A 56,587-nucleotide genomic window follows, 5' to 3' on the forward strand; every position below is an offset into this window, starting at 1 on the left:
ACGAAAAATGTTAAAGCTTTAAATTGCATCTATATAGCGCAGCGCCGTCGCCAGCCGCCGCAGCCCTTCCTCCAGCGTCGGGCGCGGGCAGGCGATATTCAAACGGATGAAGCCGACGCCTTCCTGGCCGAATTTGCTGCCGAACTCGACGGCGAGTTTTCCTGTTTCAAGGAGCCGACGCTTCAGCTCCGCCTCGGAAAGGCCAAGGCCGCGGCAGTCGATCCAGACAAGATACGTCGCCTGCGGCCGGACGGGGCGAAGCGGCGGCAAGTGTTCCGCTAAATAGGCAACCGTCATGTCGATGTTTTGCCGCAAGTAATCAAGCAAGGCGTCAAGCCACGGTCCGCCATGGCGGTAGGCCGCTTCCGCTCCGACGATGGCGAACGCATTCAGCGTAAAAAAGCCGTGCCGCTGCTGGACGAGGCGGAACGCCCGGCGCCGCGATTCGTCGGGAAGGATGACTTCCGCTGCCTGCAAACCGGCGAGGTTGAACGTTTTCGTCGGCGCGCGGAACGTGGCGCTTTGCGCGGCCAGCTCTGGGTGGAGGGAGGCAAACGGCGTGTGTTTGGCTGGCGGGAGCGTCAAATCGGCGTGGATTTCGTCGGAAAGGACGAAGACGCCGTGCTTAAGGCAAAGTTCTCCCAGCCGTTCGAGTTCTTCTTTTGTCCATGATTTGCCTCCCGGGTTGTGCGGATGGCAAAGGATGAGAAGTTTGGCATCGGGCAGCTTTCGCTCCAAGTCGTCCCAGTCGATCGCATAGTTGTCTTCCTCAAGGCGCAGCGGACTGAACAGAAGCGTGCGGTCATGGCGGCGGACGAGATCAAACAGCGGCCGGTAGACCGGGGAAAAAACGATGATGCGATCCCCTGGTTCGGAAAACGCTTCGATGGCGGCGGCGACCGCCGGCACGACGCTGTGGGCAAACACGAGCCAAGACGGATCGATCGTCCAGTCATGACGGCGTTCAAGCCATTGGCACACCGCTTCTTTGAGTGAATCGGGAATGACAGTGTAGCCGAACACGCCGTGCTCCACCCGTTGCCGCAGCGCTTCTTGCACTTCTTTCGGTGCGGGAAAATCCATGTCGGCGACCCACATCGGCCATACGTCTTCGCGGCCGAACACGCGATGAACGTCATCCCATTTCACCGACAGCGTGCCCCGGCGGTCGATGACGCGGTCGAACGGAAACATGATCGCGCCTTCTCCTTTCTCAGCACGCGAACGATGCGGTCCTTTCCCTTCATCGAATGGAAACATTGTTGCATCTTCTCCCTTCTTTTTTTCGAATCGATGGCTTATAATGGGTTATATCATAGCATCAAGAAAGGTGGATGGCGGCGGCATGGACGGACGACAGTTGAATCGGCTTCTTCTTGAATGGATCGGCGCCTGGGACCCGTTTGGCCTTGGAAAAGACGCCTACGACGTCGAGGCGGCCAGCGTGCTCCAGGCGGTGTATGAGACGGAAGACGCCCGCACGTTGGCCGCCCGCATTCAGTCCATATATGAATTCGCCTTTGACGAGCCGATTCCTTTTCCCGACTGCCTAAAACTCGCCCGCCGGCTGCTTGAATTAAAGCAAGCGGCGTCCTGTCCGCTCCCGTGATGACGACAGGGAGCCGGCTTGGCGAAACCGACTGATGAAATGGAGGGATGCTGCGTGAAATTGAGCGAAAAAGAGTTGGAAATTATCGAAATATTGGAAAAAGACGCGCGAACGCCGATCGATGTGCTGGCGAAGATGATCGATTTGCCGGTCGAAGAAACGGAAGCGCTCGTCAAAAAGTTAGAAGAGGCGAAAGTGATCGTGCAATATACGGCGCTCATTGACTGGCGGAAGGCGGACGGACGCGAAGGGGTGACGGCGATGATCGACGTCAAGGTGACCCCGAAGCGCGGCGTCGGCTTTGACGAGGTGGCGGAACGCATTTACCGATTCCCGGAAGTGAAATCGGTGTACTTAATGTCCGGCGCCTACGACTTATCGGTCGTGATCGAAGGGCGTTCGATGGCGGAAATCGCCCAATTTGTATCGGAAAAACTGTCGACGCTCGATTCTGTCATTTCAACGACGACCCATTTCATTTTGAAAAAATACAAACACGATGGCATCGTCTTTGACCAAGGAGATCAAGATCGCCGCATCGTGGTGTCGCCATGAAGCCGCAAACGAGAAAAACGTACGTGTCCAAGACGGTTGCGGGCTTGAAGCCATCCGGCATCCGCCGCTTTTTCGACCTTGCTTCCAGCATGGACGGCGTCATTTCGCTCGGCGTCGGCGAGCCGGATTTTGTCACGTCCTGGAGCATTCGCGAAGCGAGCATTTTGTCGCTCGAGCAAGGCTATACGTCGTATACGGCCAACGCCGGGCTCTTGGAGCTCCGCCAAGAAATCGCCGCTTATTTGCGCCGCAAGTTTCATGTCGACTACTGTCCGGAGACAGAAATTTTAGTGACGGTCGGGGCGAGCCAGGCCATCGACTTGGCGCTTAGGGCGATCATCAACCCGGGCGATGAAGTGATCATCGTCGAACCGAGTTTTGTCGCCTACGAGCCGCTTGTCGTGCTCGCGGGCGGGAAACCGGTGGCCGTTCACACGTCTGGCGAAGACAAGTTTCAGCTCAATCCGGTGCACCTTGAACGGGCGATCACCGAGCGGACGAAGGCGGTCATCATCTGCTCGCCGAACAACCCGACCGGAACGGTGCAGAGCCGCACGGAGCTTGAAGCGATCGCCCGTCTGGCTGAGGCGCATGACTTGCTCGTCATTGCCGATGAAATTTACGCCGAGCTGACGTATGAAGGAGAGTACACGAGCATGGCCGCTGTTAGCGGCATGCGCGAGCGGACGATTTTGATTTCCGGTTTTTCCAAAGGGTTTGCGATGACCGGTTGGCGGCTCGGGTTTGCGGCAGCGCCTGACGAGATTTTGCAGGCGATGTTGAAAATCCATCAGTATGCCATGATGTGCGCGCCGACGATGGCGCAATATGGGGCGCTTGAGGCGCTTCGCAGCGGAGAGCGCGATGTCGCCGAGATGCGCAACAGCTACCGGCGGCGGCGCAACTATTTCGTCGCCTCGCTCAATGAAATCGGGCTGCCGTGCCATTTGCCGGGCGGCGCGTTTTACGCCTTCCCGTCCATCAAGCCGACCGGTTTGACGTCGGAGCAGTTTGCTGAGCGGCTGCTCATCGAAGAAAAAGTAGCGGTCGTCCCCGGCAACGTCTTCGGCCAAAGCGGGGAAGGCTATATCCGCTGTTCATACGCTTCATCGCTCGAACAGCTGCAAGAAGCCATTAAGCGAATGAAACGGTTTTTGGCGCGCCTGTAACTGGGGATGTTCCGCCGTCGGCGGGACATCTTTTTTTGGGGTTTGCTGTCGGTCTATGTTATAATACAGAAACATAGACGAAATTCATCAATAGGAGTGTTTCGCTTGTCAACGATCAAACGAGGAGCGATCGTGAAAGGGAAGGTGACGGGCATTCAGCCGTATGGCGCGTTCGTCCAGCTTGAGGACGGCATGCAAGGGCTGATCCATATTTCTGAAATTTCCCATCAATTTGTGAAAGATGTGCGCGATTACGTCCATGTCGGGGATGAAGTGACGGTCAAGGTGTTGGACGTCGATCGAAAGGCGAGGAGGGCGAGCCTGTCCCTAAAGGCGCTTGAACCCGCCGGGGAAAAGGAAAAACGCCATATGCGCATGAAAATGCCGCTCAAGTCGGGGTTTCGCCCGTTGAAGGAAAAACTGCGCGAATGGATTGAGCAGTCCAAGAAAGAAAATTGGCCGAAACCATAACCCTGCGCCCCAAACGGTGAGAGTCCATGACGCTTTGAGGCCGGGAGAGGCGCAAAAAAATAAGACACCCACCGTCAGGCGGTGAGTGTCCCAATGGTTTTCCGTCATGTGCGCGATGTTTTCGGTTCAGTGCGCCCAAGCTCTTCGGCCGGTTTGAACAGCAGCGCCAAGTTGATCAAGCCGGCGATGCCGACCAAGCTGTAGATGATGCGCGACCAAACGGAGTCTTGGCCGCCGAAAATGGCGGCGACTAAGTCAAATTGGAAAAAGCCGATCAGTCCCCAGTTAATGGCGCCGATAATGGTCAACAATAGCGCAATGCGCTGCAATGCTCCCATCTTGTTTGCCTCCTTTGGAAAATTTCTTTTCAACTTATAGGATGAATCGCAGTCGTGAAAAATATGCATCGTTTGCCGCCAAAGCAGTTGGCTTTACAACCGGTGGCAGGCGCTGCCATAATAGATTCAGGAAAAGGAGGGCATCCATATGCAAGAGTTTATTTTCCGCAACCCGACGAAACTGATTTTCGGAAAAGGGCAGCTCGAACGTCTCAAAGAAGAAGTGCCGCGCTACGGCAAGAAAGTGCTGCTCGTGTATGGCGGCGGCAGCATCAAACGAAACGGACTGTATGATGAAGTGATGAAGATATTGGGGAACATTGGCGCCGAGGTCATCGAACTGCCAGGCGTCGAACCGAACCCGCGCGTCTCGACCGTAAGAAAAGGGGTGGACATTTGCAAGCGGGAAGGCGTCGAGTTTTTGCTGGCGGTTGGCGGCGGCAGCGTCATCGACTGCACGAAAGCGATCGCCGCCGGGGCGAAATTCGATGGCGATCCGTGGGAGTTTATCACGAAAAAAGCGCCCGTCACCGGCGCCCTGCCGTTTGGCGTCGTCTTGACGCTGGCGGCGACCGGGTCGGAGATGAATTCTGGTTCGGTGATCACAAACTGGGAGACGAAAGAAAAATACGGCTGGGGCAGCCCGTTTACGTTCCCGCAATTTTCGATTTTGGATCCGACGTATACGATGACCGTTCCGAAAGACCATACGGTTTACGGCATTGTCGATATGATGTCGCATGTGTTTGAGCAATATTTCCACCATACGCCGAACACACCATTGCAAGACCGGATGTGTGAAGCGGTGTTGAAAACCGTGATCGAAACGGCGCCCAAACTGATCAACGATTTGGAAAACTACGAGCTGCGCGAGACGATCATGTACTCGGGCACGATCGCCTTAAACGGCTTCTTGCAAATGGGCGTCCGCGGCGACTGGGCGACGCACAATATTGAGCATGCCGTTTCCGCCGTGTATGACATCCCGCACGCCGGGGGATTGGCGATTTTGTTCCCGAACTGGATGAAGCATGTGCTCGATGAAAATGTCAGCCGTTTCGCCCAGCTCGCGGTGCGCGTCTTTGATGTCGATCCGGCGGGCAAATCGGAGCGGGATGTGGCGCTTGAAGGCATCGAGCGGCTGCGCGAGTTCTGGTCGAGCCTCGGGGCGCCGTCGCGGCTTGGGGACTATGGCATCGGCGAGGAAAACTTGGAGCTGATGGCCGATAAAGCGATGGCGTTTGGCGAGTTCGGCCGTTTCAAAACATTGAACCGCGATGATGTGCTCGCCATTTTGCGCGCTTCCCTGTAATGAGGCGATGCGGCGGTTTCGCGAATCAATCGATGATGGCGCCGGCTCGGCGACGGAATCTGCCTGAGCTGGCGCTTTTCCTATTTTCTTGGTTTGCCTGGGTGCGCTCCCAATCCCGCAGGACGGCGGAAAGGGAGGAGGGCGCGAAAAACAGCCGCCTCGCCCGAATCCATGGTTCTCGAATGAGGAAAAAGCACAACGTTGATTACGTTTCTTGAGGCAAGCAGCCTGAGCCCCTAGAAGGCTGGTGAAAAACGAGTTTTGTTCCCAAATCGGCGGCGTTTCATCAGGAAAGAAGACGAACTTCACAAGGTTTCTCTAATTGAAAAATGGTTGGGATAAGCTGTCTTTTTCGTTGCATCACCATCCCTCCAGGTGTCACGCAAGGAAATCGGCGCGGCGAACATGGCAAAAAATGAATCCGTTTCCAAAAAGGTGGGCTGCTTGATTTCCCTTGTTTATTCCGCTAAAGTGAAAGAAGGCAATGATTCTTGAAGGGGAGGCGGAAATCGATGACCCACATTCGCTTTGACTATTCCAAAGCGCTCGTCTTTTTTGGCGAACATGAGCTTACATACTTGCGCGATGCCGTGAAAGTCGCGCATCATTCGCTTCATGAAAAAACCGGTGTTGGAAGCGACTTTTTAGGCTGGCTTGACTGGCCGGTCGACTATGACAAAGAAGAATTCGCACGCATCAAGGAGGCGGCGAAAAAAATCCAATCGGACTCTGATGTTCTTGTCGTCATCGGCATCGGTGGCTCGTACCTTGGCGCGCGGGCGGCGATCGAGATGCTGCACCATTCGTTTTACAACGCCTTGCCAAAAGAAAAGCGGAAAACGCCGCAAATCATTTTTGTCGGCAACAACATCAGCTCGACGTATATGAAAGACGTCATCGATTTCTTGGAAGGGAAAGACTTCTCGATCAACGTCATTTCCAAATCGGGGACGACGACCGAGCCGGCGATCGCCTTCCGCATTTTCCGCAAGCTGCTTGAGGAGAAATACGGCAAAGAGGAAGCGCGCCGCCGCATTTACGCGACGACGGACAGCAAGCGCGGCGCGCTTCGGACGCTCGCCAATGAGGAAGGGTACGAGACGTTTGTCATTCCGGATGACATCGGCGGCCGCTACTCGGTGCTGACGGCGGTCGGGTTGCTGCCGATTGCCGCAAGCGGCGCGGACATTAACGCCATGATGGAAGGAGCGGCCAAAGCGCGTGACGATTTCAGCTCCTCGGAGCTTGAGGAAAACGCCGCTTACCAATACGCCGCCATCCGCAACATTTTGTACAACAAAGGGAAAACGATCGAGCTGCTCGTCAACTACGAACCAGCGCTGCACTATTTCGCCGAATGGTGGAAGCAGCTGTTCGGCGAAAGCGAAGGGAAGGATCAAAAAGGCATTTACCCGGCTTCCGCTGATTTCTCGACCGATTTGCATTCGCTCGGCCAATACATTCAAGAAGGGCGCCGCGATTTGTTTGAAACAGTGTTGAAGCTGGAAGAACCGCGTCATGAGCTGATCATTGAAGCCGAAGAAAACGACCTCGACGGGCTGAACTATTTGGCGGGAAAAACGGTTGATTTCGTCAACACAAAAGCGTTCGAAGGGACGCTGCTCGCCCATACGGACGGCGGCGTGCCGAACTTGGTCATCACGTTGCCGAAGCTCGATGAATATACGTTCGGCTACCTTGTCTACTTCTTTGAAAAAGCATGCGCCATGAGCGGCTACTTGCTCGGGGTGAATCCATTTGACCAACCGGGAGTGGAAGCATACAAAAAGAATATGTTCGCCCTCCTCGGCAAACCAGGCTATGAGCAGTTGAAGGAAGAACTGGAGAAACGGTTGAAATAACAACGTGTTCCATCGCCAAGCCGCTGTTTTCTCGGGGGAGATGACTCGCGGCTCGACCCGAGTCGCGCCCAAAATGGCGGACGGAACGACGGAAAAAGCGCCTCTTCCCTTTTGCGGGGGAAGAGGTGTTTTGTTATACATGAACCGGGTCGTTCGGCCGCACAACGCCCGGGCGAGGGTTTATTGCTCCCTGCCGTTTTTCGCCAAGCGTCTGAAGCTGCCGCGGACAAATAATCCCCGCCGAACGGGAAACGATAAAAGAAAGGAGGGATTGTGCATGATTGAAATGCCATCGCGTTTGGAAGGAAAACAATTTCAACTGTACCATTTGGAAGAGCAATTAAAACCAATGGGATATACAATCGGCGGCGGGTGGGACTACGATCACGGCTATTTCGACTACAAAATCGCCGATGACGCGGGCTATCAGTTTTTGCGCGTGCCGTTTCGGGCGGTCGACGGGCAGCTTGATTCGCACGGAACGACGGTGGAGCTTGGGCGGCCGTTTTTGCTTGCGCATAAATACCAACGGGGCATCGATGATTTCGCCGATGTCGGCAACATCAGCGCCTCATTCAATCAGTTTGCCGAGCCGCAAGACCCGGATGCGACCGTACCCGAGCGATACATTTCCGTCGGAAAGGCGCTTGTCCAAGAACTGGAGCGCCGCCTGCTCGATTAAGGGGCAAGCGCGAACAGGCGGTCGCTTTGTTGAATCGGGCGGTCCGGTGCAACGGAAATCGCTCCGTGATCTCCATGGATGACGCCAAGCAGCGTCACGTTTTGCTTGAGCAGCTGCTGTTGAACGGCGGCGAATGGCTGGCCGATTTGCTGTTCGTCTGGCTCGAGAAGGCAGAGCGTCTGTCCGTCCAGGCGGTAAAGCGCCGTCTCCCACACGCTGGCGGCGCCCGGCGAGCGAAGGCTGGCGGCCATGGCGAAACTCGCCAGCAAGTTTGTCTGAATCACCTCATCCGCCCCGGCGCGGAAGGCGTTCTGGACGTTTCGGCCCGTTAGGATTTCCACGATGGCGTACACCGACGGGTTGAGGCTTTTGGCGGCAAGCAGCGTGACAATCGTATCTTTATCGGCTTCCGCTTCCGCTTTATGCGGATCGGCGGTGATGAGCAAAAAACGCGCTTCTTGAATATTGGCCTTCTCCAGCACCGCATCGTCGCTTGCCGTTCCTTTAATGAAATGAACCGGCGCGTTCAGAAGCGGGTGGGACGGAACAGTGGCGTCGATGAGAACGAAGCGCATGGAGGCGTCGTGCCGCGCGAGGCGGAGCAGCACCTCGCGCGCCCGCTCGTTCCAGCCGACGATCACCGCATGGCCGCGCTCTGTATACCGGAGCTGTCCGCTTGTAAAGGCGGTTTCCCGGGCGGCGGCCGCGGCGGAGACGGAAGCGAAATAAGCGGTGAGGATGCCGGTGCCAAGGATGATAAGCCCAATGGCCGCGAGTTTTCCGGCGGCCGTTTTCGGGACGATGTCGCCGTAGCCGATTGTCGCCGACGTCACGATCGCCCACCACACGCCGTCGAACACCGTGCGGAACGTCTCTGGTTCAATGAAGCGCATCAGCGCGCCAAACAGCACGATCAACGCGCTTGCCGAGACAAACAGACGAAGCACGGGCGGCCAGCGCCAATACGATAACAGCACGTTCCTTGTTCTCATCGTCCACCCCTCTTTTGCTTTTGTCTTTTTTAGTGTGAGCCGTTTTTGCATAAACATTCCTGTTTTTTCCCATACTAGGAAACGGAACATCACAGAAAGGGGACAGTGGTCATGGATATGAACCGTGTCAAACAAATCGTTTCTTCCCCTGCCGATATCCCGGTATATTACAACGGCGTGTCGGTATGGATTGACGGGTATGATGAAGAAAAACAGACGGCGACCGTCCATTTGCGCGATGGCCGGCTTCATGAGCGCCGGGATGTGCCGGTTTCGGAATTGACGGAAGAGCGGGAGTGAAAAGGGGAGGCCGGCTGACAGTGCGGGAGCCTTCTTGCGTTGCTTGGTTCGAGTAAAGGCGTTTTCCGGCATGAAGCGTCCGGGCGGCCCGCAAGAAAACGGTTGTTGTTCGCCGTCTGTTTCGTGAACAAGACGGCTTTTCAGACGACAATCAGAGGGAGTCGGTGCAAGGACGTAGACATCGGATGAAACGTTGATGGAGCGAAAGACGGGGAAATCCGCCGCTTGCCGAACGACATGTCGGGCAAGCGGCTTCGTTTTGTCAGACAGCGGATTGGCGGCGCGTCCGGGCAACGCGCACCGTCAACAGCAAGGCGCAGGCGAAAAAGAGAATATCATCGATTCCGTAGACGAGATGATACCCTCCAGCGGCAAACAGCGCGCTGCCGATCATTGGTCCGAACGCCATGCCCATATAGCGGAAAAAGTTGTACACGCCGATCGCTGTCGAGCGGTTCGCTTGAAAAACGTTCGTCAGTACGGTCGTCTGCACTGGGAGCGAAAGGCCTAAAAACAAGCCGAACAAGGCGATGGCCAAAACAAGCAGCGAAAGCGATCGTTGGGCCGCGATCAAGAAAAAGAAAATGGACAGCACGGTCAAGTACGATGCCGCCAAGCAGCACCGTCCTCCGTCCTTTCCGGTCGGTGAGCGGGCCATAGACGATTTGCATCATCGCCAGGAAGAAAGTGAAAATGGAAATCGTCAAGTTGATCAAAAACGAAGAAGTCGCAAACGCCTCCCGCACTTCTGGTAAAATAGGAGTGTAAATCGTTTGCGTAAACGGGCCGAGAAACGCGGCGAGCGACACAAGATAGACGACAAGCTGGCGTTTCATCTCTTTCCCCTTTCTTTGTTTGTACATATGTATCATTATACTCTCGCTTTTTTCACTGATGGAAATAAAATGACTGTTTGCAAAAGGGGAGATGGAAAGATGGAATCATGTTTGATCCGCGATGCGGCCGCGGTGGATTTGCCGCACATCGTCCGCATTTATAATGAAACGATCCCAAGCCGGATGGTGACGGCGGACTTGGAGCCGGTGTCGGTCGAAAGCCGGCGGGCGTGGTTTGAGGCCCATGACCCGCACAATCGTCCGCTTTGGGTCGTCGAGGACGACGGCGCGGTTTGCGCCTGGCTCAGCTTTCAGTCGTTTTACGGCCGCCCGGCGTACCGCCATACGGCGGAGGTAAGCATTTATATCGCCGAAACGCACCGCGGCCGGGGGCTTGGGACGAAGCTGCTCGAGCGGGCGGTCGAACGGGCGCCCGAACTTGGGATCAAGACGCTGCTCGGCTTTATTTTTGCGCATAATGAACCAAGTTTGCGGCTTTTCTCCCGCTTCGGATTTGAACGATGGGGATATTTTCCGCGCGTGGCGGAATTGGACGGCGTGGAACGCGATTTGGTCATTGTCGGCAAACGGCTTGTATAGAATGGGGGGAGGCGGGGAAGTCATAAGTAATGAGGATGAACGGAAAGAGGGAAGGATATGAACGTCATGCCGATTCGGCTGTTTACGATCCAAGATGGGGAAGGATTTGTCGCTGACGCGTTTCAATGCCCGGTGACCGGCAATTTGATTTACAAATCGTCCGGCACGCCGTCTGTCATCGCGTACACCGATTTGACCGACGAACAAATCATGCGCCTTGAGAAATACGGATTTCGGCGGCTCGGCGAGTCGCCGGCGCGGATGGAAAGCGGCCCGGACGGCATTGAAGAGCTGCTGCCGAGGCAATGAGGGAGAAAGAAAACGAGGTGAAAACGTTGAAGAAAAGGCCTGCCCGCTGGGGACAGGCTTTTTCTTTTCCCCAGAAGGCCGGCGAAACCCAACGGATTCGCTCGATCCGTTCGTGAGAAAGCTCAAGGGATGAAACTGCGGCGCTGCAAGGTTTTTTCAATTTGAAAAACATTGTTGCAAAGCCTGATATTCGTTCCATCACCGGCCGTTGATCATGTCAACCGGCGGATGAGCCAATAGAGCGCGGCGGCCGCCGCTAGGCCAAGCAGCGTATAAAGAACCGGACGGCCGGATCGTTCGAGCGGCGTTTTGTTCTCCAAAGCCGGCGGGTGAACGGTCTTGGCCGTCTTTTCCCCGGTCTGCGGCCGCGTTTCCGTCCCTGCCCCCTCCCTCTCTCCAGAGGCGTGCTTGCCGTACATGCCTGCTCCGGTTCGTTTCGCCTCCTCGTACGCCTTGCGGACGCGCGCTTCGTATTTGTAATCGCCATAGTCATAAAAGTCTTCGACAAGTCCGGCTTTGGCGAGGTCTTCTTGCAGCAGGCGCTTGCCGACCCACACCCAGGCGAGCAGCCGCTGGTATTTGTCAAACAGCGCGTCTCCGTCGGTCTCAAGCAAAATGTTCCCTTGATGCAAGCGGGAACATGTAAATCGGCTTGCTTCTTTCCCATACGGTTCGACTTGGATCGTGCTCTCCGGCGTATCAATGAACAAAAACCTCGTCGTGTATACATGGCCGTTGACGCGGAATTTCGCCGTATCGCCGTCGATGCACTCGACCAATTCAGCCGGGTAGGTGCGGCCAAGGCGCAACGTAGAACGATCTTCTTTCTTCCCCAGTGTATGGCCGTCCAGGTCGATTCGCTCTGGGGTGAGATGCCGCTTGCATCGTTCATTGCCGTTGTATGTTTGAATAAGCTGGACAAGCTCTTGTTTCGTTTTCGCCTGCTTCGCCAGCGCAGTCGGCTCATGGAGCAAATACACGCAGTCGCTGCCGCGGAAGTGCCCGCCCAACTCATCAAGCTCGCCAGGGTGGGCAAAAGCGGAAATCGGGAACATCAACAGGAAACAAAACAAGAATATGACCATTCGTTTCAAAAACGATCCCTCCACTCGAAAAACATTTCTTCCTCTTGAACAAAAACCGGATGTCCGCAATGGATGGGTTTCAGCACACGATCGCACATGTTATGCCGGTTTTTTCCGTTTTTCAGCGAAAAATCAAGCCAATATGGCCGTTATCGCGCTGTTAGGCGGTTTGCGTTCGTTCACGATAAAGTTTATCAAAAAAGTGGAACGATGAGGAAACATCTCGTCTGAGGGGGAGAGGATGACATGTCCAACTTGCTTTTCGATGATCAACCGTTGGTCATTTTGCCGCAACTCGCTTTGGCGATCGGGTTGAACGAAAGCATCGTTGTTCAGCAGCTGCATTATTGGCTCAAGAAAAGCGAAAACGTCCATGACGGCTATAAGTGGGTGTACAACACGTATGCAGACTGGCAGCGACAATTCCCGTTCTGGTCGGAAAGCACGATTCGCCGGATCATTCTTAAACTGGAAAAAATGGGGATCATCGTCGCGGCGAATTTCAACCGCTCCAAGATCGATAAAACGAAATGGTATCGGATCGACTATGACAAACTGGCCGAAATAACGAAAGAAATATCAGAAATGTCGGACGGACAACATGGGCAGGCGGCAGATGATGGCGTGATGACCGCGCACAATGGTGTTTCGATCGTTCAAGGTGCGGTTTCGTTCACTCAAAACGGGGTTTCGTTCGTTCACGATGAGGGTTTGACGACGCACGATGGGGATTCGATTGTGCAAGATGGCATCTCGGCCGTTCAAGGCGGCGCTTCTGTGGTTCAAGGGGGGATGTTGACGGCTCAAGATGGCATTTTGACGGTTCAAAATAGGGTTTTGCCCACTGAAGATGGGGGGTCGATGAGGCAAAGCAGCGTTTCGACGATTCAACAAGATCAGATTTCGGCCGTTTACGATGGCGTTTCGATCGGCCAAAATGAGCAGACGATGGGCGAAACAGTCCGTCCATTTGCGCAAAATGAACCATCCAGCTGGTCAAACTGGGCGGTCGAGGTGCTCAATTTGACAAGACCAATACCAGAGACGACAACAGAGATGACATCAGAGATCAAAAGAGAAGACGAAGAAGACGCGCGCGTGCGCACATACAAGGAGATCGTTCGCTTCTGTGAGGAAAACGGGTTTGGCGTGATCGGCGATTATTTGCGGGAAAAGATCAATGCATGGGTGGACGATGCGTCCGAGGAATTGGTGTTGGAAGCATTGAAAATCGCGGTGGAAAACGGCGCCAAACGGTGGGTGTACGTGGAAACGATTTTGCGCGACTGGACGGAAAAAGGGTATCGCACCGTGGACGAAGTGCGCGCCGCGCGGTTGGCGTTTCGAAAAGAGCGGATGAAGCAACGATCCGCCCCGCCTTCATCCGATGGCGGCAGAACGATGCGGAAACCGATCCGCACCGAGATCGTGCCGGATTGGCTGAAGATGGATTACAGCCAGCCGGAAGACGACGACTTTGACATCGAGCAGGCGCGCCGTGAGTTGGAGGAACGTCTGAAAAAATACAAAACCAACCCGGACGGATGAAGCCGAAGGGCGTAAGAGTCCGAGGAGTCTCATCTCATGACGGGACGTGAACCGAGCGATTTCTTGTGTGCCCCACGATTTGAGGTTCAGTCAGGTCGTTCACTGGTGCTGGCGCCCCTTCACGTTTAGATGGTGGGAGGCTTCTTTTGGGAATTTGTTCACAGGGGGATGGCTCATCGCCATCTCCCGAAACAAAAATAAAAAACCCTTGCACGGCAAGGGTTGGGCAAATGGAGCATACCGGGCTCGAACCGGTGACCTTCGCGCTGCCAGCACGACGCTCTCCCAACTGAGCTAATGCCCCAAAAAAGGATATGGATGATCTGTCCATGTCCCATTATATATATGGATGCGGACAATTGCAATCCTTTTTTGATCACCCGCTTTCAATATCAACGTGCACGACATCGTCAATGGAGCGGATGACGTAGTAAAGTTCGGCGGTCGAGCGCTTTTGGTCAATGACGGCTCTTAGTTTCAGCAAATGTTCATTCTCTTCAACGTCTTTAATGCGCATCGTTTTAATGTTGATGTCCTGTTGTTTTAAATGGTCGATGACCTTTGTAATGTTTTTGGCGTCCGCCACGGTGATTTGCAACAGCACCTCTTTTTCGCGCAGCTGCTTTGGTCCAAAAAAATTGATCAAAAACGGAATGAGTTCCACACTGACAATGAGAAGCGCGACGCCGAACGCCGATTCCCAATAGAAGCCTGCGCCGACCGCTACTCCAATCCCTGCCGCCCCCCAAATGATCGCGGCGGTTGTCAGCCCGGTGATGCTGTCGTTGCCGCGGCGCAAAATGACGCCTGCTCCTAAAAAACCGACCCCGGACACAATTTGCGCCGCCAGTCGAAGCGGGTCCATCGTAATATGGTCTTTGAGCGGAAAGACGTACGCCGATTCGATCGAAACGATTGTAAGCAAGCAGCTGGAAATGGAAATCACAAGACACGTTTTCAAACCGACCGGTTTTCGCTTCAATTCCCGTTCCAGCCCAATGATCAGCCCGAGAATGGCGGAAATCCCTAGTTTGAGGAACGGATCAAACATCATCGTTTCTCACCTCGTTCATGGTATAATGTAAGAAAACGTTCGTGAACCATTTTTGTCCGCCCTTCCGCATGAAAGTGGTAGATCAGGGCGCACACTCCTTTTCGTAGAAAGTGAGTTGGCAGAAACATGAAGCCGCCAAGCACAGCAAAGGCTTATGCCGCTCTATTCATCGGCGCGCTTGCCGTGTCAACATCGGCCATTTTCGTCAAATGGTCGCAGGCGCCGTCCGCGGTGATCGCCTTTTATCGGCTCTTTTTGGCCGTCGCCATCATGACGCCGTTGTTCCTCCGGCATCGAAGCGAACTCCGAGGCGTCTCCCGGCGCGATTGGCTGTTTTCGCTTTGTTCTGGGGTTTTGCTTGCCTTTCATTTTATCCTTTGGTTTGAATCGCTCGACTATACATCCGTCGCCAGTTCGGTCGTGCTTGTGACGCTGCAGCCGCTGTTTGCCTTCGCAGGCGGCGCGTTGTTTTTCCGCGAACGGTTGACCGTCGGCGCGGTCGGGAGCGCGGTGTTGGCCATGATCGGCAGCATCCTCATCAGCTGGGGAGACTTCCGCGTCAGCGGGGAAGCGCTGTACGGCGATGGATTGGCGCTGCTTGCGTGCGCGTTTGTCACGGCGTATTGGTTGTTCGGCCAAGAGGTGCGACAACGGTTGTCATTGATGACGTATACCTATATCGTCTATAGCATCAGCGCGGCGGTGTTGTGGCTGTACGCGATGCTGTTTCGCCTTTCGCTGACGGCGTATCAGCTGACGGATTGGCTTTGTTTTCTCGCCCTCGCCGTCATTCCAACGCTGCTCGGCCATTCGGTGATGAACTGGGCGGTCAAATGGGTCAGCGCCTCGACGGTGTCGATGGCGATTTTATTTGAACCGATCGGCGCTTCCGCCTTGGCCTACTGGCTGTTTGGCGAACCGATCCGTCCGTTTCAATGGATCGGCGGTATTTTTATTTTAACAGGAATCGCCCTGTATTTGTGGGAGAAAAACGAAAAAGGTCCGCTAACGGTGCAAGAACGCAGCGGACCCTAGCGTTCCAAAGATAAAGGAAGAGCGGCGGATCGGCAGGCGGAATTCATCGAAGCCGCGGGCGAATTGGGACAAATAAGCGAAATCGACTTGCGTGATATCGGGAAGCAGGTAAGCGGATTTCGTGGCTCCCCGCTTTCGTTTTCGATTGAGCGCGGCGATGATGCCCTCCTTTGTTTGAATGCCGATGCCATGCCCGTAAAAGAAGCCGTCGCCTAAGTAAATGGCATTTTCCCCTTGCCATTGCGGCGTCAACGGATCGAATTCCGGGTTTTTAAAATAGAGGCAATCTCCGGGGAGAAAGTGTTCATCTTTTTTTGTTTGAATGCCAAGATCCCGGTCGGTATGCCAGTCATACAGCAGCAAATCCGCAAACAGCCGGTTGAATGCCGCTGGATCGATTACGTCAAGCACGGCCTTGTAAAACACGATGACGATCGCGGTCGCGCATTCAAACGCGTATCGCTCGCTATGGACAAAAATGTCCTGAATCGCTTCGGAAGCCGTGACATCTGGGCGAAGACGGAAGCCGCCGCGCTCGTCCCGCGTCCAAAAATCGCTGTTGCAGCGCGAAAAACGGAAAATGGCAAACCGCGCCCGGCTTTTCGCCAACTCGCCCGCCGCCCGAACAATGCGGTCGCGCAAGGCGATTTCAAATCGAAGCTGGTGTTTATTTGCATACGTATACAACTTAGGCGAGGAAACAAGGGCATCTAAGATTCGTTGTTCGCTGGCCGGAAGCGAAAACGAACTAGAAACGTCAAAGTTGATTGGTGATAACACGCGAATCAAAGTGAAGAAGCCTCCTTGATGAAAGGATCGCAACAACGATATAGATGCAAAACGGAAAAGTTCTCCACGTCCTTGACGAAAAAAGTCGCTTGCCTATTTCGACCGCCCGAGGCAAACCGCCGTCTTCTTCGCTGCACCTTGGCGTGGCGGAAGACGGAACGACTACCTGCTTCACAGACCCAGGCGTGGGGCTGGAAGCGGCGTTGTTCGGTCGCCTGACAGTCCATCCAGTCGCTCTGCAAAAGCCGTCGATGTGAAGGCGTCCAATCGCATCTATATAGCGATGCCATAGAAGAAATGTATGCACTCGCGCCGGTGTTCATTCCCCTTTTTTAGGAAAAGAACGCTTTCCTGTGGGATGGAGAAGAGGGAACGGGGATGGATCAGCGCGTCCTAAAATTTTTTTAAAAAAGGTATTGCTTTTTTCGAGTTAAGGTGGTATATTAAAAAACGTCGCTGATCAAAGAGGTTGTTTGACAGCGATGCGAAGCAAAAAAGCAGTTGACATCCAAAAAGATGTTATGCTAACATAAAAGAGCTGTTTGAGAGAGACAAAACAGTCGAAAGCTTGTTCCTTGAAAACTGAACGAAACGAAGCGCAACGAAAAGCTGAGGCCCGCGGGTCGCCGCGATGGGCAAATGTTCTTCGCCTGCAGGGATTTACAATCCCGAAGGCGAAGGTTATTTGACCCCGAGCGGCGGCGGGCCGAAGCTGGACAATCCGAAAAGCCAATCAACTTTCTTTGGAGAGTTTGATCCTGGCTCAGGACGAACGCTGGCGGCGTGCCTAATACATGCAAGTCGAGCGGACCAAATCGGAGCTTGCTCTGGTTTGGTCAGCGGCGGACGGGTGAGTAACACGTGGGCAACCTGCCCGCAAGACCGGGATAACTCCGGGAAACCGGAGCTAATACCGGATAACACCGAAGACCGCATGGTCTTTGGTTGAAAGGCGGCCTTTGGCTGTCACTTGCGGATGGGCCCGCGGCGCATTAGCTAGTTGGTGAGGTAACGGCTCACCAAGGCGACGATGCGTAGCCGGCCTGAGAGGGTGACCGGCCACACTGGGACTGAGACACGGCCCAGACTCCTACGGGAGGCAGCAGTAGGGAATCTTCCGCAATGGGCGAAAGCCTGACGGAGCGACGCCGCGTGAGCGAAGAAGGCCTTCGGGTCGTAAAGCTCTGTTGTGAGGGACGAAGGAGCGCCGTTCGAAGAGGGCGGCGCGGTGACGGTACCTCACGAGGAAGCCCCGGCTAACTACGTGCCAGCAGCCGCGGTAATACGTAGGGGGCGAGCGTTGTCCGGAATTATTGGGCGTAAAGCGCGCGCAGGCGGTCCCTTAAGTCTGATGTGAAAGCCCACGGCTCAACCGTGGAGGGTCATTGGAAACTGGGGGACTTGAGTGCAGGAGAGGAGAGCGGAATTCCACGTGTAGCGGTGAAATGCGTAGAGATGTGGAGGAACACCAGTGGCGAAGGCGGCTCTCTGGCCTGCAACTGACGCTGAGGCGCGAAAGCGTGGGGAGCAAACAGGATTAGATACCCTGGTAGTCCACGCCGTAAACGATGAGTGCTAAGTGTTAGAGGGGTCACACCCTTTAGTGCTGCAGCTAACGCGATAAGCACTCCGCCTGGGGAGTACGGCCGCAAGGCTGAAACTCAAAGGAATTGACGGGGGCCCGCACAAGCGGTGGAGCATGTGGTTTAATTCGAAGCAACGCGAAGAACCTTACCAGGTCTTGACATCCCCTGACAACCCAAGAGATTGGGCGTTCCCCCTTCGGGGGGACAGGGTGACAGGTGGTGCATGGTTGTCGTCAGCTCGTGTCGTGAGATGTTGGGTTAAGTCCCGCAACGAGCGCAACCCTCGCCTCTAGTTGCCAGCACGAAGGTGGGCACTCTAGAGGGACTGCCGGCGACAAGTCGGAGGAAGGTGGGGATGACGTCAAATCATCATGCCCCTTATGACCTGGGCTACACACGTGCTACAATGGGCGGTACAAAGGGCTGCGAACCCGCGAGGGGGAGCGAATCCCAAAAAGCCGCTCTCAGTTCGGATTGCAGGCTGCAACTCGCCTGCATGAAGCCGGAATCGCTAGTAATCGCGGATCAGCATGCCGCGGTGAATACGTTCCCGGGCCTTGTACACACCGCCCGTCACACCACGAGAGCTTGCAACACCCGAAGTCGGTGAGGCAACCCGCAAGGGAGCCAGCCGCCGAAGGTGGGGCAAGTGATTGGGGTGAAGTCGTAACAAGGTAGCCGTACCGGAAGGTGCGGCTGGATCACCTCCTTTCTAAGGAGAAAAGCGGAAGCGCCGTAATTTCGCCTAAAGGCAGCCCGCGTCCTGCGGGCAACGGCGAAATATCGCCATCCTGGCGATCTCGAAGCCAAATGTTCTTCACCCGTTGGGGTGCTTGCACCCCGAGGGGGAAGGTTATTTGGCAGAAGAGAGCCAGGCGCTGGAGCTAGACATCAGTCGTTATTCAAAGCAAAACGCGCTTCTGTTTCGTTCAGTTTTGAAGGAATGAAAAATTCCTTCAGTTGCTTTGCGTCTGCGTCTACAAGTGAATTCAGAGAAGCTGGATTCCTCGACGCAAAGCTGCAAGGAAGCTGTTTCAACGTAGTTGCTTTGCATCTGTGCCTGCGTCTGCTAGCAGGTTCAGGGAAGCAAGATTCCTCGGCACAAGACTGCAGAGAAGTGAATTCAAGAAGCAGTCTCGTTTGCGTCTGCGTCTACAAGCGGATTCGGAGAAGCCGAATTCCTCGACGCAAACCAGCGAAGAAGCGAATTCAAAGGAGCTACTTCGTTCCTTGAAAACTAGATAACCGATAAAGCAAAGGAAGAAGCCGAGAGCGCAATAGGTTAAGCTGGAAAGGGCGCACGGTGGATGCCTTGGCACTAGGAGCCGATGAAGGACGGGGCAAACGCCGAAACGCTTCGGGGAGCTGTAAGCAAGCGTTGATCCGGAGATGTCCGAATGGGGGAACCCACTGTCCGTAATGGGGCAGTATCCATGCCTGAATCCATAGGGCATGGAGGGCACACCCGGGGAACTGAAACATCTTAGTACCCGGAGGAGAAGAAAGCAACCGCGATTCCCTGAGTAGCGGCGAGCGAAACGGGAACAGCCCAAACCAAGAGGCATGTCCTCTTGGGGTTGTAGGACCGCTCACGATGGGAGTGAGAAAGGGACGGGGTAGACGAACCGGTCTGGAACGGCCGGCCAGAGAAGGTGAGAGCCCTGTAGTCGAAACTTCGTTCCCTCCCGAGCGGATCCTGAGTACGGCGGGACACGAGGAATCCCGTCGGAAGCAGGGAGGACCATCTCCCAAGGCTAAATACTCCCTAGTGACCGATAGTGCACCAGTACCGTGAGGGAAAGGTGAAAAGCACCCCGGGAGGGGAGTGAAAGAGAACCTGAAACCGTGTGCCTACAAGTAGTCAGAGCCCGTTGATGGGTGATGGCGTGCCTTTTGTAGAATGAACCGGCGAGTGACGATGGCGTGCGAGGTTAAGCCGAAGAGGCGGAGCCGCAGCGAAAGCGAGTCTGAACAGGGCGTGTGAGTACGTCGTCGTCGACCCGAAACCAGGTGATCTACCCATGTCCAGGGTGAAGGCCGGGTAACACCGGCTGGAGGCCCGAACCCACGCACGTTGAAAAGTGCGGGGATGAGGTGTGGGTAGGGGTGAAATGCCAATCGAACTTGGAGATAGCTGGTTCTCCCCGAAATAGCTTTAGGGCTAGCCTCGGGTTTGAGAGTCTTGGAGGTAGAGCACTGATTGGGCTAGGGGCCCAAAACGGGTTACCGAACCCAGTCAAACTCCGAATGCCAACGACTTATGCCCGGGAGTCAGACTGCGAGTGATAAGATCCGTGGTCGAGAGGGGAACAGCCCAGACCGCCAGCTAAGGCCCCGAAGTGCACGTTCAGTGGAAAAGGATGTGGAGTTGCCGAGACAACCAGGATGTTGGCTTAGAAGCAGCCACCATTTAAAGAGTGCGTAATAGCTCACTGGTCGAGTGACTCTGCGCCGAAAATGTACCGGGGCTAAACGTGCCGCCGAAGCTGCGGGATGACCGTTGGTCATCGGTAGGGGAGCGTTCTAAGGGCAGAGAAGCCAGACCGGAAGGACTGGTGGAGCGCTTAGAAGTGAGAATGCCGGTATGAGTAGCGAAAACAGAGGTGAGAATCCTCTGCGCCGAAAGCCTAAGGGTTCCTGAGGAAGGTTCGTCCGCTCAGGGTTAGTCGGGACCTAAGCCGAGGCCGAAAGGCGTAGGTGATGGACAACAGGTTGAGATTCCTGTACCACCTTCTTCCCGTTTGAGCGATGGGGGGACGCAGGAGGATAGGGCGAGCAGGCGGCTGGAAGAGCCTGTCCAAGCCGTGAGGCTGATCCGCAGGCAAATCCGCGGATCATAAGGCTAAGCGGTGACGGCGACGGAGTAATCCGGAAGTCCCCGATTTCACACTGCCAAGAAAAGCCTCTAGCGAGGGAAGAGGTGCCCGTACCGCAAACCGACACAGGTAGGCGAGGAGAGAATCCTAAGGCGCGCGGGAGAACTCTCGTTAAGGAACTCGGCAAAATGACCCCGTAACTTCGGGAGAAGGGGTGCTCTTTGGGGTGAAGAGCCCTGAAGAGCCGCAGTGAAAAGGCCCAAGCGACTGTTTATCAAAAACACAGGTCTCTGCGAAGCCGAAAGGCGACGTATAGGGGCTGACACCTGCCCGGTGCTGGAAGGTTAAGGGGAGCGCTTAGCGGAAGCGAAGGTGCGAACCGAAGCCCCAGTAAACGGCGGCCGTAACTATAACGGTCCTAAGGTAGCGAAATTCCTTGTCGGGTAAGTTCCGACCCGCACGAAAGGTGTAACGACTTGGGCGCTGTCTCAACGAGAGACCCGGTGAAATTATACTACCTGTGAAGATGCAGGTTACCCGCGACAGGACGGAAAGACCCCGTGGAGCTTTACTGCAGCCTGATATGGAATTTTGGTATCGCTTGTACAGGATAGGTGGGAGCCTGGGAAGCCGGAGCGCCAGCTTCGGTGGAGGCGACGGTGGGATACCACCCTGGCGGTATTGAAATTCTAACCCGCACCCCTTAGCGGGGTGGGAGACAGTGTCAGGTGGGCAGTTTGACTGGGGCGGTCGCCTCCCAAAAGGTAACGGAGGCGCCCAAAGGTTCCCTCAGAATGGTTGGAAATCATTCGGAGAGTGCAAAGGCACAAGGGAGCTTGACTGCGAGACGGACAGGTCGAGCAGGGACGAAAGTCGGGCTTAGTGATCCGGTGGTTCCGCATGGAAGGGCCATCGCTCAACGGATAAAAGCTACCCCGGGGATAACAGGCTGATCTCCCCCAAGAGTCCACATCGACGGGGAGGTTTGGCACCTCGATGTCGGCTCATCGCATCCTGGGGCTGTAGTCGGTCCCAAGGGTTGGGCTGTTCGCCCATTAAAGCGGTACGCGAGCTGGGTTCAGAACGTCGTGAGACAGTTCGGTCCCTATCCGTCGCGGGCGGAGGAAATTTGAGAGGAGCTGTCCTTAGTACGAGAGGACCGGGATGGACGCACCGCTGGTGTACCAGTTGTCCCGCCAGGGGCACCGCTGGGTAGCTATGTGCGGACGGGATAAGCGCTGAAAGCATCTAAGCGTGAAGCCCCCCTCAAGATGAGATTTCCCACCGCGCAAAGCGGGTAAGATCCCTCGAAGATGACGAGGTCGATAGGTCCGAGGTGGAAGCGTGGCGACACGTGGAGCTGACGGATACTAATCGATCGAGGGCTTAACCTAGCAAGAAAAGTGGAGGCCGCCCGCTTATCGGCGAGGTGCGCTGGAGGGCCTGCGAGGAGGCTCGAACCAAGCGAAGCTTGGTTCTGCGTGGGTGGTGCCACAGGAGCGTATGCAATGTGTCGCCGCCGCAGCAGGACCGAAGCGTCGCGAGCCGATGGCGGCCGGAACTAGACAGCGAAAAGCGCAGGCGAGCGGCTTCTTCCAACGGTTATCTAGTTTTGAAGGAATGAAAAAACTCTTGACAGCTCAGCGCGAATCATTATAATAGTAAATGTCTAAAGAGATGTCATTTCGCAGCAGCTCAGTGACGAGCATTTGCATCATCGGATGAACTGCGAGTTGCCTCGACGCATCCAGCTTCTTTGAATCGGCTGGCAGAGGAAGAGGCAGGACATCTTGTTGGGAGAATTGACCGTCGTTATGATTCCGCAGTAGCTCAGTGGTAGAGCAATCGGCTGTTAACCGATTGGTCGCAGGTTCGAATCCTGCCTGCGGAGCCATCGTGGAGAGCTGTCCGAGTGGTCGAAGGAGCACGATTGGAAATCGTGTAGGCGTGAATAGCGCCTCAAGGGTTCGAATCCCTTGCTCTCCGCCATGATCCATCAGCATGGCCCGTTGGTCAAGTGGTTAAGACACCGCCCTTTCACGGCGGTAACACGGGTTCGAATCCCGTACGGGTCACTTCTTTGTGGAGGATTAGCTCAGCTGGGAGAGCACTTGCCTTACAAGCAAGGGGTCGGCGGTTCGATCCCGTCATCCTCCACCATCTTAATATAAAAGCTGACTTGCTTTCTCATTCATCGCGAGTTGTCCCGACGCATCCAGCATCTTTGAATCAGCTTGTAGAGGAAGAGGCAACGGACAACAACACCAAAAGCATTGTGAACATCAACTTACTTTCTTATCATCGCGGGGTGGAGCAGTCCGGTAGCTCGTCGGGCTCATAACCCGAAGGTCGCAGGTTCAAATCCTGCCCCCGCAACCAAAATTGGTCCCGTAGTGTAGTGGTTAACATGCCTGCCTGTCACGCAGGAGATCGCGGGTTCGAGTCCCGTCGGGACCGCCATTGTTCCAAAAACAAGAAAAATATGGTATGGCTCGGTAGCTCATTCGGCAGAGACGAGCATCCGCTTCATCGAATTCGCTTCGAGTTGCCTCGACGCATCGAGCGTCTTTGAATCAGCTGGTAGAGGAAGAGGCACAGAGCAATTCAACGAGCGAGTTAAAAAAATAATATATGGCTCGGTAGCTCAGTCGGTAGAGCAAAGGACTGAAAATCCTTGTGTCGGCGGTTCGATTCCGTCCCGAGCCACCATGAAACAACTAGAATAGGTTTGCATGCCGACTTAGCTGAATTGGTAGAGACGAGCATCTGCTTCATCGAATTCGCTTCGAGTTGCCTCGACGCATTCCGCTTCTTCGAATCAGTTGGTAGAGGAAGAGGCACAGAGCTCAACAATGAGCCACCTTCTTCATTCATCTTATGCCGACTTAGCTCAATTGGTAGAGCAACTGAATCGTAATCAGTAGGTTGCGGGTTCAAGTCCTGCAGTCGGCACCATTCCTTGGAGGGGTAGCGAAGTGGCTAAACGCGGCGGACTGTAAATCCGCTCCCTTTGGGTTCGGCGGTTCGAATCCGTCCCCCTCCACCATTTTAACAAAGGGGCATAGTTTAATGGTAGAACAGAGGTCTCCAAAACCTCCGGTGTGGGTTCGATTCCTACTGCCCCTGCCATTCCTATCATGATCATGGCGACTATGGCGAAGTGGTTAACGCACCAGATTGTGGCTCTGGCATGCGTGGGTTCGATTCCCACTAGTCGCCCTTCACTTACAACGTTGGGGTATAGCCAAGCGGTAAGGCAACGGACTTTGACTCCGTGATGCGTTGGTTCGAATCCAGCTACCCCAGCCACGGATGCGGAAGTAGTTCAGCGGTAGAACACCACCTTGCCAAGGTGGGGGTCGCGGGTTCGAGTCCCGTCTTCCGCTCTTGATCAAGGCGGCATAGCCAAGTGGTAAGGCAGAGGTCTGCAAAACCTTTATCCCCGGTTCGAATCCGGGTGCCGCCTCCATATCTAATGATAATGAATAAAAAAAGTGTTGACAGTTGAAAGATAATTTGGTAAAATGTTGATTGTCGCGCCGATGTGGCGGAATTGGCAGACGCGCACGACTCAAAATCGTGTGGGGTAGCCCCCCGTGTGGGTTCGACTCCCACCATCGGCATCCTTGGAATTCGATAGCCCACGATCTAAAATCGTGAAACCCTTGATACGACCGCATTTGCGGTCGTTTTTCATTTTCTGGGAGTTCCGAAAAAATTTTGCATGAACTTTGCATTTCTACCATCTAGATCATCCATGATTTCGTCAATCATCATGTTTTTTTAGTACCCATGAGTCAGTCAAGACTTTGTGGAGAACATTTTTTCGGTTCACTACGGGCGTTGTCAATCACTAGTTAGCGAACCATTTTCAGGAATTAATATCGTAAGCGCTTTCGGACTCTCATCCCTTATCTTGAGGCGATGATACGATATTCCATTTTTTTACACCCAACCACCATCCCGGAGCGCCGACAACGCTTGATGGATCGGCGTCCCGGATGACCGCTGCAGACACGGTAGATTCTGACGCACCACATCTGCCCATAACCGTCCGGCCTTCCGTTTGGCCTGTTCGATCCGCTTGGACTTTGTTGAGGCCGAGACGGCCGACTGGGGCTCTTGCTCCTCCCACCGTCCCTTTCTCCACCCGATCCCGTCGATTCGGGCTGCCATCGCCCTCAGAAACGCCCGAAGCCCTTGGTCTTTCCAGCTGCGGCGGGATTTCACCCGATGCGCAAACCGGCTCATCACGCTCTCGGCGTGGCCCATCGGACGCATGCCGGTCGTCTCCACCCCTTGCTCCGACAGCCACTCCCGATAGTCCCGGATGCATCCCGGCATCGACTCGATCCGGCGGATCATGGCAGCCATCTGCTTCTCTTTCGCTTCGTCCTCCAACGTGCCGACCGCGCTGTTCAGCTCCACGAGAAGCCCCTCTTCGTCTTGTTTCGCCAGCTTCTTCCGCACCTCCCGCCAACGCGAATGGCCGGACAGACACTGACGCAACTCCCGCGCCACATGAAATCGATCCAGCTGAAAGCACGCCCGCTTCCCAAAATACTCCCGGCAGGCCGTGATCCACGACGCCGCGTCGCCGTTGATGATCAAAAGGTCCCGGCACGGATCATAGGCATATTCGTTCATCAGCCACTCTTCAAACCGTTCCCACACGTCTCCCTCCCCTTCATGGAGGTAGTGGCGCCGGTTCACGAGCTCAAGCTGCGAACCGTTTCGTTTCCATCCCTCGTGAATCGCCAGGATTTTCTCTTCTTTCGCCCGTTTCCCTTTCCCCTGGCGGGAAATGAACAGCCCATCCGCCTCCACAAACAGCACTCGGCCGTGCCGTTTGGAAACAGGGTGGTGCAGCGAGACAGAGGCCTCCAGCACCAGTTGGCGAATCGCCTCGTGGCTCATGACCGCATACCCCACGATCGACTCGAGTGTGCGAGCCGCTTTGCGGTAGGAAGAGCACTCTACGGCCAACTCGACCGCCGTTTCCTCGAGGCAAGGGCTGATCGACTGCGCTCCATCAAAGCCCAGTTCGGCATCCAGCAAGAAGGTATACGCCCCCGCCTGCCGATCATAGTAGTAGTTCCGTCGAAACGTCACTTCTCCAAACAGCGTTTGGATCGTGGTCGGCCGTTTATCTTTCAGCTGATACCGCCGCTTGTCCCGCGCTTCCGCCAGTTGTTGATCAATCTCCTCCAAAAGGGCCGCCAACAAGACAGCGAACACCTTTTGAAGAGTTCTTACTAATTGCTCCTCCAGCTCTTTTAATAAAGGCCATTCTGTGGTAAGATGTTTCATGGACTCTCTCCCTCCTGTTTTATGGATGTTGGTCATCACCATCATAGCAGGGAGAGAGTCCTTTTTTCACGACATTTGCTTTTTCTACCGCGCTTCGCTTGGTGGCCCCGACGAGCGTCGCGAACAAAAGTTCGCAACCCTCGTCGGGGATCATTTCGGAATGTCACCCACAAATATTTTACTCACACAGTACCCATGATGGATTTGACAAACTGGAGCTTTTCATAAAAGAGTGAAACGATTTTTTCGTAAATGCGACTAATGTAACAAAGGAGCATTCCCGTTAGGAGCTTTTCCGGGGACTTGATCAAAAAAAGCCCTCTTGGTATGATGCAGGGGTGTCAACCACATCACTCACCATACCAAGGAGGACTTCAGATGAATTGTACACAAAACTATAAAATTGATCAAGTAACCGAACAAACGCTTGTCGTGGGTATTGATATCGCGAAACGAACCCACTACGCCTGCTTCGTGGATGACCGGGGGCGCGTGCTTCGCAAATCGTTCCCGATCTTCCAGTCGAAAGAGGGGTTTCAACAGCTGTATAAAGCGATTCAGGGGGCGATGCAAGCGTTCGGGAAGTCAGAGGTGATCGTCGCCGTGGAGCCGACCGGGCACTACTGGTTGAACCTGGCCTACTTCCTCGAGGAGCACGGGATCCCGTTGGTCATGGTCAACCCGGCGCATGTGTGCCGGTCGAAAGAACTTGATGACAACCTGCCGACGAAACACGACGCCAAAGACGCCCTGGTCATTGCCAGACTGGCAAAAGACGGACGATTCCTCGTTCCCCGGCTGCTGCACGAGATTGAAGCCGATTTGCGCGTGGGGAGCACGCTCAAAGAGAAGCTCCGCAAGGAACAGACGGCGGTGAAAAACGCGATCGTCCGCTGGACGGATCGGTATTTTCCAGAGTTTTGGACCGTGTTTCGTGACTTGGGGAAAACGGCGCTTTCGGTGTTGGAGTGGACGCCGCTTCCGGCTGATATGGCCGGCCGGACGGTGGAGGAGCTTCTTGAGGTGTACCGGCAAAGCGAAGGGATGAAATGCCCGCAGAAGGCCAAAATTCAGGCGTTGATCAACACCGCGAAGGACTCGATTGGGGTGACGGAAGGGACAGCGATGGCCCGGTTTGAGATCGCCGCGCTCGTCCGCCGATACCGCCAATTGGAGGCGGAGATCGCTGCACTGGACGCCGAGTTGAAGGCATTGGTTCAAACGACGATGGAGTACCAATGGTTGAAAACGGTCGACGGGTTGGGAGACGCCACGATCATCGATCTGCTGGCGGAGATCGGCAGCTTCGCCCATTATCGGGACCCGCGCCAATTGGTGAAGTTGGCGGGCCTGACGCTCAAGGAGAACTCCTCCGGCCAGCGCAAAGGGCAAAAGCACATCTCCAAACGGGGACGGAAACGGTTGCGCTCGGTGCTGTTTCGGGCGATGATTCCGCTGATTCGGCATAACGAGGCGTTTCGCGAGCTGCATGAGTATTATACGACCCGATCCGTCAATCCGCTGACCGGAAAGCAGTCCATCGTCGCCTTGTGCCGGAAGCTGTTGAATGTGCTGTTTGCGATTTGTACGAAGAAACAAGCGTTTGACGCGGAGCGAATGAAACAGGACGTCTTGTCCCAGGTGCAACGGGCGGCCTAAGGCCTCCCCCCTGCGAACGGAAGAATCGTTGGACAACGAGATGACACCGGAGAAGCTGGCGTGATTTCATCCATTCGACCTTGAGTCCCGAAAGGAGCTTGGCCGGCCTCCGCCTGATGACGAGACCGAACGAGGGAATGTTGGCGCGAAGACGCCCGGAGACATGGGAGGGTTCGTCCTCATCAGCGACGCGGAGATCCAAAGGGTGCATCGAATATGCTTCCCCCCGCGGCAGGAAAATATAACCAGCCGTGGCCGCGAAGCGCACCCTAGGTCTGTAAGATATCCACAAAACTGAAAAAGGATGTAAGGGATTTTGTCGAAAAATATTTTTTGGACACCCCTGAGAGGCCGAAAAGCCTTGATAGATCAACATTTCTAGAGGGAGGAGGAGATTGGGCTGAAAAGATGGCTTGCTTTCATTGCCGCCGTGTGGAGTGTTTGGTTGGCAGGTTGTAGCGGGCAAACTGACCGCTATGCCATTGAAGGGTATGTCGTGAGAAAAGAAGGGGGGAGCATTTTGGTTGTCAGTTCTGATCCGCAAGATTTTCGTTCCACAGGCGGGCTTAAAGAGTTTTATAATGCCATCTTGGTTTCTAGTGCACCAGCGCGAGTGAACATTGGTCAAAAAGTTCAAGTTTGGATAGATGGGGGGATTGCTGAATCGTATCCAGGCCAAGGGAAGGCGGGCAAAGTATTGGTTGTGCCAAGCTCTCCGCGTGATGGCGCCAGCTTATCGGAGGAGGAGGCGATTCGCCAAGCGTTGAAACAAGAAGAGAGTCGGCTCGAGCATATGATTCCTGTGATTCGGGCTGTTCATTATGACAAACAAGCGGACACTTGGATGATTCAAATAAAAGACGCCCATGAACGAACGGAATTCGACGTTCGGATCAAAGATGAATAAAAGCGTTTTGCCGCATGCGAAGCAAAAGCTGTCCTCCTCTTCCCAGCACGGGGGAGAGGGGGACAGCTTGTCGATGACGCGCCAAACAATTCGTTGGATTCCGAAAACAAGTTATTACGAAGACAACACCGAGACAAGCGGACGGTCCGGCAAGTAGAGCTGGGCGTTGTCGCTTTGGCCGGCCGCGATCCAGTCGCTTTGGGGGAATTTCTTTCGGACAGCCCCCGCGGTTCGTGTCTGGAAGGAATGTTTTTTCCATGTTGCGCTGCACAGCTCGCCCCTTGTCCATTTGTTCCCTTGTCGAGTTATTGCGCTTGCCGCAGGCTGGCGATGGATGCCTCATGTTCAATCGAGCGTTTGGAGAGGATGGCCAAAATGTGCTCGTGGCGTTCTTGGTTGACCTCGATCCTTTTGACAATTTGATCGATTTCCATGACCGCTTGTCGAATAGGAACGAGATCGTCTTTGGTCGCCATCTTTGCTTGAATTTCGTTTACATTGGATTGAAGTTCGTTCGCTTTGAATTGGAGTTCATTCACTTTGGACCGGAGTTCAGCCAGTTCCTCTTTGGTCGCCATCTTTGCTTGAATTTCGTTTACGTTGGACTGGAGTCCGTTTACAGTGGAGCGAAGTTCAGCGAGTTCGTCTTTCGTGGCCATTTTCGCTTCGATGTCGTCCACTTTGGATCGGAGCTCGGCGAGTTCGTCTTTGGTGGCCATGTTGGTTTCAATGTTGTTTACTCTTGATTCGATGCTGTCTACTCTCGCCTCGATGCTGTTCACTCTCTCTTCGATGCTGCCCGCTCTCGCTTCGATCTTGTTCAGTTGATTTTTCATCTCGTTGACCTCGGATGTCAAGACGCCGACGCTCGAATGGAGTTGATCGAGTCGATCCAAAATTTGGTTAAGCAATGCTTCCATATGGATCATCCTTTCCAAGTGTGGATTGACGGTGATTCAAAACAGCTATTCATGGCTTTTGTTGCTTTCCTAACGCTGTCTGGACCTTGTTGGTGAAGGGGTTGCCAAAGGAGTCGATCATCCGTGGGCATGTGTGCAGCAGATTTGGGGACATCCAGCTTCCATTTTAGCATAAATCGTATGGGGGGAGACAAGGGATTTTTTGAAGAATGATGATGAACAGGGGCGACAAGTTCTAGAGGGCTGGTGATTTAGCGCAAAATATGGCTGATTCCTGCTATCTTTCAATTCGAGAAACGCGGCTGAATCGGCTTTTTTTTCTGATGAAATGCCATCGATTTGCAGGCCGTTCTCGTTTTTCACCATCCTTCTAGAGGGTGGGTGATTGGGTAAAAAAGACTATCGATTCGCATTCTTTCTCAATTAGAGAAACCCTTGCAAAACTGACTTTCTTTTTCTGCGAAAATGCGCCGCTTTGATCAGCGATTTTCATGCCAGGGTAGGGAGCAACGCTTGCTTAGGAATGTTTTTTATTATTGTATTGACAAAGATATTCAATATCAATTATCATCTTAATTGATAAGGATTATCATTATTAAATATAGATTGAAGGAGGAATATGTAACGTGTTGCAGAAAAAATGGACCTCTCTTCTTGCCATGCTGATGGCGCTGTTCGTGCTGCTTGTGCCGTTGGCTCAACCGGCTGCGCCTGTCGAGGCCGCATCCAAGACAAGGGTGTTTAAGACGGAGCTTGGCAAGCTGGTGATCAAAGGTACCCCGAAGCGGATTGTCACGTTAAGCATGGCGGGGACAGATGCGGTTGTCACGTTAGGCTTAAAGCCAGTGGGGTATACGATTTCCAATTCTGGAACGGTGCCTACATACTTGCGCAATAAACTAAAAGGGGTGCCAAGCGTTGGGGCACTTAGCGCCCCGAGTTTAGAGAGAATCGCAGCGCTCAAACCGGATTTGATCATTATCGACCATGAATTTGAGTTCCATAAAGCGATTATCCCTCAGCTGAAAAAGATTGCGCCAGTAGCGGGATTTCGTGCGAACAGCTACAAAGAAGCCATGAATCAGCTTCTTGTATTAGGAGACATCTTAGGGCGGAAGGCGAAGGCAAAATCGTTTGTGAATCAGTTTTATAAAGAATTGAAATCGCAGCAGGCAAAATTAAAAGATAAAAATCTTCGTGTATTGGGCTTTTTCGTAAATAAAGATGGCATTAATGTATGGCAGGACAACTCATTCTCCGGATCGATTTTTACGGCGCTTAAGGCTGATTATGCATTTAAGGAAAAAGGGGATGAATACTCCGACTTTAAAACAGTAAGTTTAGAAAGAATTTTAGAAATCGATCCAGACGTGCTGTTTGCCTATACGGATCCTGGGAAGAATGACCTGAAAAAAGTGAAAGCCAACCCGATTTGGTCCCAATTAAAAGCGGTGAAAAAGAAGCGGGTGGTGGAAGTCAATCGCGATCTTTGGTCTCGCAGTCGGGGACCGTTGGCGGCAAAATTGATTGTAAAAGAAGCGGCATCCATTTTAAAACGTTATCAGTGATGGGATGGGGCTAGCGAGAGGATGTCATCTTTGACATACGGAAAAAGAGCGATATGGATCAGTTCGATGTTAGTGTTGGGCATCATTTTGTTGATCATCGTTTCTTTAGTCTCTGGTCCGTTTTTTGTGCCGATTCCAAAAGTGCTGGATGTCCTTTTGCATGACGATGGATCCAAAGCACGAACGGTGGTTTGGGAACTGCGTTTTCCCCGCGCCCTTCTAGCGGTTTTGATTGGGGCGAGTTTGGCTGTGGCTGGAGCGATGATGCAATGTTTAACGAAAAATCCAATGGCCGAGCCAAAAATCATGGGAGTGTCGGCCGGCGCTGCTGCGATGGTTGTTCTAATCGAATATTTTTTCGCCGGCCTTCCCCTTCTTTTCTTTTCTCCCCTTGTCTTTTTGGGGGCGGCGGTTGGGGGAGCCCTCGTATATAGTTTGTCTCTGAAGAGAGGCACCCTTTCCCCGGTTCGTTTGACCCTTGCCGGAGTGGCGGTCAGCGCATTTTTGCATGCGATCACCGTCGGAATTTTGGTCTTGCTTGGCCAGGATGCGGCCGCCGTATATGCATGGCTGGCCGGTGGGTTAAACGGCTTGACATGGCGCCATGTTTCGCTGATCGCTCCATGGTCTCTTGCTGGCTTGCTCCTCTCCATCATGATCGCTTCGAAAATGGATCTGTTGGAGCTCGGCGATGATACAGCCAAAGGGCTTGGTGTTCATGTGGGGATTCTCAAAACTGTGATGGCAGTCATGATTATTATTTTGGCTGGAAGTGCGGTGTCCGTATCCGGGGTCATCGGGTTTATCGGCTTGATCATTCCGCACATCGTCCGAAAAATGGTCGGGGTGAACTATACGTATATCGTTCCAGTCAGCGCCTTGTGCGGAGGAATGTTGCTTTTGACGGCTGACTTGCTTGCACGCTTGGTGGCGCAGCCGATTGAACTTCCTGTCGGGGTGTTTACCGCCGCCATTGGTTGCCCATATTTTTTGTATTTGATTAGGAAGCAGGGCGAATGGAATGCGTAAGCGTGATGTGGGACTTGTGGCTGGTTTGGCATTGCTTCTTGTCATCATCGTGCCGCTCAGCGCTTGTTTCGGGGATGTGAAAATCCCTGTTTCGCAAGTATGGGAGGCATTTTTCAACCGAAAGTCTTCCCTGAATGGGGAAATCGTGTGGGAATATCGCTTGCCAAGGATATTGGTTGGGCTGTTTGTCGGTGCCAACCTCGCCGTATCCGGAGCGCTGTTGCAAGCCGTGACGCAAAACCCGCTTGCTGCTCCGAATGTCATTGGCATGACGGCTGGCGCCAGCTTTTTTGCTGTGTTGGCGCTGCTGATCATTCCGCATTTTCCTGTCAGCGGCCTGCCGTTCGTCACCTTTTTCGGGGCTCTCTTCGCCGGCCTTTGCGTGTATGCGTTTGCCTGGAAGAAAGGAATGGATAAGGGCCGGTTTGCTCTATCGGGAATTGCTTTTGATGCCTTGTTTCAGGCCGTCATTACAGGGATTTTGGTTTTTGCGACCAAAGGGATTGATGCCGCGGTCATTTGGTTGGCGGGGAGTTTATGGGGACGGACATGGGAACATGTTTTTCTCATTGTTCCCTGGTCGGTGATCGGACTCGGATTTGCTTATCTTTGTTATCGCCGCATGAATGTTTTGCAGCTGCATGATGATGTAGCGGCGAGTTTGGGACTGCGTGTCCAAGCAGCCCGTTTCCTGATTTTTCTCATTGCGGTCGGCTTGTGCGGAAGCGCGGTGGCCGTATCGGGTCCGATTGGATTTGTGGGACTGGTCATCCCCCATCTTGCCCGTTTGTTGACAAGGGCCGATTATCAGCGGCTCATTCCGGTCAGCGCCTTATTAGGAGCGATTTTGATGATCAGCGCGGATACGGCAGGAAGAACCATCGCGGCGCCAATCGAAATCCCAGTCGGCATCCTGACGGCATTCCTTGGTGCCCCGTACTTTCTCTTTCTGCTTCGACGAGCAAAATTATAACATGATCGAATCTATCGATGAAAAGGGGATCGTTATGGGTTGGAAAAAATGGATGGTTTCTAGTTTCGTAACAGCCAGTTTAGTCATAGCGGGTGCGGCGGAGTCTGAAGCATATGCGGCGAAACCGGCCAAGCTTGCCATTGAAAGTGCACAGCCGGTGAATGCTTCAACTGTGAAAGAGTATATCGTAAAAGGAAAAGGGCTCAAGGGAGCGAAGATCAAAATTGTGATCACCGATGGAAAAGCATCTGTCACTCATTACACTGTTGTTCAAAAGAGCGGATCGTTTGAAGCGCCGGTCAACGTATCGACATTACGAGATGGGACATTGACGGTGTCTGTCACGCAAATCATCAAGGGACAGAAGCATAGCCGCGTACAAAAAAAGATTATCAAGGATACGAAGGCGCCTTCCGTTCCGGTGATCACGAATAAAGGATGGATCAATGCCAAGCAGCAGAACGCTTATGCTGTTCAAGGAACAGCAGAACCCCATAGCGCTGTGAAGGTTTCATTGAGCGATGGAAAGCAGCGCATCACCAAAATGGTGCATGCAGACGGCAAAGGGAGATTCCGAGCGGTGATCGATGCGAGAAAACTGGCGGAAGGAGAGATTACGGTCTCCGCGGTTAGCGTGGATTCGGCAGGAAACCAAAGCGGCCAATCGAAGAAAGTGCTTCGGAAAGATGTGAGCATAGAGGCCCCTGAACTGTTGAATGAAGGATATATTAACGCTTTCAACTATGAAGCGTATCCAGTCACGGGGACAGGCACGCCTGGAGAGAAAGTGGTGGTGGAGGCTGCTGATGGAAAAAAATCCGTCTCAGCGAGCGGACTTGTGGATGAAGATGGGAATTATGAAGTAGAGATCAATACTTCTTCTCTGAAGGACGGGAAGATCACGATCCGTGTGAAAACGATCGATCAGGCGGGAAATGAAAGCCGGATGGCAAGCGTCGTCCTCATCAAATCGTTGACCTCTCCTGCCAAGCCATCTATTGAGAATAAAGGATATGTGAACGCCAGCGCAGATGCAACTGCTTATGAGGTGACGGGCAAGGGAGAGCCAGGGGCGGAAGTGGAGGTCACTTTGTCCGATGGAACGAATGAAATCAGCACAGTCGGTACGGTGGAAGAAAACGGGAGATACCGTGTAGAAGCTGATATTTCCCCGTTAAGCGATGGACTGATTACCATTACAGCCGTTCAAACGAGTGCAACGGGCAATGTAAGCCCAGAGGCAACCACGACGGTTTGGAAGGATACCGCTGTTGCCGCTCCATCATTGAACGCCCTGCCAGCCGTTACGAATCAAAATCAAGCGGCATATACGATCGCAGGAACGGCAGAAAGCAACGCATCGGTGCAAATCATCATTACGGATGGACAAAAATCTCTCGTTGAACGGACGTCGGCGGACTCGAATGGGAATTTTTCGAAGACGATCGATCTGTCTGCATTCAACAATGGCCAGCTGATGATCATTGTGACACAAGAAGACAAAGCGCAAAACCATAGTGAAGCGACCACAGCGACGGTGACGAAAGGGCAATAAGAAGGAACCTGTCGGCCGAGCCTTTCTTTGAAGCGGGATGCTTCAAAGAGGACTCGGTCGATTTTTTTATGAGTAGAAATGTTTCATAAGTATATGGCATAATCGTTGTAACATGTGGGTCCCTTGGGGAATCGATGATTTGATTAACGATGATCATGCAATTGTTCGCAATTGTTCGGGACCGTACACGACTTTTGGGCCGGGGAACAAAAAGCAAGGGGGATTTCCTATGGGAAACATCCAGCCAAGGCGGTTGGTGACGGCAAGCGGCCAACCGATTGTTATACGGACGGCATCGCCTGAGGATGCCGAGCGTGTCGTCGCGTTTGTGAAGGCGGTGGCGGCGGAAGCGCCGTATTTGTTGACGACAGAAGCGGAAGTGGTGACGACAAGCGAGCGGCAAAGGCAATGGCTGCAACAAATGGCTGATGATCCCGGAAAGCTGGCGATTGTCGCCGAGCAGGAAGGGGACATCATCGGGTTTTTGGATTTTCATAACGGTAATAAGCAGCGGACGAAGCACCAAGGGTCTTTCGGCATGAGCGTGAAAAACGGCTTTCGAGACCAGGGGATCGGCACGGCGTTGCTTGCAGCGCTCCTTGATTGGGCAAAAGAAAATCCTTTGATTGAAAAAGTTTGCCTCGAAGTCGTCGCTGACAACACGAACGCGATTCGATTGTATCAAAAGTTTGGATTTGTGGAAGAAGGCGTGAAGAAAAAAGCTGCAAAAATCGATGACGGGACGTATTGGGATTTGATTTTGATGGCCCGCTTTGTCAAGTAGGTTCGGCGGATGAGTGCGGGGAGATCGCTCGATGAGCATTTCCTTCCTTTCTATTGCGCCGGTTTGCGCTTCGGTGCGGCGGCCGGAGTGACAAGGAGGGAGAACGTGAGCGACAAGGGAATGAGGTTGTTGCCGCTTGGCGTCAGGCTCATGAAGCCGCAGCGGGAACAATACAAACGGATGGCGGCCTGCGAGAGAAAGGCCGCCATGTTGGTTTTGGTTGAAATGCCCAATCTTTTGTCATTTGGTCCCGATGTGCTGTTATTTCTGCCGTTGCTTCTCCTAGAAGACTTGTGATTTAAGGGGAAATGTTGCTCCCCAACAGCGTTTCTCAAATTGAAAAACCTTGCAACACCATAACTTTATCCCTTTCGACTTCTCGCAAATCGAGCGAATCCGTTGTTTTTCACCGGTCTTCTAGAAGGCCGGTGAATTAGTGAAAAGTCGCGAAAAACGGACTCTTCTCAAATTGAGAAGTCCTGTAAAATCAACGCCTCTCTTTCACCCAAAAGCAACGGATTCGGCGAAATCGGTCGTTTTTCACCAGTTCTCTAGGAGGCGCGGCGCTTTTTTGAGTAAAAGAGGTGTTGGGGGCTGCTCGCAGAAAGGAGCGGCCGCTCCTGGCCGCGCACCGCTACGAACGCTCGCTGAAGGCGATTTGAATGCCGATTAGGGCGAAGATGGCGCCTTTGAGCCAATGGATTCGCTTCGTGATGGCGGTGTTGGCCAAGAGCCAATGGCGCAGTTTTTCCGCGCCGATGCTCACCAAGGTGAAGACGGCGAGCGCTTGAGCGAGAAAGACGGCGCCAAGAAGCAACATCTGTTGCGGCACGCGGCCCGCTGACGGATCAACGAACTGCGGCAGGAGCGCCAAAAAGAAGAGCGACACTTTCGGGTTGAGCACGTTCATGACAATGCCTTTTTTGTACAGCGAGGCGTATGCCATTGGCTTCTGCCGCCCAAAGGCGAGACTGCTGTCTTTTTCGCGGAACGCCTGCCATGCCAAGTACAGCAAATACGCGGCGCCGGCGTACTTGACGATGGCAAACGCCAAGGCGGATTGGTAAATGACAGCCGAGACGCCAAGCGTGGCTGCACTGATGTGGACAAGCAGGCCGGTGCACAGCCCGAGCGCGGTGGCGATGCCCGCCTGTTTGCCTTGGGACAGGCTTTGGGCGATGACGAACAAAATGTCTGGCCCCGGCGCTAACGTAAGCAAAACGGCGACGCCGAAAAACGAGAAGATCGTTCCGATTCCCATGAGGCATCCCTTCCTTCGGCATGATGACTCTATATGTTCGCCGCGGATCGTATTGATTCCTTTTTGTTTGAAAGGGAAAATGGACAAACGAAAAAGCCGCCCATGCCATTAGAAGCAGAGGCGGCATTTCCTATTCATGGAAAGCTTTTTTCTCCAAAAACGCCCGGCCATAGCGGCCATGGTCATGGAGCATGGCGTGCTCCACCTGGATGGTGGCGTGCTCGATTCCGTATTTTTCCTTCAACATTTCATTCACCGCCAAGATGACGCATAGCGGCTGGATGCGTTCGTTGACAAACACATGAGCCGACAGCGAGTAATGGTCGGTCGAGATGGCCCATAAGTGCATGTCGTGCACGTCTTCGACCCCTTCGATCTTTCGAATATCGGCGCGGATTTGTTCGAGGTCGAACCCATCTGGCACGGCTTCCATTAAGATGAGATACGATTCGCGCATAATTTTCGCCCCGCCTGTGAAAATGATGGCGGCGATCACTAAGCTGATGATCGGGTCGAACACCGTCCAGCCGGTGAAGTAAATGAGCAGCGCGGAAACGATGACGCCGATCGAGCTAATCAAGTCGCCGATGAAATGCCAAAGGGCGCTCTGAACGTTCAAGTTGTCTTCCTCTTTCGTGCTCCGGCTTAAGACGATGGTCAACGTCAAGTTGACGACGAGGCCGATCGCTGCGATCCCGAGCATGAGGCGAAAGTTGATCGGTTCAGGATGGAGAAAACGCTGAATGCCTTCCCATAAAATCCACAGCGCAATGACGGCCAACGTCAGCCCATTCAAAAACGATGTGATGATTTCAAACCGCAAAAAGCCGAACGTAAACCGACGGTTCGGCGGGCGCGTCGCCATGTAGAGGGCGACCATGCTTAAGCCAAGCGCCAATACATCGGATGCCATATGGGCCGAATCGGACAAGAGGGCGAGTGAGTTGGAAATCAGTCCGCCAATGATTTCGACGGCGGTGAAAAACATGGTCAACAAAAGCGTCACCCAGAGCGCTTTTTTCGATTCATTTTGCGTTTTGACGTGCGGGAGATGGTGAAAATCGTACAGTGTTGGAGCCATAATGCACCTCCATTATTTATAATAATTATCAATTTGTATATATTATAATATAAAAATCCACCTGTGTGCAAATGAAATTTCGACAGCCAGAAACAGCGGTTGTTGGAATTTGTCTAAAAATATAGACGAAGCATTCAAGGAATAAAGCCTTCTGTTGGCGAATAGGAATCAATGCTGTGTATGGCCATCATTTTGCTTCGGAAAGGATGCGATCCAGCTTGATTGCGGCGAATCCGACAGATTTAGAAGTGTATTTGTTTCATGAAGGCCGTTTGTATCAAAGTTATGAGCTGTTCGGCGCTCATGTCATCCGCGGCGGCGGAGCGGTCGGCACTCGCTTTTGCGTGTGGGCGCCCCATGCGCGGGAAGTCCGTCTTGTCGGCAGTTTCAACGATTGGAATGGGGCGAATTCCCCCCTGACGAAGGTGAACGACGAAGGGGTATGGACGATCGTTGTTCCAGAAAACTTGGAAGGGCATCTCTATAAATATGAGATCATCACACCGGATGGCCGTGTTCTGTTGAAAGCGGACCCGTACGCCTTTTACTCCGAATTGCGCCCTCATACCGCCTCGATTGTCTACGATTTGAAAGGATACGAGTGGAATGATTCACCTTGGCAGCGGAAGAAACGGCGAAAGCGGATTTATGACCAACCGATGGTCATTTATGAACTTCATTTCGGTTCGTGGAAAAAGAAACCGGACGGCCGCTTTTATACGTACCGTGAGATGGCCGACGAACTCATTCCGTACGTGCTGGAGCGCGGATTTACGCACATTGAGCTGCTTCCGCTTGTCGAGCATCCGCTCGACCGTTCGTGGGGGTATCAAGGGACCGGCTATTATTCGGTGACAAGCCGCTACGGTGCGCCGCATGATTTCATGTATTTCGTCGACCGCTGCCATCAGGCAGGAATCGGGGTCATTCTCGATTGGGTGCCGGGGCATTTTTGCAAGGACGCCCACGGGCTGTACATGTTTGACGGCGCGCCGACGTATGAATACGCGAATGAAAAAGACCGAGAAAATTACGTCTGGGGGACGGCGAATTTTGACTTGGGCAAGCCGGAAGTGCGCAGTTTTCTGATCTCCAATGCGTTGTTTTGGCTGGAGTATTACCATGTGGACGGGTTTCGCGTCGATGCGGTCGCCAATATGCTTTATTGGCCGAACAACGACCGGCTCTATGAAAATCCGTATGCGGTCGAGTTTTTGCGCCAGTTGAATGAGGCGGTGTTTGCCTATGACCCGAACGTCTGGATGATCGCTGAAGATTCGACCGACTGGCCTCGGGTGACCGCGCCGACGTACGATGGCGGCCTTGGGTTTAACTACAAGTGGAACATGGGCTGGATGAACGACATGCTGAAGTATATGGAAACGCCGCCGCATGAGCGGAAATACGCCCATAACCAAGTCAGTTTTTCCCTCCTTTATGCGTATTCGGAAAATTTCATTTTGCCATTTTCCCATGATGAAGTTGTGCATGGCAAAAAATCGCTGCTCAATAAAATGCCTGGGTCGTACGAAGAGAAGTTCGCCCAGCTGCGCCTATTGTATGGGTACATGATGGCCCACCCTGGGAAAAAGCTGCTGTTTATGGGCAGTGAGTTTGCCCAGTTTGATGAATGGAAGTTTGCCGAGGAGCTGGACTGGGTGCTGTTCGATTTTGAATTGCACCGGAAAATGGACGAATATGTGAAGCAGCTGATCGCCTGCTATAAACGGTATAAGCCGTTTTACGAGCTTGATCATGATCCGAGAGGGTTTGAATGGATTGACGTTCATAATGCCGAGCAAAGCATTTTTTCATTCATCCGCCGGGGGAAAAAAGAAGGTGATGTGCTGGTCATTGTTTGTAATTTCACAAATCAGGCGTATGACGATTACAAAGTCGGCGTGCCGCTTTTGGCGCCGTACCGCGAAGTGCTTAACAGCGATGCAGCGGAGTTTGGCGGTTCGGGACATGTCAACGGGAAGCGGCTTCCCGCTTTCAGTGAGCCGTTTCATGGAAAACCGTACCATGTGCGCATGACGATTCCGCCGTTTGGCATTTCCATTTTGCGGCCAGTGCAAAAACGAGGGGAGAGAAAGCAGAATGAAGAAGAAGTGCATCGCCATGTTATTGGCCGGCGGGCAAGGAAGCCGGCTTCGCTCGCTGACGAAAAACATCGCGAAACCAGCCGTGCCGTTTGGGGGGAAGTACCGGATCATTGATTTTACGTTGAGCAATTGCACGAACTCGGGCATTGACACAGTCGGGGTGTTGACCCAATATCAGCCGCTTCTTTTGCACTCGTACATCGGCATCGGAAGCGCATGGGATTTAGATCGAAGAAACGGGGGCGTCACCGTCCTTCCCCCTTACTCCGCCTCTTCCGGCGTCAAATGGTACGAAGGCACAGCGAACGCCATTTATCAAAATATGAATTATATTGAACAATACGACCCGGATTACGTTCTCGTGCTGTCTGGCGATCATATTTACAAGATGGATTACCAGCAGATGCTCGACTACCATATCGCCAAACAGGCGGATGCAACGATTTCCGTTATTGAAGTGCCGTGGGAAGAGGCGAGCCGATTCGGCATTATGAACACGAATGAAAACATGGAAATTGTCGAATTTGCCGAAAAGCCGGCCAATCCGAAAAGCAATTTGGCATCGATGGGCATTTACATTTTCAATTGGCCGTTATTGAGGGAGTATTTGCAAATCGACAACGCCGATCCGCATTCGTCGCACGACTTCGGCAAAGATGTGATTCCGCGGCTGCTTCGGGAGAACAAGCGGCTCGTGGCCTATCCGTTCAAAGGCTATTGGAAAGATGTCGGCACCGTCAAAAGCTTGTGGGAAGCCAACATGGATTTGCTCGATGAACACAATGAACTTGACTTGTTTGATCGCTCGTGGCGCATTTATTCGGTCAACCCGAACCAGCCGCCGCAATACATCGCTCCCGAGGCGGAAGTGAGCGATTCTCTCATCAATGAGGGATGCGTCGTGGAAGGAACGGTGGAGCGCTCGGTGCTGTTTCAAGGCGTCTGCATCGGCAAGGGAGCGGTTGTGAAAGAATCCGTCATTATGCCAGGGGCAACAGTTGGTGAAGGAGCGTATGTCGAGCGAGCGATCGTCACTCCGGAGATCGTCATCCCGCCGCATTCGACTGTGAGCCCGGGCGATGCTGATGATGACGTCGTGCTCGTAACGACCGAGTGGATCAAGCAACGGAATAAGGACACCGCAAGGAAGGATGGAGCACAATGAACAACAACATGATGTTGGGCGTCATCGACGCGACCACGTATATGGAGGCAATGGCGCCGCTTGTCGAGCAACGCTCAATCGCAGCGGTGCCGTTTGCCGGGCGGTATCGGCTCATTGATTTCGTGCTTTCAAGCATGGTCAACTCCGGCATTGAAAGCGTCGCGATTTTTCCGAAATACCAATATCGGTCGCTGATGGACCATTTAGGATCAGGGAAGAATTGGGATTTAAACCGAAAGCGGGACGGATTGTTTTTCTTCCCATCGCCGGACTTGTTGTTTTCCGGTGAGCGCCGGGTCGGGGCGTTTGCCCATTTTGAGCAGCATATCGACTATTTTTTGCGGAGTCGGCAAAAGTATGCGGTCATCGTCAATAGCTACACGGTGTGCAACATCGACTTTGACGCCGTCCTCGAGCGCCATATCGAACGCGGCTGCGATGTGACGCGAATTTGCCATCGCGGCGAGCCGCTGGAGATGTACGTGTTGGAGACGTCTCTTCTGCTTGATTTCATTGCCAATTATAAAAACCGCGGCTATCGAAGCATCGTCGATGTCGTCTGCGATAACTGTCATTCGCTGTCCATTTGCGACTATGAATACAGCGGGTATGCGGCCGTCATCGATTCGCTCGCCCGCTATTTCCGCGCGAGCATGGAGCTTCTTGACCGCAGTGTTTGGGAGCAGCTTTTTCTTCCATCGCGGCCGATTTATACGAAAGTGAAAGACGAGCCGCCGACGAAATACCGGCGGGAAGGGAATGTGAAGCGCTCGATGATCGCCAACGGCTGCGTCATTGAAGGAACGGTGGAAAACAGCGTCTTGTTTCGTTCCGTGAAAATCGGCAAAGGAGCCGTTGTGAAGAACAGCATCATTATGCAAAAATGCCAAATCGGCGATGGTTGTGTGCTTGATGGCGTCATCGTCGACAAAGACGCGAAAATCGAACCGGGGGTCGTTTTGCAAGGGACAGCGGAGCGGCCGTTTGTCGTTCGCAAAGGAACGGTGCAAGGGGAGGTCGTGAATCGATGAACGTGCTGTTTGCCGTATCAGAATGCGCCCCGTTTGCCAAATCGGGAGGATTGGCTGACGTCGCCGGCGCGCTGCCGAAAGAGCTGCGCCGGCTCGGCGTGGACGTCCGTGTTATGATGCCAAAGTATGAAACGATTGCTCTAAAGTGGAAAGAACGAATGGGCAAAGTGGCGGAGCTCGTCGTGCCGGTCGGGTGGCGCCGCCAGTATTGCGGCGTTGAGAAGCTCGAGCATGACGGGGTCGTCTATTACTTGATCGACAACGAATACTATTTCAAACGGCCGCAGCTGTACGGCCATGGTGACGACGGCGAGCGGTTCGCCTATTTTTGCCGGGCGGTGCTGGACGCGCTTCCGGCGATTTCGTTTCAGCCCGACATCATTCATTGCCATGACTGGCACACCGGCATGATTCCGTTTTTCTTGCGCGAGCAATACCGTCATGATCCGTTTTATGCGGATATCCGCACTATCTTTACGATTCACAACTTGCAGTTTCAAGGGCTGTTTCCGCGCGGGATTTTAGAGGATTTGTTGAATTTGGACGGACGGTATTTCACCGTCGACCATCTCGAGTTTTACGGAAGCGTCAGCTTTATGAAAGGGGCTCTTGTCGCCTCCGATTTGATTACGACGGTCAGCCCGACGTACAAAGAAGAGATTCAGACCGCCTATTACGGCGAGCGGCTTGACGGGCTGTTGCGGGCGCGGCGGGATGATTTGCTTGGCATTTTAAACGGCATTGACGACGAGTTTTATAACCCGGAAACCGATCCGTTTTTAGCGGCGACCTATAGCGTACATACGCGGGAAAGAAAAAAACTCAACAAACGCGCTTTGCAGCGGCGGTTTGGTCTGCCAGAGCGGGATGATGCACCCGTTGTCGCAATGGTGACGCGAATGACGGCGCAAAAAGGGCTCGATTTAGTCACGTGCGTCTTTCATGATTTGATGCAGGAAGAGATGCAGCTTGTTGTGCTTGGAACGGGGGATTGGCGGTTTGAACAGTTTTTCTCGCAAATGGCGGCGGCCTATCCGGACAAAGTCGGGGTGTACATCGGCTTTCACGAACCGCTCGCCCATCAAATTTATGCGGGCGCGGACTTGTTTTTAATGCCGTCGTTGTTTGAACCGTGCGGGCTGAGCCAAATGATCGCGCTTCGGTATGGGACGATTCCGATCGTTCGGGAAACGGGCGGGCTGAACGATACGGTGCAATCGTACAATGAATTCACAGGAGAAGGGAACGGGTTCAGCTTTACGAACTTTAACGCCCACGACATGTTGTACACGATCCGCCGGGCGCTGTCGTTTTACCGCCAGCCGTCTGTCTGGGAGCGGCTCATGGAGCGGGCGATGCGCGGCGATTACAGCTGGCGCCGGTCGGCGAGGGAGTATCGAAAAGCGTACGAACAGCTGAACAAAAAGGGGGAAGACGCGCTTGTTCGCGGATAAAGAAACGTTTCAACGGGCGTTTGTGACGCGGGTCGAGGCGTTGTGCGGCAAACCGTTTGCGGAGTCGACGGCGCGCGATCATTATCATGTCCTTGGCCATATGGTGCGCGAACATATCAGCCGCCATTGGATCGCGACGAACGAGCGCTGCCGGGCGGAGCGGCGGAAGCAGGTGTACTATTTGTCGATCGAGTTTTTGCTCGGCCGTTTGCTCGGAAGCAACTTGTTAAACCTCGGTGTCCGCCCGATGGTCGAAGAGGGGCTTCGCGAGCTCGGCATCCGCCTCGAAGACGTCGAGGAGAGCGAGGCGGACGCTGGGCTTGGCAATGGCGGGCTCGGGCGGCTCGCCGCCTGTTTTCTTGACTCGCTCGCCACATTGAATTTGCCGGGCCACGGCCACGGCATTCGCTATAAACACGGGCTGTTTGATCAAAAAATCGTTGACGGCTATCAAGTCGAGCTGCCGGAGCAATGGCTGCGAAACGGGAACGTTTGGGAAATCCGGAAAGAAGAGCTGGCGGTCGAAGTTCGCTTCTGGGGAAGGGTCGAGGTGTCGGAACAAAACGGCCGCCTTGTGTTCCGCCATGTCGACAGCGAAAACGTGATGGCTGTGCCGTACGATATGCCGGTCATCGGCTTCGGGACGAACACGGTCAACACGCTCAGGCTTTGGAGCGCCGAGCCGGCGAAAACGTTCCCGCTTCATAAAGATGTGATGAAGTACAAACGGGAGACGGAAGCCATTTCGGAGTTTTTGTACCCGGACGATACGCACGATGAAGGCAAACTGCTGCGGTTAAAGCAGCAGTATTTTCTCGCCGCCGCCAGCCTCGGCAGCATCACTCGCGCCCATCGCCGCCAGCACGGGAGCTTGCGCCGCCTCCATGAATATGTCGCCATTCATATCAACGACACGCACCCCGCGCTTGCGATTCCGGAGTTGATGCGCATTTTGCTCGATGAGGAAGGGATGAGCTGGGAAGAGGCTTGGCACATTACGACCCATACGATCGCGTACACGAATCATACGACGCTGGCGGAAGCGCTGGAGAAATGGCCGATTCGTCTGTTTCAGCCGCTGTTGCCGCGCATTTATATGATCGTCGAGGAAATCAACGAACGGTTTTGCCGCGAGCTGTGGGAACGTTATCCCGGCGATTGGAGGCGGATTGAACAAATGGCCATCGTCGCCCACGAGATGGTGAAAATGGCGCACTTGGCCGTTGTTGCGAGCCATAGCGTCAACGGTGTGGCGAAACTGCATACGGACATATTGAAACAGCGGGAAATGCGCTTGTTTTACGAATGGGCGCCGCACAAGTTCAACAACAAAACGAACGGGGTGACGCATCGTCGCTGGCTGTTAAAGGCGAACCCGGAGCTGTCGGCGTTGATTACGGAAACGATTGGTCCGCGCTGGATCCGCGAGCCGGAAGCATTGATTGAGCTGAAGTCTTATGCTTCCGATCCGGCGTTTCAGCAGGCGTTGGCTGCGGTCAAACAGCAGCGGAAGGCGAGGCTCGCCGCCCGCATTTACGAAAAAACCGGGATTCTTGTTGACGAATCGTCCATTTTTGACGTGCAAGTGAAGCGGCTGCACGCTTATAAACGGCAGTTGTTAAACGTTTTGCACATTATGCATTTATACAATCGGCTGAAAGAAGACCCGTATGTTTCGATCCACCCGCGCACGTTCATTTTCGGAGCGAAAGCGTCGCCAGGCTATTACTACGCCAAGCGGATCATCAAGCTCATCCATTCGGTGGCGGATCAGGTGAACAACGATAAACGGACGAACGAGCAACTGAAGGTCATTTTTTTGGAAAATTACCGCGTATCGCTCGCGGAAGAAATCATTCCGGCCGCCGATGTGAGCGAGCAAATCTCAACAGCCAGCAAAGAAGCGTCCGGGACGGGCAACATGAAGTTTATGATGAACGGCGCCGTTACGCTTGGCACGCTGGATGGAGCGAACGTCGAAATCGCGGAAGCCGTCGGGGAGGACAACATGTTTTTGTTCGGACTGACGGCCGATGAAGTGCTCCGCTACTACGAACACGGAGGCTATCGGGCGCATGAGTATTACCATCATGACAAACGGATCAAGCAAGTTGTCGACCAGCTCATCAACGGCTTTTTCCCTGATGTCGGCGACTACTTTGAGCCGATTTACGACTCGCTGCTGGCGCAAAACGACGAATATTTTGTGCTGCGCGACTTTGCCGCCTACGCCGAGGCGCACGAGCGGGTTGAGGCCGCTTACCGCGATCCGGCGCGCTGGTGGCGGATGAGCGCCGTCAACATCGCCCATTCCGGCCGTTTCGCCAGCGATCGAACCGTAGCGGAATACGCGGCCGAAATTTGGGGTCTTTTGCCGTCGGGGGAACGTTTCTCAACTTAGGAAAGGACGTTTTTGGGCTGCTTTTTCATCGTCTTTGGCGAGGAGACCCCCACTTCAACGACCAAAGGGAGTAAGTGGGGGAGGAATCGCTTTTTTGTGTTTTTGTATCACTAAAAAATATATTTAGTGAAAGAGAGGTGAGACAAATGGACATGACGTTAACAGCCAAAATCAAAATTTACCCAACAGCGGAACAAGCAGAAGTATTGAAAGCCACCCTTTCCGCTTATCGACAAGCGTGCAACGCTGTGTCTGTTGTGATTTTTGACACAAAAGTGCTTGCACAAGCCAAGTTACACGACATGACCTATCGTCTACTTCGATCAAACTACGCTTTGCGTTCGCAAATGGCGCAATCTGTGATTAAAACGGTGATCGCTAGATACCGTTCCCTAAAAAGCAATGGTCATGAATGGACATTGGTTCGCTTTAAAAAGCCTGAATATGACCTCGTTTGGAATCGAGATTACTCCATTGTTCAAGGGTTATTTTCTGTCAATACACTAGAAGGACGAATCAAAGTGCCATTCGAACCAAAAGGCATGGAACAATATTTTGATGGCTCATGGACGTTTGGCACAGCCAAACTCGTCTACAAGCATAACAAATTCTTTTTGCACATCCCCATGACCAAAACAATTCCAACCGTAGATGAACACAACATTCGCCAAGTGGTCGGTGTTGATGTAGGGGTTAACTTTCTTGCAACAGCTTATGATTCGCAAGGGAAAACGATCTTTTTTAACGGACGAAAAATCAAGCATATGCGTGCCAAGTACAAACGAATGCGAAAAACCCTCCAGCAAAAAGGGACGGCTTCTGCGCGTCGGAAGTTGAAAACAATCGGACAACGAGAAAACCGTTGGATGACGGATGTGAACCATGCTGTCACGAAGGCACTCGTTCGTCAATATGGAGAACGTACCCTTTTTGTATTAGAAGATTTAACAGGCATTCGTGAAAAAACAGAACGTGTACGTATCCATGACCGATATGAAACCGTATCGTGGGCTTTCTATCAGTTCCGTCAACTGTTAGAGTATAAGGCACGTTTGCATGGGTCAAAAGTGATGGTGGTTGCTCCGCATTACACCTCTTTGACATGTCCAAAGTGCGGGCATACGGAAAAAGCCAATCGAAACAAGCGTACACACACCTTTTGTTGCCGAACATGCGGATACACCTCAAACGATGACCGCATTGGTGCTATGAACCTTCAACGAAAAGGAATAGAGTACATCGTTGAAGGAACGACACAGGCATGACCTGCGTCGTTGGGCAGTTGTCAACCTGCCCCTGATGCAACCCCAAGTCAAGGAAGGAGGACCAAGTCCGCTCGCACTTCTGGGGAGTTGCAAGCCCCCACTTCAAGCGTTAGCGAAGTGGGGGTAGTTGACTCAATCATCGTCCTTTTTAGGGAATTTCGAGGGAGAAGGCATAAAAGCAAAAGGGCGTTCCGTTTGGCCGGAGCGCCCTTTCTCGCTTAGTCGTCGCCGTCGAGCCAGTCGCCGATGCCGCCGAGGATGCTGCCTTCGCCGACCGACCGTCCGCCGGCGCTCGGGGCGGCAGCGAGGACGCGGTCAGCGAGCCGGCTGAACGGAAGCGACTGCACCCACACTGCTCCCGGACCGGTGACGGTGGCCAAAAACAATCCTTCGCCGCCGAAGAAGGCGGTTTTGATGTTGCCGACATATTCAATATCGTAGTTGACGTCTTTCGTCATGGCGACAAGGCAGCCGGTGTCAATACGAAGCGTTTCCCCGGGCTGCAAGTCGCGGCGGTGGATCGTTCCGCCGGCGTGCAAAAAGGCAAGCCCGTCACCTTCCAACTTTTGCATAATAAACCCTTCGCCGCCGAAAAAGCCAGCGCCGAGCTTGCGCTGAAACTCAATGCCGACGGAAACGCCTTTTGCCGCACACAAAAAGGAGTCTTTTTGGCAGATGAGCTTCCCGCCAAGTTCGCTTAAATCGACCGGGATGATTTTTCCCGGATACGGAGCGGCGAAGGCGACGCGGCGCTTGCCGCTTCCTTGGTTGGTAAACACGGTCATGAACAAGCTTTCGCCGGTGAGCAGCCGCTTTCCCGCGCCGACAAGGCGGCCAAGCAGCCCTTTTCCGGACGAGGAGCCGTCGCCAAATACGGTTTCCATGACGATGCCGTCATCCATCATCATCATCCCGCCCGCTTCCGCGACCACGCTTTCGTATGGGTCGAGCTCGATTTCGACAAACTGCATGTCATCGCCGTACAGCCGGTAATCGATCTCATGTGCGTTCATCATTTCGCCTCCATTCGGATCATATGACGTTCTGCTCTGTACTACGGAAAACGGCATCGGCCCGTTTCACAAAAAAGACCATCTTGCCGATGGCCTTTTTCATGGAGTTGTTTCCCCAAAATGCTGCTGGGACGGTCTTTCATCGTACCGGCGGTAGCTGTCTGTCGATGTATACGGGTCTTTTTCATACGCCGGCAAATCGCCGATGTTCGACATGATGCCTTCGTCATCCAATATGTTTTCCAGCAGCTCATGCTCCCGCGTCGGGTACACACGTACGTGTCTGCCATGCAAATCGACGGCCGCGAAATTTTCCAAGTCTTCGACATAGCCGACGTTCTCTTCCGACTCGGCATACACTTCGCTGTAGGAATCGACGTTTTTGCCAAGGTCCGAAGGGGTGTCGGATGTGCCGTAGCGGGCTGCTTCCTGCCATGCATCTTCCGCGTCGTAAGCGACCGATTCCGCGCGGTCATCGAAATCGAATTTGCCAAACGGCGGCATAAGCACGCCCTCTTCAAGCGGCCGCTTTTGCGACACCGTTTGATCCGGGCTGTGCTCGCGGCAGTAGAGTGTTGTCGGCAGCGCCTCGAGCCGTTCGTATGGGATCGGCCGGCCGCATACGCAGCACGTTCCGTATGTGCCGTCGGCGATGGCGCCAAGCGCCCGTTCAATCTCGCGAACTTCGCGCTCGGCATGCTCCTTTAGGGCGAGATCTTTTTCCCGCTCATACAGCTCTGTCGCCTCATCGGCCGGATGGTTGTCGTAGCTCGCCAGCTCACCGACCGCATCGTGGGCGTGGCTGCGGATCATGCCGAAATGGTCGTTTTGCTTCAGCCGGTCTTCCGTCTCCCGTTTCATGTCGAGCAGTCTTGAGCGGAGGGCGGCAAGCTGTTCGTTCGTCAGCATCAGTCGCAATCCCTTCCTTCGCAGTAGCGTCTATATGGTGTAGTATGGGCGAAAATCAAAAAAAAACACGGTCATGTTGACCGTGTTACAGCCAATGGGCAATGAGCAAGCCAGCGGCGAGCAAAAAGCCGAACTGTGTATTCGTTTGCGCCGTCGCCTTCATGGCCGGCATCATCTCGATCGGCTTGATTTTGCCGATAAATCCGCGCGTCGCGGCGATTGCTTTTGGAATGCTCAATAAAGCGAGCAGCGCCCAAAACGGCACGATCTGAAACACCGCAAGCGCGGCCGTCCAAAGAAAGGCAACGGCGAACATGGCAGCGAGCAGGCGGATGGCCCAATCGCGGCCAATCAAAATGGCGAGCGTCTTTCGCCCTTTTTCACGGTCGCCGTCCAAGTCGCGAATATTGTTCGCCAGCAAAATGGCGCCGACCAAAATCGCGATCGGAATGGCGGTGAGCACGGCGCCGCCGCTGATATAGCCCGTTTGGATGAAAAATGAAATCAAAATGATGACAAAGCCCATAAAAAACCCAGCCGCCAGTTCGCCAAACGGCGTATAGGCGATCGGAACCGGCCCTCCGGTGTAAAAATAACCGGCCGCCATGCAAATCGTTCCGACAACGGCGAGCCACCAACTGCTTTCGGCGCAAATGTAGATGCCGATGAGCATAGCCAACCCAAGACAGCCAAACGCCAACGCCAGCACCGTTTTCGGCTTGAGGCCGTCGCGGACGATGGCGCCGCCGATGCCGACCGACTCCGGTGAATCGAGGCCGCGTTGATAATCGTAGTATTCGTTGAACATGTTCGTCGCCGCCTGAATCAACAAAGAGGCGATCATCATCGCGGCAAACAGCAGCCAATCGATCGATGTTTCGCCAAGCGCCAGCACCGTGCCGACGCATACGGGCACAAATGCCGCCGTCAGCGTATGCGGGCGCGTCAGCCGCCAAAAGACGCGCCAGTCGCGGCGCGCTGGCGGGCGATGGTCCATATGTGTGAATGATTGCATATTCATTCCCCTTAGATTCTGTGAAAATGTCATTCGTTTATGTCCAAAATAAGTGTAGGCAAACGTTGAAAGCATGTCAACCCTTCCCGATAGATAAATGATTTCCTATTATATTATAATGGGAAGTGGGGATGGAGGGGGAATTTTACGACAGAAAGCGTGAGGAACGTGGCGATTGGATTTCGACATCACCTGCAGCAACAATTGCATAGATTGGCGGTGAATGCAGGGCGGCCGTTTGTCAGCTGGGCGGAACCGTGGGAGGGCGTTGATCCGGTTTCTTTTTTTATGCAAGGGCCGTCATGCGGCTTCCGCGAACGGTTTTTTTGGGCGGATCGAACCGGAGGCACGATATTGGTCGGCCTCGGCTCCGTTTATGCGATCGAAACGGAGAAGGCCGACAGCCGGTTTGATGACGTGGAAGCGGGCCGGCGCCGATGGAAGAAGGAGATGGAGCCATACGGCGCGGCCGATGCGCCGCCGTTATTGTTTGGCGGATTTTCGTTTGACCCCTATCGGCCGGGCACCGACATGTGGCGCGGCTTTCCGGCCGGGAAGCTCGTGGCGCCGGCCGCGCTTCTTGCCGTAAGAAACGGCAAAACGACGTTGACCGTCACCGTCCCAACGGACAAAAGAGGACGGGACTGGGAGCGGGTCGGGCGCTTGCTTGAGCGGATCAGCGACCCCATGGCCGCTCCAAAGCGGCTTCCGCGCCTTGTGTCAGACGAAGAAGAAGAGAAAGAACGATGGTTGGCGGCTGTTCGCGAAGCGATCGCCTCGATTCGGGCGGGGGCGTTGGACAAGGTGGTGCTCGCCCGCGCTCGGCGCCTGGCGTTTGCCAAAACGGTGGATGCCGCGGCCGTACTCCAGCGGCTTCGCGAGCAGCAGCCGTTTGCTTACATTTTTGCGTTTGAACAGGACGGCCGCTGTTTTATCGGGGCTTCCCCTGAGCAGCTTGTCCAAAAAGAAGGGAAAATGTGCCGGTCGGTTTGCCTCGCCGGATCGGTGCGCCGCGGGGCCGATATGGAGGAAGACGAGCGGCTTGGCGCTTGGCTGCGGGCAGATCGAAAAAACAACGAAGAACATCAGTTTGTTGTGCAAATGATCGGCCGCTTGTTTTCTTCCGTCTGCGAGACGGTCGAGATGCCGCCCGCACCGCAGCTGCTCAAGCTGCCGCACATCCAGCATTTATGCACTCCGGTTGTCGGCCGTGGCTGCCGCGAGCGCTCGGTGCTCCGCTTAGTGGAAATGATGCATCCGACACCCGCGCTCGGCGGAACGCCGCGCGATCGAGCGCTGGAGGTGATCCGCGCCCTTGAGCCGCTTGACCGCGGATGGTATGCAGCGCCGATCGGCTGGGTGGATGGCGAAGGCAATGGGGAATGGGCGGTCGCCATTCGCTCCGCCTTGCTCGCCGGGAAGGAAGCCATGCTGTTTGCCGGCTGCGGCATTGTCGCCGATTCCGACCCAAACAGCGAATATGAAGAGACAAATGTGAAAATGGCCCCGATGTTATCGGCGTTGGGAGTGATGAACGATGGCTGATGCCTTGTCTGTTTATGCAGCGGCATTGGTGGACGGATTGGCGCAGGCCGGGGTGACGGAGGCGGTGATCAGCCCCGGTTCGCGCTCGACGCCGCTTGCGATGGCGATGGCGGCCCACCCTGGCCTTCGACTATATATGAATATCGATGAGCGGTCGGCCGCGTTTTTCGCCCTCGGCTTGGCGAAAGCGAAGCAGCGTCCGGTCGCGCTCGTATGCACGTCCGGAACGGCGGCGGCCAACTATGGGCCCGCGGTTGTCGAGGCATACTATTCGCGCGTGCCGCTCGTGGTGCTGACGGCCGACCGGCCGCATGAACTGCGCGATGTCGGGGCGCCGCAGGCGATTGATCAGCTGCACTTATACGGACGCTACGCCAAGTGGTTTGTGGACTTGGCGCTGCCGGAAGAGGCGGATGATATGCTGCGATACGCGCGGACGATGGCGGCAAGAGCCGTCCAAACGGCCGCCGGTGCACCGTGCGGGCCTGTGCATGTGAACGCGCCGTTTCGCGAGCCGCTTGTCCCGCATATCGATGAGGCGGTTTGGGAGCGGGTGCGGTCTGTTTCGAGAGCGCCGCAAGTGTGGCACGGCCGCCCAGCGCTGCCGCAAGAAAGCGTATCGGCGCTGTATGAGCAGCTGTCGGCGGCGGAACGCGGGTTGATCGTCTGCGGGCCGCTCGATCGCCCTGGGTTTGCCGAGGCGGTCACCGAGTTGGCGCGGGCGCTTGATTTTCCGATTTTGGCCGATCCGCTTTCCCAGTTGCGCGCCGGTACGCATGACAAAACGTACGTGCTGGACAGCTATGATGCCATATTGCGGGAGGAAACCGCCGCTTCCAAGCTTGTGCCGGATGTGGTGCTTCGGTTCGGCGCCATGCCGGTGTCGAAGCCGCTCTTTTTATGGCTCAAGCGCCATCGCGCGATTCGTCAAATTGTTGTCGACGACGGCGGCTGGCGCGATCCAACGTTGTCCGCGGACAGCTTCGTTCAGAGTGATGAACTGATTCTTTGCCGCCAGCTTCTTGAATGGGCGAAACCGAAAGAAAACAAAAGCGCGTGGTCGGCGATATGGCTAGAGATGAACGCGATCGCCCGCGCGGCGCTTGAGCGCCATCTGCCAAAAGAAGAATGGTTTGAAGGGAAAGTGTTCACGGAGCTTGCCGATTTGCTTCCAGCCGGGGCGGCGCTGTTTGTCGGCAACAGCATGCCGATTCGCGATGCGGATACGTTTCTCTTTGCGACGGACAAGCCGCTTCGCGTTTTGGCCAACCGCGGCGCCAACGGCATTGACGGAGTCGTCTCGAGCGCCTTGGGCGCAAGCGTTGCCGCGAACCCGCTTGTGCTGGTGATCGGCGACTTGTCGTTTTACCACGATGTAAATGGCTTGTTGGCGGCGAAGATGCATTCGTTGTCAGCTACCATTGTGTTGTTGAACAACAACGGCGGCGGCATTTTCTCGTTTTTGCCGCAGGCGCGCCATAAAGGGGCGTTTGAAACGCTGTTTGGCACGCCGACGGATTTGTCGTTTGCCCACGCCGTCGAGATGTACGGCGGCCGCCATACGGTGCCGCACAATTGGGCGGAGTTCCGCCGCCATGTATCGGAATCGCTGTCGTCAGGCGGGCTTCATGTCATTGAAGTGCGCACGTCGCGCGCGGAAAATGTCCGAATGCATCGATTGTTGTGGAACGAGGTTGCTCGGGAAATCGCGAAATGTCTCGAATGAAGAGGATTGGCATGACCATGATGGTGAATGGGGTTTGTTACCATGTGGAACAATACGGAGAAGGAGAGCCGCTTCTGTTGCTTCACGGGTTTACGGGCAGCGCGGACACGTGGCGGCCGCTCGCCCCGTTTTGGCCGGACTTCCGTGTGATGGCCGTCGACTTGTTGGGCCATGGGCGGACCGAGGCGCCAAAGGACGCCCGACGGTATCGGATCGAACACGCGGCGGCTGACTTGGCGGCGCTCCTTGACGAATGGGGCGTCGAACAAGTGAACGTGCTCGGCTACTCGATGGGCGGCCGGCTCGCGTTGGCGTTCGCCGTTTGGCATCCGCGCCGCGTTCGCCGCTTAGTGCTGGAAAGCAGTTCGCCCGGCTTGGAGACAGAGGAGGAGCGGCGCGCGCGGCGGGAAGCGGATGAGGCGTTGGCGCGAAAGATCGAAACGGAAGGCGTCCGTGCTTTTGTCGATGATTGGGAAAAAATCCCGCTGTTTGCCACTCAGCAGACGCTCCCGGATCCGGTGCGAGCGGCGATTCGCCGCGAGCGGCTCCGCCATACGGCAACGGGGCTTGCCAACAGTTTGCGCGGGATGGGGACCGGCGTGCAGCCGTCGTTTTGGGAACGGCTTGGCGAACTTGCCATGCCTGTGCTCCTTGTTTGCGGGGAGCGCGATGAGAAGTTTTGCCGCATCGCCGCCCAAATGCACGAGCGGCTGCCCAACAGCGAACTTATCTGTGTAAAAGGAGCCGGACATGCAATTCACGTGGAACAGCCCGGCATTTTTGCTAAAATAGTAAGTGAATTCATGACAAAGGGGGAAGTGTAAATGCCGTTTGAATGGGTGAAGCAGTACGACTATGAGGATATTATTTACGAAACGTACAACGGCATCGCCAAAATTACGATCAACCGTCCGGAAGTACATAACGCGTTTCGGCCGAAAACGGTGAACGAGATGATCGATGCGTTTACGAAAGCGCGCGATGATTCGAATATCGGCGTCATCATTTTGACCGGCGCCGGCGGCAAGGCGTTTTGCTCGGGCGGGGACCAAAAAGTGCGCGGCCATGGCGGCTATGTCGGCGAGGATGAAATTCCGCGCCTCAATGTGCTTGATTTGCAGCGGCTCATCCGCGTCATTCCGAAGCCGGTCATTGCGATGGTCGCCGGCTATGCCATCGGCGGTGGGCATGTGCTTCATGTCGTATGCGATTTGACGATCGCCGCGGACAACGCCATCTTCGGCCAAACCGGGCCGAAAGTGGGAAGCTTTGACGGCGGCTATGGCGCCGGTTATTTGGCCCGCATCGTCGGCCATAAAAAGGCGCGGGAAATTTGGTATTTATGCCGTCAGTACACGGCGCAAGAAGCGCTCGAAATGGGGCTGGTCAACAAAGTCGTGCCGCTTGAGCAGCTTGAAGAAGAAACGGTCAAATGGGCGCAAGAAATTTTGGAAAAAAGCCCGACGGCCATTCGCTTCTTAAAAGCGGCATTCAACGCCGACTCCGACGGCTTGGCCGGCATCCAACAGCTCGCCGGCGACGCGACGCTTCTCTTCTACACGACCGAAGAGGCGAAGGAAGGAATGCGGGCGTTCAAAGAAAAACGGAAGCCGGACTTCAGCCAATTCCCGCGCTTCCCGTGATGAGAACGAAGAAGCAGCTTGATGGCGCGTCAAGCTGCTTTTTGTCGCTTTTCCGAAGGGAGGAATCCTTTCGCTGGCCGTCGGCGGAGGAGGGGGCAAGAAAGGAGGACGCTAGATGACAACGATGCCAAACTGGCTGAAGCAGCGGGCGTTTTTAACCCCGGAGCGAATCGCCGTGAGCGACGGGCGGCGGACAAAAACGTTTGCCGAATTGTATGAAGCGGCTGCCGTCTGGGCGCGGCGCCTCGCTCAAGCAGGCGTCAAGGAAGGAGATATTGTCGCCTTGCTGATGAAAAATCGCATCGAGATGATCGAGATCATCCATGCGTTGTTTTTTCTCGGCGCCCGCGTCCTGCTGCAAAACGTGCGCCTTACGTCCTATGAGCTTGGCTGGCAGCTTGATGACAGCGGCGCGCGGCTTGCCATCGCCGATGAGGAGCTAGCCGGGAGCCTTGACGGCGATGGACGCGTTCTGACTGTGGGCGCGGTTGCCGCGCTTCCGGAAGTGGACGTCTCCTTAAAAGAAACGTGCGATTTGGAGGAAGTCGCCACGATCATGTATACGTCCGGGACGACCGGCACTCCGAAAGGCGTCTTGCAAACGTACGGCAACCATTGGTGGAGCGCGGTCGGTTCGGCGCTCAATTTAGGCTTGCATGAGCGCGACTGCTGGCTGGCCGCCGTGCCGCTGTTTCATATCAGCGGCCTGTCGATCGCCATGCGCAGCGTCATTTATGGCATGCCGATGCGGCTGCAAACGTCATTCGACCCAAAGGAAGCGAACGAATGGATCATGCGCGGCGACGTGACGATCATGTCGGTCGTGGCTGCCATGCTTCAGCGGATGGTGGCCGAGCTCGGGGAAGCGCGCTACCCCGATACGTTCCGCTGCATGCTGCTGGGGGGCGGGCCGGCGCCGCGCCCGCTGCTTGAGGCATGCAAAGAAAAGGGCATCCCGGTGTACCAGACATACGGGATGACGGAAACGGCGTCGCAAATCGCAACACTCGCGCCGGAATACAGTTTGACGAAGCTCGGTTCGGCCGGCAAGCCGCTTTTTCCGGCGGAGCTTTGCATCCTAAAAGACGGAAAGCCGGCTGCGCCGCATGAAGCGGGGGAAATTGTCGTCAAAGGGCCGAATGTGACAAAAGGATATTGGCAACGCCCGGAAGCGACGGCGCAAGCGATCCGCGGCGGCTGGTTTTTTACCGGCGATATCGGCTATCTTGATGAAGACGGATTTTTGTACGTCCTTGACCGCCGTTCTGACTTGATCATTTCCGGCGGCGAAAACGTCTATCCCGCTGAGGTGGAGGCGGT

General features: G+C 54.3%; 46 protein-coding genes, 16 tRNA genes, 2 rRNA genes and 1 pseudogene (1 of these 65 only partly in view). 49 read left to right on the forward strand and 16 right to left on the reverse strand.

Going from position 1 to position 56,587, the window contains the following annotated elements:
• Window positions 1-18: 18 nt before the first annotated feature.
• The gene (locus tag ACVX3G_RS05700; protein WP_033012362.1) at window positions 19-1,194 is read right to left on the reverse strand and encodes a MalY/PatB family protein; all 1,176 of its coding nucleotides are present in this window, start codon (window positions 1,192-1,194) and stop codon (window positions 19-21) included.
• Window positions 1,195-1,345: 151 nt separating this feature from the next.
• On the opposite strand from ACVX3G_RS05700, the gene ACVX3G_RS05705 reads away from it, so the two are divergent.
• The 4 genes from ACVX3G_RS05705 to yugI all read left to right on the forward strand — a co-directional run bounded on the left by ACVX3G_RS05705 (window position 1,346) and on the right by yugI (window position 3,804).
• Entirely contained in the window at window positions 1,346-1,609 is a 264-nt protein-coding gene (locus ACVX3G_RS05705; RefSeq protein ID WP_011232401.1) for a DUF1871 family protein, read from the forward strand.
• A gap of 54 nt (window positions 1,610-1,663) precedes the next feature.
• The gene (locus tag ACVX3G_RS05710; protein ID WP_013144362.1) at window positions 1,664-2,164 is read left to right on the forward strand and encodes an Lrp/AsnC family transcriptional regulator; all 501 of its coding nucleotides are present in this window, start codon (window positions 1,664-1,666) and stop codon (window positions 2,162-2,164) included.
• A complete protein-coding gene (locus ACVX3G_RS05715; protein ID WP_011232399.1) occupies window positions 2,161-3,333 on the forward strand; it encodes an aminotransferase in 1,173 nt (390 codons plus the stop codon). The genes ACVX3G_RS05710 and ACVX3G_RS05715 overlap by 4 nt, the downstream gene beginning before the upstream one ends.
• A 105-nt stretch (window positions 3,334-3,438) precedes the next feature.
• Window positions 3,439-3,804, forward strand: coding sequence for a S1 domain-containing post-transcriptional regulator GSP13 (gene yugI / locus ACVX3G_RS05720; RefSeq protein ID WP_013144364.1), 366 nt, complete (start codon window positions 3,439-3,441; stop codon window positions 3,802-3,804).
• A 104-nt stretch (window positions 3,805-3,908) separates the two neighbouring features.
• Here yugI and ACVX3G_RS05725 read toward each other — a convergent pair whose 3' ends face one another.
• On the reverse strand, window positions 3,909-4,142 hold the full coding sequence (locus ACVX3G_RS05725; protein ID WP_011232397.1) for a DUF378 domain-containing protein: 234 nt from the start codon (window positions 4,140-4,142) through the stop codon (window positions 3,909-3,911).
• A 148-nt stretch (window positions 4,143-4,290) separates the two neighbouring features.
• On the opposite strand from ACVX3G_RS05725, the gene ACVX3G_RS05730 reads away from it, so the two are divergent.
• From ACVX3G_RS05730 to ACVX3G_RS05740, 3 genes are all read left to right on the forward strand, one after another.
• Entirely contained in the window at window positions 4,291-5,454 is a 1,164-nt protein-coding gene (locus tag ACVX3G_RS05730) for an iron-containing alcohol dehydrogenase (RefSeq protein WP_014196641.1), read from the forward strand.
• A gap of 512 nt (window positions 5,455-5,966) precedes the next feature.
• On the forward strand, window positions 5,967-7,316 hold the full coding sequence (locus tag ACVX3G_RS05735; RefSeq protein ID WP_014196638.1) for a glucose-6-phosphate isomerase: 1,350 nt from the start codon (window positions 5,967-5,969) through the stop codon (window positions 7,314-7,316).
• Window positions 7,317-7,593: 277 nt separating this feature from the next.
• Window positions 7,594-7,998 (forward strand): YugN-like family protein, encoded by a 405-nt coding sequence (locus ACVX3G_RS05740; protein ID WP_013144366.1) that lies wholly within the window; start codon window positions 7,594-7,596, stop codon window positions 7,996-7,998.
• Here the strand turns inward: ACVX3G_RS05740 and ACVX3G_RS05745 are convergent.
• Window positions 7,995-8,990, reverse strand: a complete 996-nt coding sequence (locus ACVX3G_RS05745; RefSeq protein ID WP_025039315.1) for a potassium channel family protein — start codon at window positions 8,988-8,990, stop codon at window positions 7,995-7,997. The genes ACVX3G_RS05740 and ACVX3G_RS05745 overlap by 4 nt on opposite strands.
• A 111-nt stretch (window positions 8,991-9,101) precedes the next feature.
• Between ACVX3G_RS05745 and ACVX3G_RS05750 the strand changes: the two genes are divergently transcribed.
• Window positions 9,102-9,290 (forward strand): H-type small acid-soluble spore protein, encoded by a 189-nt coding sequence (locus ACVX3G_RS05750; protein WP_013144368.1) that lies wholly within the window; start codon window positions 9,102-9,104, stop codon window positions 9,288-9,290.
• Window positions 9,291-9,552: 262 nt separating this feature from the next.
• Here the strand turns inward: ACVX3G_RS05750 and ACVX3G_RS05755 are convergent, their stop codons facing one another.
• Together ACVX3G_RS05755 and ACVX3G_RS05760 are read right to left on the reverse strand one after the other, a co-directional pair.
• On the reverse strand, window positions 9,553-9,906 hold the full coding sequence (locus ACVX3G_RS05755; RefSeq protein WP_011232392.1) for an MFS transporter: 354 nt from the start codon (window positions 9,904-9,906) through the stop codon (window positions 9,553-9,555).
• 43 nt (window positions 9,907-9,949) lie between these two features.
• Window positions 9,950-10,162: pseudogene (locus ACVX3G_RS05760) on the reverse strand (hypothetical protein); the annotation flags it as partial.
• Between the two features lie 63 nt (window positions 10,163-10,225).
• Between ACVX3G_RS05760 and ACVX3G_RS05765 the strand changes: the two are divergent.
• Complete coding sequence (locus tag ACVX3G_RS05765; RefSeq protein ID WP_014196635.1) at window positions 10,226-10,726, forward strand: GNAT family N-acetyltransferase; 501 nt, start codon at window positions 10,226-10,228, stop codon at window positions 10,724-10,726.
• Between the two features lie 57 nt (window positions 10,727-10,783).
• Window positions 10,784-11,035 carry a hypothetical protein gene (locus ACVX3G_RS05770; RefSeq protein ID WP_013144370.1) on the forward strand — a complete coding sequence of 84 codons (252 nt, stop codon included), beginning with the start codon at window positions 10,784-10,786 and terminating at the stop codon, window positions 11,033-11,035.
• Between the two features lie 212 nt (window positions 11,036-11,247).
• Here the strand turns inward: ACVX3G_RS05770 and ACVX3G_RS05775 are convergent, their stop codons facing one another.
• The gene (locus ACVX3G_RS05775) at window positions 11,248-12,129 is read right to left on the reverse strand and encodes a thermonuclease family protein (RefSeq protein WP_025039336.1); all 882 of its coding nucleotides are present in this window, start codon (window positions 12,127-12,129) and stop codon (window positions 11,248-11,250) included.
• Between the two features lie 237 nt (window positions 12,130-12,366).
• Here ACVX3G_RS05775 and ACVX3G_RS05780 point away from each other — a divergent pair, with 237 nt between their 5' ends.
• The gene (locus ACVX3G_RS05780; protein WP_014196631.1) at window positions 12,367-13,668 is read left to right on the forward strand and encodes a DnaD domain protein; all 1,302 of its coding nucleotides are present in this window, start codon (window positions 12,367-12,369) and stop codon (window positions 13,666-13,668) included.
• A 231-nt stretch (window positions 13,669-13,899) separates the two neighbouring features.
• Here ACVX3G_RS05780 and ACVX3G_RS05785 read toward each other — a convergent pair.
• A tRNA-Ala gene (locus ACVX3G_RS05785) sits at window positions 13,900-13,972 on the reverse strand.
• Between the two features lie 72 nt (window positions 13,973-14,044).
• Window positions 14,045-14,722 carry an MgtC/SapB family protein gene (locus tag ACVX3G_RS05790; protein WP_011232387.1) on the reverse strand — a complete coding sequence of 226 codons (678 nt, stop codon included), beginning with the start codon at window positions 14,720-14,722 and terminating at the stop codon, window positions 14,045-14,047.
• Window positions 14,723-14,848: 126 nt separating this feature from the next.
• On the opposite strand from ACVX3G_RS05790, the gene ACVX3G_RS05795 reads away from it, so the two are divergent.
• Window positions 14,849-15,757, forward strand: a complete 909-nt coding sequence (locus tag ACVX3G_RS05795) for a DMT family transporter (protein WP_014196630.1) — start codon at window positions 14,849-14,851, stop codon at window positions 15,755-15,757.
• On the opposite strand, the gene ACVX3G_RS05800 is transcribed toward ACVX3G_RS05795, so the two are convergent.
• Window positions 15,728-16,546, reverse strand: coding sequence for a protein-glutamine gamma-glutamyltransferase (locus tag ACVX3G_RS05800; protein WP_011232385.1), 819 nt, complete (start codon window positions 16,544-16,546; stop codon window positions 15,728-15,730). The two genes, ACVX3G_RS05795 and ACVX3G_RS05800, sit on opposite strands and share 30 nt — an antisense overlap.
• Window positions 16,547-16,635: 89 nt before the next feature.
• On the opposite strand from ACVX3G_RS05800, the gene ACVX3G_RS05805 reads away from it, so the two are divergent.
• The 18 genes from ACVX3G_RS05805 (at window position 16,636) to ACVX3G_RS05890 (ending at window position 24,571) form a co-directional block, all read left to right on the forward strand.
• Window positions 16,636-16,803: a hypothetical protein gene (locus ACVX3G_RS05805; protein ID WP_231293748.1), complete on the forward strand. Its 168-nt coding sequence runs from the start codon at window positions 16,636-16,638 to the stop codon at window positions 16,801-16,803.
• Window positions 16,804-17,286: 483 nt separating this feature from the next.
• Window positions 17,287-18,844, forward strand: a 16S ribosomal RNA gene (locus ACVX3G_RS05810).
• Between the two features lie 568 nt (window positions 18,845-19,412).
• Window positions 19,413-22,342 (forward strand): 23S ribosomal RNA (locus ACVX3G_RS05815).
• Together the 16S and 23S rRNA genes with 15 tRNA genes alongside form the textbook arrangement of a ribosomal RNA operon.
• A 425-nt stretch (window positions 22,343-22,767) precedes the next feature.
• Window positions 22,768-22,842, forward strand: a tRNA-Asn gene (locus ACVX3G_RS05820).
• 4 nt (window positions 22,843-22,846) lie between these two features.
• Window positions 22,847-22,937 (forward strand) — tRNA-Ser (locus tag ACVX3G_RS05825).
• A 14-nt stretch (window positions 22,938-22,951) separates the two neighbouring features.
• Window positions 22,952-23,023, forward strand: a tRNA-Glu gene (locus ACVX3G_RS05830).
• Between the two features lie 9 nt (window positions 23,024-23,032).
• Window positions 23,033-23,108 (forward strand) — tRNA-Val (locus ACVX3G_RS05835).
• 142 nt (window positions 23,109-23,250) lie between these two features.
• Window positions 23,251-23,327 (forward strand) — tRNA-Met (locus ACVX3G_RS05840).
• 5 nt (window positions 23,328-23,332) lie between these two features.
• Window positions 23,333-23,408: transfer RNA gene (locus ACVX3G_RS05845), tRNA-Asp, on the forward strand.
• Window positions 23,409-23,581: 173 nt separating this feature from the next.
• Window positions 23,582-23,657 (forward strand) — tRNA-Phe (locus ACVX3G_RS05850).
• Window positions 23,658-23,827: 170 nt separating this feature from the next.
• A tRNA-Thr gene (locus tag ACVX3G_RS05855) sits at window positions 23,828-23,903 on the forward strand.
• Window positions 23,904-23,909: 6 nt separating this feature from the next.
• A tRNA-Tyr gene (locus tag ACVX3G_RS05860) sits at window positions 23,910-23,994 on the forward strand.
• A gap of 9 nt (window positions 23,995-24,003) precedes the next feature.
• Window positions 24,004-24,077: transfer RNA gene (locus tag ACVX3G_RS05865), tRNA-Trp, on the forward strand.
• A gap of 17 nt (window positions 24,078-24,094) precedes the next feature.
• A tRNA-His gene (locus ACVX3G_RS05870) sits at window positions 24,095-24,167 on the forward strand.
• Between the two features lie 15 nt (window positions 24,168-24,182).
• A tRNA-Gln gene (locus tag ACVX3G_RS05875) sits at window positions 24,183-24,257 on the forward strand.
• 5 nt (window positions 24,258-24,262) lie between these two features.
• Window positions 24,263-24,334 (forward strand) — tRNA-Gly (locus tag ACVX3G_RS05880).
• A 9-nt stretch (window positions 24,335-24,343) separates the two neighbouring features.
• Window positions 24,344-24,417 (forward strand) — tRNA-Cys (locus tag ACVX3G_RS05885).
• 69 nt (window positions 24,418-24,486) lie between these two features.
• Window positions 24,487-24,571 (forward strand) — tRNA-Leu (locus ACVX3G_RS05890).
• 322 nt (window positions 24,572-24,893) lie between these two features.
• Here the strand turns inward: ACVX3G_RS05890 and ACVX3G_RS05895 are convergent.
• Window positions 24,894-26,258, reverse strand: a complete 1,365-nt coding sequence (locus tag ACVX3G_RS05895) for an ISLre2 family transposase (protein WP_307894859.1) — start codon at window positions 26,256-26,258, stop codon at window positions 24,894-24,896.
• Window positions 26,259-26,636: 378 nt separating this feature from the next.
• Between ACVX3G_RS05895 and ACVX3G_RS05900 the strand changes: the two genes are divergently transcribed.
• Both ACVX3G_RS05900 and ACVX3G_RS05905 read left to right on the forward strand, forming a co-directional pair.
• Entirely contained in the window at window positions 26,637-27,917 is a 1,281-nt protein-coding gene (locus ACVX3G_RS05900) for an IS110 family RNA-guided transposase (RefSeq protein ID WP_012749092.1), read from the forward strand.
• A 445-nt stretch (window positions 27,918-28,362) separates the two neighbouring features.
• Window positions 28,363-28,824, forward strand: coding sequence for a YobA family protein (locus ACVX3G_RS05905; protein ID WP_014196625.1), 462 nt, complete (start codon window positions 28,363-28,365; stop codon window positions 28,822-28,824).
• Window positions 28,825-29,129: 305 nt separating this feature from the next.
• On the opposite strand, the gene ACVX3G_RS05910 is transcribed toward ACVX3G_RS05905, so the two are convergent.
• Window positions 29,130-29,744, reverse strand: a complete 615-nt coding sequence (locus ACVX3G_RS05910; RefSeq protein WP_014196623.1) for a hypothetical protein — start codon at window positions 29,742-29,744, stop codon at window positions 29,130-29,132.
• A 626-nt stretch (window positions 29,745-30,370) separates the two neighbouring features.
• Between ACVX3G_RS05910 and ACVX3G_RS05915 the strand changes: the two genes are divergently transcribed.
• The 6 genes from ACVX3G_RS05915 to ACVX3G_RS05940 all read left to right on the forward strand — a co-directional run bounded on the left by ACVX3G_RS05915 (window position 30,371) and on the right by ACVX3G_RS05940 (window position 35,950).
• Window positions 30,371-31,312, forward strand: coding sequence for an ABC transporter substrate-binding protein (locus ACVX3G_RS05915; protein ID WP_011232373.1), 942 nt, complete (start codon window positions 30,371-30,373; stop codon window positions 31,310-31,312).
• Between the two features lie 21 nt (window positions 31,313-31,333).
• Window positions 31,334-32,341 (forward strand): FecCD family ABC transporter permease, encoded by a 1,008-nt coding sequence (locus ACVX3G_RS05920; protein ID WP_014196622.1) that lies wholly within the window; start codon window positions 31,334-31,336, stop codon window positions 32,339-32,341.
• Entirely contained in the window at window positions 32,334-33,314 is a 981-nt protein-coding gene (locus ACVX3G_RS05925) for a FecCD family ABC transporter permease (RefSeq protein WP_025038904.1), read from the forward strand. Before ACVX3G_RS05920 ends, ACVX3G_RS05925 begins: the two co-directional genes overlap by 8 nt.
• Window positions 33,315-33,348: 34 nt before the next feature.
• Window positions 33,349-34,869, forward strand: a complete 1,521-nt coding sequence (locus ACVX3G_RS05930; RefSeq protein WP_014196620.1) for an Ig-like domain-containing protein — start codon at window positions 33,349-33,351, stop codon at window positions 34,867-34,869.
• Window positions 34,870-35,098: 229 nt separating this feature from the next.
• Window positions 35,099-35,653, forward strand: coding sequence for a GNAT family N-acetyltransferase (locus ACVX3G_RS05935; protein ID WP_025038906.1), 555 nt, complete (start codon window positions 35,099-35,101; stop codon window positions 35,651-35,653).
• Between the two features lie 105 nt (window positions 35,654-35,758).
• On the forward strand, window positions 35,759-35,950 hold the full coding sequence (locus tag ACVX3G_RS05940; protein ID WP_021322722.1) for a hypothetical protein: 192 nt from the start codon (window positions 35,759-35,761) through the stop codon (window positions 35,948-35,950).
• A 337-nt stretch (window positions 35,951-36,287) separates the two neighbouring features.
• Here ACVX3G_RS05940 and ACVX3G_RS05945 read toward each other — a convergent pair whose 3' ends face one another.
• Window positions 36,288-36,914, reverse strand: a complete 627-nt coding sequence (locus tag ACVX3G_RS05945; RefSeq protein ID WP_025038908.1) for a LysE family translocator — start codon at window positions 36,912-36,914, stop codon at window positions 36,288-36,290.
• Window positions 36,915-37,044: 130 nt separating this feature from the next.
• Complete coding sequence (locus ACVX3G_RS05950; protein WP_011232353.1) at window positions 37,045-37,995, reverse strand: cation diffusion facilitator family transporter; 951 nt, start codon at window positions 37,993-37,995, stop codon at window positions 37,045-37,047.
• A 206-nt stretch (window positions 37,996-38,201) separates the two neighbouring features.
• Between ACVX3G_RS05950 and glgB the strand changes: the two genes are divergently transcribed.
• From glgB to ACVX3G_RS05980, 6 genes are all read left to right on the forward strand, one after another.
• Entirely contained in the window at window positions 38,202-40,214 is a 2,013-nt protein-coding gene (gene glgB / locus ACVX3G_RS05955; RefSeq protein ID WP_235046460.1) for a 1,4-alpha-glucan branching enzyme, read from the forward strand.
• On the forward strand, window positions 40,096-41,265 hold the full coding sequence (locus ACVX3G_RS05960) for a glucose-1-phosphate adenylyltransferase (protein ID WP_025038910.1): 1,170 nt from the start codon (window positions 40,096-40,098) through the stop codon (window positions 41,263-41,265). Before glgB ends, ACVX3G_RS05960 begins: the two co-directional genes overlap by 119 nt.
• Window positions 41,262-42,296, forward strand: a complete 1,035-nt coding sequence (locus ACVX3G_RS05965) for a GlgC family sugar phosphate nucleotidyltransferase (protein ID WP_014196616.1) — start codon at window positions 41,262-41,264, stop codon at window positions 42,294-42,296. The genes ACVX3G_RS05960 and ACVX3G_RS05965 overlap by 4 nt, the downstream gene beginning before the upstream one ends.
• On the forward strand, window positions 42,293-43,750 hold the full coding sequence (glgA, locus tag ACVX3G_RS05970; RefSeq protein WP_014196615.1) for a glycogen synthase GlgA: 1,458 nt from the start codon (window positions 42,293-42,295) through the stop codon (window positions 43,748-43,750). The genes ACVX3G_RS05965 and glgA overlap by 4 nt, the downstream gene beginning before the upstream one ends.
• Window positions 43,737-46,151 carry a glycogen/starch/alpha-glucan phosphorylase gene (locus ACVX3G_RS05975; protein WP_033845317.1) on the forward strand — a complete coding sequence of 805 codons (2,415 nt, stop codon included), beginning with the start codon at window positions 43,737-43,739 and terminating at the stop codon, window positions 46,149-46,151. Before glgA ends, ACVX3G_RS05975 begins: the two co-directional genes overlap by 14 nt.
• Window positions 46,152-46,297: 146 nt before the next feature.
• Window positions 46,298-47,416 carry an RNA-guided endonuclease InsQ/TnpB family protein gene (locus tag ACVX3G_RS05980; RefSeq protein ID WP_033012293.1) on the forward strand — a complete coding sequence of 373 codons (1,119 nt, stop codon included), beginning with the start codon at window positions 46,298-46,300 and terminating at the stop codon, window positions 47,414-47,416.
• Between the two features lie 218 nt (window positions 47,417-47,634).
• On the opposite strand, the gene ACVX3G_RS05985 is transcribed toward ACVX3G_RS05980, so the two are convergent.
• From ACVX3G_RS05985 to ACVX3G_RS05995, 3 genes are all read right to left on the reverse strand, one after another.
• Window positions 47,635-48,429 (reverse strand): TIGR00266 family protein, encoded by a 795-nt coding sequence (locus ACVX3G_RS05985; protein ID WP_011232351.1) that lies wholly within the window; start codon window positions 48,427-48,429, stop codon window positions 47,635-47,637.
• Window positions 48,430-48,528: 99 nt separating this feature from the next.
• Complete coding sequence (locus tag ACVX3G_RS05990; RefSeq protein WP_479454597.1) at window positions 48,529-49,338, reverse strand: yteA family sporulation protein; 810 nt, start codon at window positions 49,336-49,338, stop codon at window positions 48,529-48,531.
• Window positions 49,339-49,423: 85 nt separating this feature from the next.
• Window positions 49,424-50,353, reverse strand: a complete 930-nt coding sequence (locus tag ACVX3G_RS05995) for a 1,4-dihydroxy-2-naphthoate polyprenyltransferase (protein ID WP_011232349.1) — start codon at window positions 50,351-50,353, stop codon at window positions 49,424-49,426.
• A 168-nt stretch (window positions 50,354-50,521) separates the two neighbouring features.
• Here ACVX3G_RS05995 and ACVX3G_RS06000 point away from each other — a divergent pair, with 168 nt between their 5' ends.
• From ACVX3G_RS06000 to ACVX3G_RS06020, 5 genes are all read left to right on the forward strand, one after another.
• Entirely contained in the window at window positions 50,522-51,898 is a 1,377-nt protein-coding gene (locus tag ACVX3G_RS06000; protein WP_011232348.1) for an isochorismate synthase, read from the forward strand.
• Window positions 51,891-53,624, forward strand: a complete 1,734-nt coding sequence (gene menD / locus ACVX3G_RS06005; RefSeq protein WP_014196609.1) for a 2-succinyl-5-enolpyruvyl-6-hydroxy-3-cyclohexene-1-carboxylic-acid synthase — start codon at window positions 51,891-51,893, stop codon at window positions 53,622-53,624. The genes ACVX3G_RS06000 and menD overlap by 8 nt, the downstream gene beginning before the upstream one ends.
• 11 nt (window positions 53,625-53,635) lie before the next feature.
• Entirely contained in the window at window positions 53,636-54,448 is an 813-nt protein-coding gene (gene menH, locus ACVX3G_RS06010; protein ID WP_020278047.1) for a 2-succinyl-6-hydroxy-2,4-cyclohexadiene-1-carboxylate synthase, read from the forward strand.
• Window positions 54,449-55,267: a 1,4-dihydroxy-2-naphthoyl-CoA synthase gene (gene menB / locus ACVX3G_RS06015; protein ID WP_011232345.1), complete on the forward strand. Its 819-nt coding sequence runs from the start codon at window positions 54,449-54,451 to the stop codon at window positions 55,265-55,267.
• A 115-nt stretch (window positions 55,268-55,382) separates the two neighbouring features.
• A protein-coding gene (locus ACVX3G_RS06020; protein WP_011232344.1) for an o-succinylbenzoate--CoA ligase crosses the window boundary here: on the forward strand, window positions 55,383-56,587 show its 5' portion. The gene runs 268 nt beyond the window's last position; only the first 1,205 of its 1,473 coding nucleotides appear in the window; its start codon is at window positions 55,383-55,385; its stop codon lies beyond the right edge, outside the window.

The sequence above is a fragment of the Geobacillus sp. PLS 41 genome, from assembly GCF_056494105.1.

What these genes read in the sequence shown, in the direction of transcription:
- glgA (WP_014196615.1), top strand. Translation starts at nt 42,293, where the DNA reads ATGAACGTGCTGTTTGCCGTATCAGAATGCGCCCCGTTTGCCAAATCG.
- ACVX3G_RS05920 (WP_014196622.1), top strand. Translation starts at nt 31,334, where the DNA reads ATGTCATCTTTGACATACGGAAAAAGAGCGATATGGATCAGTTCGATG.
- ACVX3G_RS05740 (WP_013144366.1), top strand. Translation starts at nt 7,594, where the DNA reads ATGATTGAAATGCCATCGCGTTTGGAAGGAAAACAATTTCAACTGTAC.
- ACVX3G_RS05765 (WP_014196635.1), top strand. Translation starts at nt 10,226, where the DNA reads ATGGAATCATGTTTGATCCGCGATGCGGCCGCGGTGGATTTGCCGCAC.
- ACVX3G_RS05960 (WP_025038910.1), top strand. Translation starts at nt 40,096, where the DNA reads ATGAAGAAGAAGTGCATCGCCATGTTATTGGCCGGCGGGCAAGGAAGC.
- ACVX3G_RS05895 (WP_307894859.1), bottom strand. Translation starts at nt 26,258, where the DNA reads ATGAAACATCTTACCACAGAATGGCCTTTATTAAAAGAGCTGGAGGAG.
- menB (WP_011232345.1), top strand. Translation starts at nt 54,449, where the DNA reads ATGCCGTTTGAATGGGTGAAGCAGTACGACTATGAGGATATTATTTAC.
- ACVX3G_RS05910 (WP_014196623.1), bottom strand. Translation starts at nt 29,744, where the DNA reads ATGGAAGCATTGCTTAACCAAATTTTGGATCGACTCGATCAACTCCAT.
- ACVX3G_RS05950 (WP_011232353.1), bottom strand. Translation starts at nt 37,995, where the DNA reads ATGGCTCCAACACTGTACGATTTTCACCATCTCCCGCACGTCAAAACG.
- ACVX3G_RS05745 (WP_025039315.1), bottom strand. Translation starts at nt 8,990, where the DNA reads ATGAGAACAAGGAACGTGCTGTTATCGTATTGGCGCTGGCCGCCCGTG.
- ACVX3G_RS05930 (WP_014196620.1), top strand. Translation starts at nt 33,349, where the DNA reads ATGGGTTGGAAAAAATGGATGGTTTCTAGTTTCGTAACAGCCAGTTTA.
- ACVX3G_RS05770 (WP_013144370.1), top strand. Translation starts at nt 10,784, where the DNA reads ATGAACGTCATGCCGATTCGGCTGTTTACGATCCAAGATGGGGAAGGA.
- ACVX3G_RS05725 (WP_011232397.1), bottom strand. Translation starts at nt 4,142, where the DNA reads ATGGGAGCATTGCAGCGCATTGCGCTATTGTTGACCATTATCGGCGCC.
- ACVX3G_RS05990 (WP_479454597.1), bottom strand. Translation starts at nt 49,338, where the DNA reads ATGCTGACGAACGAACAGCTTGCCGCCCTCCGCTCAAGACTGCTCGAC.
- ACVX3G_RS05965 (WP_014196616.1), top strand. Translation starts at nt 41,262, where the DNA reads ATGAACAACAACATGATGTTGGGCGTCATCGACGCGACCACGTATATG.
- ACVX3G_RS05705 (WP_011232401.1), top strand. Translation starts at nt 1,346, where the DNA reads ATGGACGGACGACAGTTGAATCGGCTTCTTCTTGAATGGATCGGCGCC.
- ACVX3G_RS05925 (WP_025038904.1), top strand. Translation starts at nt 32,334, where the DNA reads ATGCGTAAGCGTGATGTGGGACTTGTGGCTGGTTTGGCATTGCTTCTT.
- ACVX3G_RS05780 (WP_014196631.1), top strand. Translation starts at nt 12,367, where the DNA reads ATGTCCAACTTGCTTTTCGATGATCAACCGTTGGTCATTTTGCCGCAA.
- ACVX3G_RS05980 (WP_033012293.1), top strand. Translation starts at nt 46,298, where the DNA reads ATGGACATGACGTTAACAGCCAAAATCAAAATTTACCCAACAGCGGAA.
- ACVX3G_RS05730 (WP_014196641.1), top strand. Translation starts at nt 4,291, where the DNA reads ATGCAAGAGTTTATTTTCCGCAACCCGACGAAACTGATTTTCGGAAAA.
- ACVX3G_RS05700 (WP_033012362.1), bottom strand. Translation starts at nt 1,194, where the DNA reads ATGTTTCCGTTCGACCGCGTCATCGACCGCCGGGGCACGCTGTCGGTG.
- glgB (WP_235046460.1), top strand. Translation starts at nt 38,202, where the DNA reads ATGCGATCCAGCTTGATTGCGGCGAATCCGACAGATTTAGAAGTGTAT.
- menH (WP_020278047.1), top strand. Translation starts at nt 53,636, where the DNA reads ATGACCATGATGGTGAATGGGGTTTGTTACCATGTGGAACAATACGGA.
- ACVX3G_RS05995 (WP_011232349.1), bottom strand. Translation starts at nt 50,353, where the DNA reads ATGCAATCATTCACACATATGGACCATCGCCCGCCAGCGCGCCGCGAC.
- ACVX3G_RS05945 (WP_025038908.1), bottom strand. Translation starts at nt 36,914, where the DNA reads ATGGGAATCGGAACGATCTTCTCGTTTTTCGGCGTCGCCGTTTTGCTT.
- ACVX3G_RS05790 (WP_011232387.1), bottom strand. Translation starts at nt 14,722, where the DNA reads ATGATGTTTGATCCGTTCCTCAAACTAGGGATTTCCGCCATTCTCGGG.
- ACVX3G_RS05735 (WP_014196638.1), top strand. Translation starts at nt 5,967, where the DNA reads ATGACCCACATTCGCTTTGACTATTCCAAAGCGCTCGTCTTTTTTGGC.
- ACVX3G_RS05715 (WP_011232399.1), top strand. Translation starts at nt 2,161, where the DNA reads ATGAAGCCGCAAACGAGAAAAACGTACGTGTCCAAGACGGTTGCGGGC.
- ACVX3G_RS05900 (WP_012749092.1), top strand. Translation starts at nt 26,637, where the DNA reads ATGAATTGTACACAAAACTATAAAATTGATCAAGTAACCGAACAAACG.
- ACVX3G_RS05750 (WP_013144368.1), top strand. Translation starts at nt 9,102, where the DNA reads ATGGATATGAACCGTGTCAAACAAATCGTTTCTTCCCCTGCCGATATC.
- ACVX3G_RS05985 (WP_011232351.1), bottom strand. Translation starts at nt 48,429, where the DNA reads ATGAACGCACATGAGATCGATTACCGGCTGTACGGCGATGACATGCAG.
- ACVX3G_RS05795 (WP_014196630.1), top strand. Translation starts at nt 14,849, where the DNA reads ATGAAGCCGCCAAGCACAGCAAAGGCTTATGCCGCTCTATTCATCGGC.
- menD (WP_014196609.1), top strand. Translation starts at nt 51,891, where the DNA reads ATGGCTGATGCCTTGTCTGTTTATGCAGCGGCATTGGTGGACGGATTG.
- ACVX3G_RS05935 (WP_025038906.1), top strand. Translation starts at nt 35,099, where the DNA reads ATGGGAAACATCCAGCCAAGGCGGTTGGTGACGGCAAGCGGCCAACCG.